Below are 57,212 nucleotides of genomic sequence, written 5' to 3'. Positions count from 1 at the left end.
CCAGCCACCGCCGTACCAGCTCACGGATCCGGAGCGCAGTTCGGCGATGCGGTCCACGCGTTCCAGCAGTTCACGATCGTGGCTGACGACGACCAGCACTCCGGAGCGCCAGGAGTCGACGGCCTCGTACAGCCTGCGGCGGGCGAAGCGGTCCAGGTTGTTGGTGGGCTCGTCCAGCAGCAGTACATCGGGGCGCTCCAGCAGCAGCGCGGCGAGGCGCAGCAGCACGGTCTCGCCGCCGGACAGCTGGCCCACCGTACGGTCCAGTCCGATTCCGCCGAGTCCGAGTGAGCCGAGGGTGGCCAGCGCCCGCTCCTCGACATCCCAGTCGTCGCCGACGGTGTCGAAGTGCTCCTCGCTCACGTCCCCGGCCTCGATGGCGCGCACGGCACGGCGGCGCTCGGCGATCCCCAGGGCGTCGTCGACGCGGAGTGTGGTGTCCAGGGTGATGTTCTGCGGCAGATGGGCGAGGCTGCCGCTGACGGTCACCGACCCCCGGGTGGGACGCAGTGAGCCGGACAGCAGGCGCAGCAGGGTGGATTTCCCGGTGCCATTGGTACCGACGAGGCCGGTGCGGCCCCGGCCGATGGTGAGGGAGAGTCCGTCGAAGACGGAGGTGTCGTCCGGCCACTGGAAGGACAGCGCGGAGCAGGTGAGGGCGGCGGTGGGCGCGGTGGGTGTCGCCATGATGTTTTCTCGCAGTCGCAGGCGCGGCGGATGGGGGGCTTCGTGAGCGAGCACCACACGGCGACCGGGAGAGAGAAGAACGGGATGGTCCGGCGGTCCGATGGACCGGGGACGGATCTCATGCACCGAGGTCGCAACTGCGCTGAGCCATGGGCGGCGTGAAGAGCCGCTGACACATGACTGGCGTACGGCGAAGGGCCGTACGGCGCGGTGATCGCAGACCTCAGATACGCAACGTCCACCTCAATCGGAGACAACAGGACCGGATGACCATAACGACGCGGTGGGCGAAAGGCAAACGCTTTCGATGGCTTCGGTGGCCGGAACTGAACGAAAACAAGGGGATGTTGAGGTCCGGAACACGAATGGGCGCGATCCGGACCGGCCGGATCGCGCCCATCGGCGTGGAGAGGCGGTGCCGTGGGGGCGGGGTGGTGCGGGCGGTGCGCGCCGCACCGCCCCGCCGGTCTGTGGCGGACCCGCTACGGCTTCGGGGCCGCGTGCGGGTCGCAGGTCACATTGGCGCTGTCCAGAGTGCCGTCGAGGAGGTAGGCGTCCACCCGCTGATTGACACAGGGGTTGGTCAGCCCGGTCACACCGTGCGAGCCGGCGTCCTTCTCCAGGATCAGGCGCGAGCCCTTGAACCGCTTCTGGAGCTCATGGGCGCCGCCGACCGGGGTGGCCGCGTCGCGGGCGGCCTGCACGATCAGCACGCCCGGCAGACCCTTGCCGGTCTTCACGTTGACCGGGGTGTGCTGCTTGCCGGGCCAGGTGGCACAGGGAAGGTTCATCCAGGCATTCGCCCAGGTCATGAAGGGGTAGTCACGGTGGAGCCGGGTGTTGTCCCGGTCCCAGCGCTGCCACTTGGTGGGCCACTTGGCATCCGCGCACTCCACGGCCGTGTAGACGGCGTTGCTGTTCTCGGAGCGGATGTTGCCGGCCGTGTCGGAGAGGTCCGGGGAGGCGGCGTCGATGAGCGGCTGGGTGTCACCGGCCGCGTACTTGCTCCAGATCCGGGCGGTGGGCGCCCAGGCGGAGTCGTAGTAGGGCGCGCCCTGGAAGAAGCTGATCAGCTCCGCCGGGCCGACGACCCCGCCGAGCGGCGACTCCTTGGCGGCGGCACGGAGCTTCAGCCACTGTGCCTCGACCTTGTCCCGGGTGTCACCGAGGCGGTAGACGGCGTCGTTCTTGGCGATCCAGGTGGTCCAGTCCTCCCAGCGCATCTGGAAGGCGACGTCCTGGTCGAGGTTGGCCTCGTACCAGATCTTCTGCTTGGACGGGTTGACCACGCTGTCCATGACCATCCGGCGGACATGGCCCGGGAAGAGGGTCCCGTACACGGCTCCCAGGTAGGTGCCGTAGGAGACACCGATGAAGTTGAGCTTCTTCTCGCCGAGGGCGGCCCGGATCACATCGAGGTCGCGTGCGGTGTTCGGAGTGGTCATGTGCGGCAGCATCCAGCCGCTGCGCTCGGCGCAGCCGGCCGCGTACTCGGCGGCGAGCTTGCGCTGGGCGAGCTTGTCGGCCTCGCTGTCGGGGACCGGGTCGGCCTTGGGGGCCTTGACGAACTCCTGCGGGTCGACACAGGAGATCGGGGTGGAGCGGCCGACACCGCGCGGGTCGAAGCCCACGAAGTCGTACGCCTTGGCCGTCTTCGCCCAGAGGGGGTTCTTGCTGGTGACCCGGACCGGGAAGCGCAGACCCGAGCCGCCGGGGCCGCCGGGGTTGTAGAGGAGAGCGCCCTGGCGCTCCTCCTTGGTGCCGGTGTTGCCGATCCGGTCCACGGCGACGGTGATCTGCCGGCCGTCCGGGTGCGCGTAGTCCAGCGGCACGGTGACCGTGCCGCACTGGATGGGCTTGGGCAGCGACCAGTCGGCGGGACAGTCGGCCCAGGCGATGCCCTTCGCGGCGGCCCGCTCCGCGGCGATCCGCACCCCGCGCTCCTCGGACCAGCTGCTCTGACCGGTCTGTACGGAACTGCCGCGCCCTGCGTCGGCACTGGCGGACGGCGCCGCCACCGCGCCCGCGATGAGTGTGCCCGCTATCAGAGTGCCGGCCGAACCGAGCACCGCTGTGCGTTTCACGGAGTACCCCTCTTCCTCGCTGTCCCGCCGGGATCTTCACCGTCCCGCCGAGTTCTCGGGTGATCCTTGCGCCCAGGGGGCCATCGGCAACAGATCGAACGAATGTTTCTTTACCGAACCGATAGCCGGAGCGTGAAGTACCGCTGAGCGGTGCATACCCGGGAGGGGGTGGACATGAGCACAACCAGCCATCCCCTTTCGGCCAGGTTCGCCCACCGGCGGGCGGACGCGGACCGCGGCGGGCGAACACCGGCCCGGGAGGGAGCGGTTGCCGCGCGGTCCGGCGCGGGCGGCGCGGCGCGGGGTGGCCGGATGCCCGCACGGGGTGGCCGGATGCCCGCGCGGTCCGGCGGCGCGCTCCGGCGGAACGGCTCGGGCGGGATCGCCCCGGCGCGGCTCCGGTGCTCATCCGCCGGGGAACGCCGGCCGGAGTCCGCTGCCGTGCTCCCCCGGCGCGCGGCACCGGCCCGCGCTTCGGGAGGACGGCCGCCTCCGGACCCCGTGAGGCCGTGCCCGGGGGTGATATCACCGGCCTCGGAGCAGATGTGATCGATCCGACAGAGGGGTGTGAAGGACCGTTCCGGCACCCCGTCGGCCCATCCGCACCCGGCCCGGACGGCGTCGGCACCGCCGGCGGCACCGCACCCGGGACCCCCGCCGCGCAAGTCCGCGCCCACCTCGGGGGATCCGCCCTCCCGAGCCGGGCCGCCTCCGCCGCCCCGCGGCCGGCCGAGAGGCCCGGCCGGCGCCCGGCGGGTCGCCGCACCCCCTCGCAGGGCATTCCGGCGGTTCGGGCCAGGGCCTGTCAACCGCCGTTCGAGTACCAGGAAAGCTAGTCCGTTTGATGTACGCACCACCAGGCTGGCGACTACGGTCGAGTTGCGCATCATGATGTTCGATCTTCCGGAGAGCCGTATTCCGGTGCTGGTACGGGCATGGTCAGGTGTCGATGGCCGGACTCCGTGAGGGGCATGTCCACCTGAACAGAGCAATGGTGTTAAAACTCACATATCGCCGTTTCAGCTCGGAAATCCGGCACGTCGTGGGTCAAGATCCCTGGGACGACAAGCCCCCGTCACCTCGGCGGGGCGGTCCGGGCGGACGCCGAATCCTGCCGCCGCTCCGGATGACTGGTCGACAGAAGTGCTTCGGCAGGAGTGGAGGACCCAAGCAGTACGGGGCATGCCGGAAGGTCCGGAAGTCCCTCGGGGTGAAGCCGCGTCATGCGGCCGGGCACCTTCGTCCGCCCGAACCCGACAGGTCATCCTTCACAGGCGGCTGACGAAGGGTCGCGCATGAGTGCGCAGAACACCGTCCCGTTTCTGATGAGCCGGGCGGGGGCCGTATCGGCCCTCACCCTTGCCGCCCTCGGTGGATCGTTCCTTGTGCCGGGCGGCACGTCCGAGGCCCACGCCGCGTCGTCCCACGCGGGCAAGGCGCTGAAGGTGGCGGCGTCGAAGAAGGGTTCGCCGTACAAGTACGGCGCCGCAGGGCCCTCCCGCTTCGACTGCTCCGGGTTGACGCTGTACGCCTTCAAGAAGGCGGGCAAGAAGCTCCCGCGTACCGCACAGCAGCAGTTCAACAAGACCAATCGCGTCTCCAAGTCCTCGCGCAAGGCTGGAGACCTGGTCTTCTTCCACTCCGGTGGTTCCGTCTACCACGTCGGGATCTACGCCGGGAAGGGGAAGGTCTGGCACTCGCCCAAGCGGGGCTCCTGGGTGAAGCTGGACAAGATCTGGACCAAGAGCGTCAAGTACGGCCGGGTCCGGTGACGGCCGGCCACTGAATCCGATGGGCGCGTACGAGCCAGGTCCGGCGCCGGACCGGCTCGCCGCACGCCGGCGCACGGGGAGAACACCGCCCCGCCGGCCGTGAGCGCGGTCCCCACCGCTCACGGACCGGTCGCCGGGAGTTCCGAACCATTCAGTACCGCCAGTACCGCTCGAATCACCGGTGAGCATCCCTGAACCACCGGTGAGCCGGCTCCGCCCCGCCATGAGCGGGCACCCGAGCCGTCACCACCGCCCGTGCCCGCCGCCGGATGAGCCCCGGCGGCCGGCGCGGGAGGTGCCGCGCGCGGCCATGCGCACGGCGCCGGCCGGGTCATGGGCCCGCCCTCACCGGCGCGGGCCCTTTCCTCCGTGTACCGGACCGTCCGGGAGCCTGTCGCCTGTTGTCCCGGGGCGGTCCCGGATTCCGTGCCCCCGGCCGTCTCAGCGATCGTGCGGGGCGGCCCACGGCAGCACGATCCAGACGGTCTTGCCGCCCTCCGGGGTGGGCGAGACCGAGAGCCTGCCGCCGTACTCGGCGGTGAGGCTCCGTACGATCGCCACCCCGCGGCCGTTGTCCTGGCGCACCGCGGCGGGCAGCCGCTGAGGCCATCGCGGATGGCTGTCGGTCACCCCGATGCGCAGCTCGTCGTCCCGCTCCAGGGTCAGTTCGACGGTGAAGGTCGGCGACTGGCCGAAAGTGTGCTGCACCGCATTGGTGGTCAGCTCCGAAATGATCAGCCGGATCGTGTCAACGGCTTCGCTCCCGTCCGGCAGACCCCACTCGCGAATCACATCGGTGACGAATCTCCGTGCCGCGGAGACCGAGGCGGGATCGCTCGGCAGAGTGACGGAGGCTTCCTGAAGGTCTGCCATGGCGACGCCAACCCTTTCCCACCGCGGCCGGGCTCCGAACTCGAAGCGGGGAATTACGCGGACGGCCACGGCTTTCGCTGAGCGCCAGACTGCCACTCCATGCCCCGCCACAGGTGGCGATCCACCAAGATGTGCATATATCTGTCGCTCAAAGCGGTGAACTCTACGACGTGAGACCGTTTTTGGGCACACAAGCGCATTTTGATCGCGGGCAGACCGAACAGACGAGATGACGGAAGGGAGCCCCATGCGTCATCACGGCCCCGAGGTGCGCCGCCGCAGACTGGGCGGGGAACTCCGCCGGCTGCGCCTGGCCGCACGGCTCACCAGTCGCGGCGCGGCGGAGCTGGCGGGCTGGCACCAGTCGAAAGTCAGCCGGATCGAGACGGGGCACAGCGGTGTGCGCGCCGCCGATGTGCGGCTGCTGCTCGATCTGTACGACGTCACCGATCCGGGCCTCCGCGCGCTGCTGGAGGCCCTGGCGGGTGCCGCCGACACCACGGGCGGCGGCTGGTGGCATGCCTATCGCGGGCTGCTCCCGCCCGAGTACCGCGATTTCATCGGCCTGGAGGCACAGGCGAGCGCCGCGCGCACACTGGAGACCTCGGTGGTGCCGGGACTGCTCCAGACGCCGGAGTACGCCCGCGCGGTGACCCTGGCGACCCTGGAGGATCTGCCCGCGGAGACCGTCCGCGCGCTGGTGGAGGTGCGGATCGCCCGGCAGCGGGTGCTGAGCCGGCCGGGGAATCCGCTCCGGCTGAGTGTGATCCTGGACGAGGCGGTGCTGCGGCGCGAGGTCGGCGGCCCCCGGGTGATGCGGGAGCAGCTGCGGGCGCTGACGGTGGCGGCGGACCTTCCGCGGGTACGGATTCAAGTCATGCCGTTTTCCGCGGGTGGCTATGCGGGACTCGCCGGACCTTTCGTTATCTTCTCTTTCTCGAAGACTTCCGATCTGGATGTGGTCGTTCTCGACCACCTCACGAGTAGCCTCCACCGCGAACGGGCAGGTGATCTCGCGGTGTACGCCGCGGCCTTCACCAGGATGCGGGCACGGGCGCTGTCACCGGCCGAATCCTTGGATCTCATCGCCGGACTCGTGGACGGCGGTTAGGGAGGTTCCATGTCCGACGACCGTCTGTTCCCCTTCCCCTCGCACCAGCGCGCGCGGTGGCGGCGGAGCAGTCACAGCGCCGCGATGAACAACTGTGTCGAGGCGGCCCGGCTGGCCGACTCGACCCTCGCCGTACGGGACTCCAAGGACGTGTCCCGCCGGGCGCTGCGCTTCTCGGCGCCCGCGTGGGACCGGTTCCTGAGCGCGGTGGAGCGGGAGGGTACGGGCTGATCCCCCGGCCGGCGCGGAGGTCGGGTGGCTGTGTGCCGGGTGTCGGCCGACCACGCCGGGTGGCTGTGTGCCGGGTGTCGGCCGACCACGCCGGGCGCCGGGTGGCTGGGTGCCTGTGTGCCGGGTGTCAGCCGATCGCGCCGGGCGGCGCGGTCGCCCTGACCGTCTCGATCGCGCGGGCGATCTCCGAGCCGGTCAGATCGGCGCGGGCGGTGAGCCGGAGCCGTGAGATGCCGTCCGGTACCGACGGTGGCCGGAAACAGCCGACGCCCAGCCCGGCGGCACGGCAGTCGGCGGCCCAGACCAGGGCCTCCCCCGCCGACGGGGCCCGGACGGAGACCACCGCGGCGTCCGGCCGGGCGGCCGTCAGCCCGGCCGCGGTCAGACCGCCGTGCAGCGCCGCGGCGGCGGTGCGGACCCGCGCGGCGAGCGCGGGTTCGCGTTCCAGCAGCCGCAGGGCGGCCAGCGCGGCACCCGCGGCGGCCGGGGCGAGTCCCGTGTCGAAGATGAAGGTGCGGGCGGTGTTCACGAGATGGGTGATCACCCGGGCCGGTCCCAGCACCGCCCCGCCCTGGCTGCCCAGGGCCTTGGAGAGGGTGAGGGTCGCGATCACCCCGGGCCGGCCGGCGATACCGGCGGCGTTCGTCGCGCCCCGGCCGCCGGCGCCGAGGACACCCAGCCCGTGGGCGTCGTCCACCAGCAGCGCGGCGCCGTGGTCCCGGCAGATCTCCGCCAGCTCGGGCAGGGGTGCCGCGTCGCCGTCCACCGAGAAGACCGCGTCGGTGACGGTGAGCGCGCGCCGCCCCGGGTGGGCGCCGAGGGTCTTGCGGACCGCCTCGGTGTCGGTGTGCGGCACGATCTCGGTCTCGGCGCGCGAGAGCCGGCAGCCGTCCACGATGGAGGCGTGGTTGGCGGCGTCGGAGACGATCAGGGAGTCGCGTCCGGTCAGCGCGGTGAGCGCGGCGAGGTTGGCCGCGTAGCCGGAGGAGAGGACGAGCGCCGCCTCGAAGCCGCAGAAGCCGGCGAGCGCGGCTTCGAGTTCGGCGTGGAGCGCGGTGCTGCCGGTGACCAGCCGGGAGCCGGTGGCCCCCGCTCCCCAGCGCCGGGCGGCGGCCGCGGCGGCGGCGGTGATCTCCGGGTGGCGGGTGAGGCCGAGGTAGTCGTTCCCGGCGAGGTCGAGCAGGCCGGAGTCGGCGGGCCGGGGCCTGAGCGTGCGCACCAGACCGGCGCGGTCCCGGCGGGCGGCCTCGTCGTCGATCCAGCCGAAGGGGTCCTGGGGCATGGTCCTTCGGTCCTCCGGTGCGTCCGTCGGGGGTGATCGGGGGCCTGTTCCGCCGATGAGCTCGCCGGCCGTTTTGTAGGCAGCTCACAGACCATAACCGCGGCGGCTCCCCTGGCGAATGTGGTCATACGCACACCGTGGAGAGCCGTCTGTTGTGGGGTTCCGCCTTTCGCGGGGCGTGCGCGGTAGGCCAGGATCGGCGCCATGGACCTGCTGAACACGCTGGTGGAGAAAGGGCTGCGGCGCGAGCTGCCGACCCGTGAAGAGGCGCTCGCCGTGCTGGCGACCTCCGACGACGAGCTGCTCGATGTGGTGGCGGCGGCGGGGAGGGTACGCCGTCAGTGGTTCGGGCGGCGGGTGAAACTCAACTATCTCGTCAATCTGAAGTCGGGGCTCTGCCCGGAGGACTGCTCCTACTGCTCCCAGCGGCTCGGGTCGAAGGCGGAGATCCTCAAGTACACCTGGCTGAAGCCGGACGACGCCTCCCGGGCGGCCGCCGCGGGGGTGGCTGGCGGGGCGAAGCGGGTCTGTCTGGTGGCCAGTGGCCGGGGGCCGACCGACCGTGATGTGGACCGGGTCTCGCAGACCATCGAGGCCATCAAGGAGCAGAACGAGGGGGTGGAGGTCTGCGCCTGTCTGGGGCTGCTCTCGGAGGGCCAGGCGCAGCGGCTGCGGGACGCCGGGGCGGACGCGTACAACCACAACCTCAATACCTCCGAGGGGACATACGGCGACATCACCACCACCCATACCTATGCGGACCGGGTGGAAACGGTCCAGCAGGCCCAGGCGGCCGGGCTCTCGGCCTGTTCGGGGCTGATCGCGGGCATGGGCGAGAAGGACGAGGACCTGGTCGATGTGGTCTTCGCGCTGCGCGGGCTGGACCCGGACTCGGTGCCGGTGAATTTCCTGATCCCCTTCGAGGGCACTCCGCTGGCCAAGGAGTGGAACCTCACCCCGCAGCGCTGTCTGCGGGTGCTGGCGATGGTGCGGTTCGTCTGCCCGGATGTGGAGGTGCGGCTGGCGGGCGGGCGCGAGGTGCATCTGCGGTCGATGCAGCCGCTGGCACTCCACCTGGTGAACTCCATCTTCCTCGGGGACTATCTGACCAGTGAGGGCCAGGCGGGCCAGGCGGATCTGGACATGATCGCGGACGCGGGCTTCGAGGTGGAGGGCGCGGGCACGACAACACTGCCCGAGCACCGCGCGGGCGGCTGCGGTTCGGTCTGCGGCGGCGCGAGCCCGGCCGGTGAGGCGGGCGGCTGCGCGACGGAGCCGGCCGCCGGGGCCGCGTCCGATGCCGGGGCCGGTCCGGGCACCGGCGCCCCGGAAGCCTCCGTGCCCGGTGCGCGGACCGATCTGGTGACGGTGCGCCGGCGCGGCGCGGGCACGGATATCGCGCCCAATGCCTGAGCCGCTCTCCCCGGCCGAGCTGATCGCGCTGGACCGGGCCCATGTCTGGCATCCGTACGGCCCGATGCCCGGCCGGGCCGATCCGCTGGTGGTGGAATCGGCCTCCGGCGTACGGCTCCGGACGGCCGGACCCGTGCACGGCCGGCGGGAGCTGATCGACGGCATGTCGTCCTGGTGGTCGGCGATCCACGGCTACAACCACCCGGTGCTCAATGAGGCGGTCCGCGGCCAGCTCGACCGGATGAGCCATGTGATGTTCGGGGGGCTGACCCATGAGCCCGCCGTCCGGCTGGCGGCCACTCTGGTGGAGATCACCCCCGCGCCGCTGCGGCATGTCTTCCTCAGCGACTCGGGCTCGGTCTCGGTCGAGGTGGCGGTCAAGATGTGCCTCCAGTACTGGCGTTCCCTCGGGCGGCCGGCCAAACAGCGGCTGCTGACCTGGCGCGGCGGCTATCACGGGGACACCTGGCAGCCGATGGCGGTGTGCGATCCGGACGGCGGGATGCATCAGCTCTGGTCGGGGGTGCTGCCGCGGCAGATCTTCGCGGACGCGCCGCCGGCCGGTTTCGAGGAGCCGTACGCGGATCATCTGCGGGAGCTGATCGGCCGGCATGCGCGGGAGCTGGCGGCGGTGATCGTGGAGCCGGTGGTGCAGGGCGCCGGCGGCATGCGCTTCCACTCCCCCGGGTATCTGCGGGTGCTGCGGGAAGCCTGTGACGAGCACGGTGTGCTGCTGGTGTTCGACGAGATCGCGACGGGCTTCGGGCGCACCGGCACACTCTTCGCCTCGGAACACGCCGGGGTCTCCCCCGATGTCCTCTGTCTGGGCAAGGCGCTGACCGGCGGCTATCTGACGATGGCCGCCACCCTCTGCACCTCCGGGGTGGCGGACGGCATCTCCCGGGGCGAGGTCCCGGTGCTGGCGCACGGGCCGACCTTCATGGGCAATCCGCTGGCCGCCGCCGCGGCGAACGCCTCGATCGGGCTGCTGCTCGGGCAGGACTGGGCCCGCGAGATCAAACGCCTGGAGTCGGGCCTGCGCACGGGGCTCGCGGCGGCCGAGGGGATACCGGGGGTCGCCGATGTACGGGTGCTGGGCGGCATCGGGGTGGTGCAGCTGGACCACCGGGTCGATGTGGCGGCGGCCACGGAGGCGGCGGTGCGGGCCGGGGTGTGGCTGCGGCCGTTCCGGGATCTCGTCTATGTGATGCCGCCCTATGTGATGGAGGACGAGGATCTGGCGCGGGTGTGCGAGGGGGTGTGCGCGGCGGCGCGCGCGGGCTGAGTTCCGCCCGTCCGCCCGCGCGGCGGAACGCGGCACACGGAAGCAGGGCACAAAGGAGGGGACAGGCTCCCCGGTCACCGTCGAAAGGCAGCAGCGCACCATGTCCGTCATCGTCGTCTCCGGCACCGGTACCGAGATCGGCAAGACCATCGTCACCGCGGGGCTGGCCGCCCTCGCCCGCGCCGCCGGGCGGCGGGTCGCCGTGCTCAAGCCGGCGCAGACCGGGGTCGGCGCCGGTGCGGACGGTGATCTGGCGGAGGTGGCCCGGCTCGGCGGCGAGGTGTACGGACGGGAACTGGCCCGTTTCCCCGAACCGCTCGCGCCCGCCACGGCGGCCCGGCGGGCCGGGGCCGCCGGAGTGCGGCCCGAGGCCATCGCCGGCGCCGCCCGGGAGCTGGCCGGGGAGTACGACCTGGTGCTGGTGGAGGGTGCGGGCGGGCTGCTGGTCCGCTTCGACGAGGCCGGCGGCACCCTCGCCGACGCGGCCCGGCTGCTCGGCGCGCCGGTGCTCGTGGTCGCCCCGGCCGGTCTCGGCACCCTCAACTCCGCCGCGCTCACCGGTGAGGCCCTGCGGGCGCGCGGGCTGGAGCAGCTCGGGGTGGTCGTCGGGAGCTGGCCGGCCGAGCCCGATCTGGCCGCCCGGTGCAATACGGCCGATCTGCCCGGGGCGGCGGGCGCGCCGCTGCTCGGCGCCGTGCCCGAGGGCGCCGGGCGGCTGGCCCCGGCGGACTTCCGCGATCGTGCGCCGGGGTGGTTCGCTCCCCCGCTGGGCGGGGTGTGGGACGCCGGGGCGTTCACCGCGGCCGCGCTCGGGGCGGATTCCTCCGTACGCTGACCGGATGCGCGCACGGATCGACGAGATCGTCTTCGACTGCCACGACCCCGCTCCGCTGGCCCGGTTCTGGGCCGGAATCCTGGGGGGCGACCCGGTCGACCGGGGCCCCGGATGGTCGTATGTGGACCCGCCGGAGGGGATCCGGATCGCCTTTCAGCGCGTTCCCGAGGGGAAGACCGCCAAGAACCGGGTCCATCTCGATCTGGACGCGGGCGACCTCGTGGCGGCGGCGGACGCGGCCGTCCTCCTCGGTGCCGTACGGCAGGGCGGGGTGGTCGCCGATGAGCAGGGGCGGTTCCAGGTGCTGCTGGACCCGGAGGGGAACGAGTTCTGCTTCGTCTCCCCCGGGGACGGAGCCCCGGCGGGCTGAGAAGAGAGCCGCGTACGGCACCCGGGAGGGGACGCACCCGCCGCCCGGAGAAGGCGGCGATGTTCTCGCGCCGTACCGCCCTGGCCCGCGACACCGTTCGCCATCCGCTGTTCGCCCGGTTCCACGTCCGGCTGAGCGACGCCGCCGAGAGACCGGTGCGGGAATCGCGGAGTACCGGGCGGAGCTGCCGGCGGGGCTCTCCGGGCGGGTGATCGAGATCGGCGCCGGCCGCGGTCCGAACTTCGCGCACTACCCGTCCGCCGTCTCCGGGGTGGTCGCGATCGAGCCGGAGCGCACCCCGCGGGCGCCGGCGGCCGGGCCGTGCCGGCGGCTGCGGGTGACCGGGCACGGTCCGCCCGCACCGGCCTCGCCGTCGGTCCCGGGGACGGCCCGCCGGCCGCTCGCCGGAGTGTGACGGCGGAGGGTGCCGGGAGCCCCGCCGCACCCGGGTCCGTACGCCGGAAAGTCGGCTGCGTGCCCGGTCCGCCACATGGTTGGCTCGGACCATGACCGATGCACGCATACGCACCGCAGGGGCCGCTGAGGCCGGGGCCGTTCTCGCCTTCTGGAAGGAGGCGGCGGAGGGCACCTCCATCACCGATGACGTGGAGGGGGTGACCAGGCTGATCGCCCGTGATCCCGAGGCGCTGATTCTGGCCGAGTCCGACGGCCGGATCGTCGGCTCCGTCATCGCCGGTTACGACGGCTGGCGGTGTTCTCTCTACCGGCTCGCGGTACTGCCGGCCACTCGCCGCCAGGGCATCGGAGCGGCCCTGCTTCAAGCCGCTGAGCTGCGGTTTCGTGCTCTGGGCGGGCGACGCGGCGATGCGATGGTGCTGGAGGTCAATGAGCTCGCGCAGCGGGCGTGGGAGGCCGCCGGGTACCACCGCGAGGATCACTGGCGGCGCTGGGTGAAGCCCTACGCCGCCCCGGACGGCACCGCCGGTCACCGGAGAGCGGAGCACGCTGGATAGTCTGGTGCGGCCTCCCCGCAGCAGGACTTTGCCGGTCCTTTACTATGGGGAGGATCATCGGCCTCCGTACGAAAGGTGTGAGCGTCCGTCCATGGACGAGCCTCCCAGTAGCAGACATCGCGCGTTCCTCCCGCCCCTGCACGACCATGGGACGGAGGTGACCCGATGACCGAAGTACTCCTCTTGTTCGTGGCGCTGCTCCTCTCACTCCTGTGCGGTGTTTTCGTCGCGGCGGAGTTCTCTCTCACCACCGTCCAGCGCAGTGATCTCGAACGAGCCGTCGAGCGCGGCGAGCGCGGCGCGGTGAGTGCCCTCAAGGCGGTGCGCGGGCTCACCTTCCAGCTCTCCGGCGCGCAGCTGGGCATCACCGTCACCAATCTGATCGTCGGCATGCTCTCCGAGCCCTCGATCTCCAAGCTCATCCGAGGGCCGCTGGAGGACCTCGGCATCTCCCCGTCCGTCTCCTCCTCGCTCGCCCTCGTGCTGGGCACCGCGCTCTCCACCGTCGTCCTGATGGTCGTCGGTGAGCTGGTCCCGAAGAACTGGGCGATCTCCCAGCCGCTCGTCGTGTCGAAGGTCGTGGCACCGGCACAGCGGTTCTTCACCGCGGCTTTCAAGCCGCTGATCAGCCATCTCAACAACACGGCCAACCGGATTCTGCGGCGGCTCGGCATGGAGCCGACCGAGGAGCTCGCCTCCGCGCGCAGCCCGCAGGAGCTGGTGGCCCTCGCCCGGCACTCCGCCAAGGAGGGCGCGCTGGAGGCGGACACGGCCGAGCTGTTCGTCCGTACGCTGAATCTGGCCGAGCTGACCGCGGAGAATGTGATGACTCCGCGTGTTCAGGTCACCGCGCTGGACCTCCAGGCCACGGCCGAGGACGTCGCCAACGCCACCCGGGCCACCGGGCTCTCCCGTTTCCCGGTCTACCGGGGCAATCTCGACACGGTGGTCGGTATCGCGCACATCAAGGACGTGCTGGCGCTTCCGGCGGAGCTCCGCCCCCGGCGCAGCGTGGCCGAGGTGCTGCGCGAGCCGCTGCTGGTCCCCGAGTCGCTGACCGTGGACCGGCTGCTGGACCGGCTCGCCGGCCGCTCGACGATGGCCGTGGTCATCGACGAGTACGGCGGCACGGCCGGTGTGGTCACGATGGAGGACATCGTCGAGGAGGTCGTCGGCGAGGTGCGGGACGAACACGACCCGCACGAGACGCCGGATCTCGCCGACGCCGGGCAGGACGCGGACGGCCGCTCCCTGTGGTCGGCGGACGGCGCCGCCCGCACCGACCAGCTGGAGCAGGTCGGCCTGCGGGTGCCCGAGGGGCCGTACGAGACCCTGGCCGGTCTGGTCGCCACCGAGCTGGGACGCATCCCGGCCGAGGGTGACCGGATCGATCTGGAGGGCTGGCGGCTCGATGTCGTGGACGCCTCCGGCCGCCGGGCGGCGCGCGTGCTGATGCATGCGCCCGTCGCCCCGGCCGGGACCGATGCCGACGGCGAAACGGCCGGGGCCACCGGACCCGAGGAGGCCGGACGATGATCGCGATCCAGCTTCTGATCGGCTTTCTGACCCTGGTGGTCAACGCCTTCTTCGTGGGCGCCGAATTCGCGCTGATCTCCGTACGGCGCAGTCAGATCGAACCGGAGGCGGAGGCCGGGAACCGGCGGGCGCGCAGTGTGCTCTGGGGACTGGAGCACGTGTCGGCGCTGCTGGCGGCGGCACAGCTCGGCATCACCCTGTGCACCCTGATCCTCGGCATCGTCGCGGAGCCCGCGATCGCCCATCTCCTGGAGCCCGCGTTCCACTCGCTGGGCGTGCCCGAGGGCGCCATCCATCCGATCTCGTTCGTGATCGCGCTGGCCCTGGCGACCTATCTGCACATGCTCCTGGGCGAGATGGTCCCGAAGAACATCGCTCTGGCCGAGCCGACGCGTACCGCGCTGATCCTCGGCCCGCCGCTGGTGGCGATCGCGCGGGCGCTCCGTCCGGTGATCTTCACCATCAACGCCTTCGCCAATGTGCTGCTGAGGCTGCTGCGGGTGGAGGCCAAGGACGAGGTCGCGGCGACGTTCTCGGACGACGAGCTGGCCCGGATGGTGCGGGACGCCGGTGACGCCGGACTGCTCGACGACCGTTCGGCGGAGCGGCTGCGCGACGCGCTGGAACTGGGCCGCCGCCCGGTCAGCGATGTGGTGATGCCGGTCGAGCAGGTGGTGTACGCGCGGGTCGGAACGACTCCGGAGCAGCTGGAGCAGTTGTCGGCCCAGTCCGGATTCTCCCGCTTCCCGGTGATCGACTCGGGCCGCAACATCGCCGGCTATCTCCATGTGAAGGACGCGCTGGACGCCGCTCCGCGCGATGTCGCCTTCCCGGTGACCGCGCTGCGGCCGATCGCCCGGGTACGGGCGGCGACCCCGCTGGACGACGTACTGACGGCGATGCGCCGCAGCCGCACCCACCTGGCGGCCGTCCTCGACGAGGACGGCTCGCCGGAGGGCCTGGTCACGATGGAGGACGTCCTGCGCGAGCTGGTCGGCCGCCACGGCTGACCCCTGGCCCTGCCGAGCCGCCCGACGGCCCGGGTCCCCTCTCCGGGGCCCGGGCCGCCGGGCGTGAGGGGTCCGGGTGCGCGTCCGGGGTGCGGGCCTGTCCGGGGCACGGATCCGTCAGGGGCACGGATCCGCGTCCGGCGCCGAGGGCACTCCGGCCCTGGAGGTGGAACCGGCGGGCGGGGAACTTGCCGGAACCCGGGTCCGCAGGTCACCGCGCCTTCGCGGGGCTCCGCCCCGCACCCCGCGCCTCAATCGCCGGCGGGGCTTGAATGGCGCGCCTCTGCCCGCCGGCCGGGAACCCCGGCCCCGCTGGGGGCAGCTGTCGGGTGAGGGGTCCGGGGTTCAGCCCGGCATGGCCCCGGGCACGAAGCCCGGCACGGGTCCGGGCCCGGGTCCCGGGCGGAGCCCCGCCTGCGTCGGGGTGCGGGCTCCCGGGCACGGCTGGACGCGACCCAGGGCGCGGGGTCCGGGGCACAGAAGAGGGCGTTTCAGAACACCGGTACCGGGCGGAGCCGCGGGAAAGATCCGGCACAGGTCCGGCACGAAGCCCGGCACACACCAGAGTGTGGGTCCCCCGGCACAGCCAGGCGCCGGCCAAGGCACGGGGTCCGGGGCGCAGGACGGCGTGCGTCCGAGTGCGGAGCCCGGCGCGGGGCGCGGCCCGGTGCAGGGTCCGGGCGCGCGGTCCTCGCAGGCCGGAGCGCGGGGTCCGGGGCGGAGCCCCGGTTTCGGGAAGGGGCGGGGAGGGGAAAAGGCCCCCACTGGGGCCACCCGCCGAGGGGACGCGCCGCCACACCCGACCCCACCCCGCCCGGTAAAATCACTCCGCCATGCAGAACCACCCTCACTACACCAGCTTCGTCGCGGTGGGCGACTCCTTCACCGAAGGCATGTCGGACCTGCTCCCCGACGGTTCCCACCGGGGCTGGGCGGACCTCCTCGCGTCCCGCCTCGCCGCCCTCACCCCCGGTTTCCGCTACGCGAACCTCGCCGTGCGCGGCAAGCTCATCGGCCAGATCGCCGCCGATCAGGCACCCCCCGCGGCGGCGATGCGCGCCGATCTCGTGACCCTCGTCGGCGGGCTCAACGACACCCTGCGGCCGGGCTGCGACATGGGCAGGGTGCGGGCCCGGCTGGAGGAGGCCGTGGAGATCCTGGCCCCGTCCTGCCGGCGGCTGGTGCTGATGCACAGCCCCGGCCGCACGGGCCCGGTCATGGAGCGGTTCCGTCCGCGCATGGAGGAGCTCTTCGCGCACATCGACGTCCTGGCCGCCCGGCACGGCGCGCTGGTGATCGATCTGTACGGCTCCGGCGCGCTCGGCGACCCCCGGCTCTGGGACGCCGACCGGCTCCACCTCGCCCCGGAGGGGCACCGGCGGGTCGCCGAGGCGGTCTGGCAGGGGCTCGGCTTCCCGGCCGAGGCGGACTGGCGGGCTCCGCTGCCGCCGTCCCTCCCGCCGGGCTGGACCGCGCGCCGCGCGGACGATCTGCGCTTCGCCCGCCGCCATCTGGGCCCGTGGATCGGACGCCGCCTCACCGGCCGCTCCTCCGGCGACGGCCGGGCGGCCAAACGCGCCGAACTGCTCCCGTATCACCCGCCCGGGCCCTGAGCCGCGCCGTCTTCGTGCCAACCTACAAACGGAACCACGGCGTCGGCCTGAATAAAGGGCCTATAGAGTACATACACGTGACTGCTGTGTCTGCGAAGCCTCGCATCCCCAATGTCCTGGCCGGCCGCTACGCCTCGGCGGAGCTGGCGGCCCTCTGGTCCCCCGAACAGAAGGTGAAGCTGGAGCGCAGGCTCTGGCTCGCGGTGCTGCGCGCACAGAAGGATCTCGGTGTCGAGGTGCCGGAAGCCGCCCTCGCCGACTATGAGCGGGTCCTCGACCAGGTCGATCTCGCGTCGATCGCCGAGCGGGAGAAGATCACCCGCCACGATGTGAAGGCCCGGATCGAGGAGTTCAACGCACTCGCGGGCCATGAGCAGGTCCACAAGGGCATGACCTCGCGCGATCTCACCGAGAATGTGGAGCAGCTCCAGATCCGGCTCTCGCTGGAGCTGGTGCGCGACCGCACGGTCGCGGTGCTCGCCCGCCTCGGCAGGCTCTCCGCCGAGTACGCCGAGCTGGTGCTGGCCGGGCGCTCGCACAATGTGGCGGCGCAGGCGACCACCCTGGGCAAGCGGTTCGCGACCACCGCCGATGAGCTGCTGGTGGCGTACGGACGGCTGGAGGAGCTGCTGGGCCGCTACCCGCTGCGCGGCATCAAGGGCCCGGTCGGCACGGCGCAGGACATGCTCGATCTGCTGGGCGGCGACGCCGCCAAGCTCGCCGAGCTGGAGGAGCGGATCGCCGGACATCTGGGCTTCGCCCAGGCGTTCACCTCGGTCGGCCAGGTCTACCCCCGGTCGCTCGACTACGACGTGGTCTCCGCGCTGGTGCAGCTGGCCGCGGCGCCCTCCTCGCTCGCCAAGACGATCCGGCTGATGGCCGGGCACGAGCTGGTCACCGAGGGCTTCAAGCCCGGCCAGGTCGGCTCATCCGCGATGCCGCACAAGATGAACACGCGTTCCTGCGAGCGGGTCAACGGCCTGATGGTCATTCTGCGCGGCTACGCCTCGATGACCGGGGAGCTGGCGGGCGACCAGTGGAACGAGGGCGATGTGTCCTGTTCGGTGGTACGCCGGGTGGCGCTGCCGGACGCGTTCTTCGCGCTGGACGGGCTGCTGGAGACCTTCCTGACCGTGCTGGACGAGTTCGGCGCCTTCCCCGCCGTGATCGCCCGGGAGCTCGACCGCTATCTGCCCTTCCTCGCCACCACCAAGGTCCTGATGGGCGCGGTGCGGGCCGGGGTCGGCCGGGAGGTCGCGCACGAGGCGATCAAGGAGAACGCGGTGGCCTCGGCGCTGGCGATGCGCGAGCAGGGCGCGGAGCGCAATGAGCTGCTGGACAAGCTGGCGGCGGATGAGCGGATTCCGCTGGACCGCGCGGAGCTGGACGCGCTGATGGCGGACAAGCTGTCCTTCACGGGTGCGGCGGCGGATCAGGTCGCCGTGGTGGCCGGGCGCATCGAGGAGATCGTCAAGCGGCACCCGGAGGCCGCCGGTTACACCCCCGGCTCGATTCTCTGATCCAGGGGCACCATCCGGGGCGGGTCCGCGCGGGCGTTGTGCCCGTGCGGACCCGCTTCGGTGAAATGACGTGACAAGGGGTGCGGCATGAAGGCGGAGGAGTTGGCGGCGGCCCGCGGCCGGCTGGTGGCGGATGTGATCGCGGATGATCTCACCGTCCTGTTCTGCGGGATCAACCCCGGGCTGCTGTCGGCGGCCACCGGTCATCATTTCGCCCGGCCGGGCAACCGGTTCTGGCCGGTTCTGCACCGGTCGGGGTTCACCGGACGGCAGCTGAAGCCCTCCGAGCAGGATGAACTGCCGGCCCTGGGGCTCGGCATCACCAATGTGGTGGCGCGGGCCACGGCACGCGCCGACGAGCTCGGCGGCGATGAACTGCGCGAGGGCGGCCGGCTGCTGCGGGCCAAGGTGGCCGCGGTGCGGCCGCGCCTGCTGGCCGTGGTAGGGATCACCGCGTACCGCACGGCCTTCGGGGAGCGCGCGGCGGTGGTCGGGCCGCAGGAGCGGCGGATCGGCGGGACGCGGATCTGGGTCCTGCCCAACCCGAGCGGGCTGAACGCGCACTGGACACTGGAGTCGATGGCGGAGGAGTTCGGCCGGCTGCGGGCGGCGGCGGAGGAGTCCGGCCCGCCCCCCGCTCCACCGGTGGCCGACTGATCCCTCGGAAGGGTCCGGGGCGTCCGGTTGCGCCGGGCACGGCAGGGCCGGCCGGGCCGCCCGGCGGCCTCCGGACAATCCGCGCCCGGGGTGCCACGACGGCCATCCCGCCCGTTCCGGGAGAGATCGGATCACGGTCGCGGCACTGCGCGCACCGATCGTGCACAGCGATCGGCCAACGAGTACGATCCGGCAGACACACAAGCCCGAACTGCGCGAGTGAGGGCTGGAAGGAAACATGGTGGGGCGGCTGACCGGCGGGGATCCGTCGCTGCTGCGGCGGATCAACTCCGCGGTGGTACTCCATGCCCTGCGGGGCGCTGGCTCTCCGACTCTCACGGATCTCACCCGGCTCACGGGCCTGTCCCGGCCGACCGTCGAGGGCGTGATCGAGGGGCTCATCGAGGCCGGGCTCGTGAGCGAGTCCGTACCCGAGGAGGGCGAGGCCCGTCGCCAGGGCAGACCCGCGCGGCGCTTCCGCTTCCGGGTCGAGGCAGGACATCTCCTGGGCGTGGAGATCGGCCCGCACCGGGTCGCCGCGCTGCTGTCGGGCCTGGACGGGCGGATCATCGGAGCCGGTTCCCGCGAGGTCTCGGAGTCCGCGTCGGCGGACGACCGGCTGGAGCGGGTGCGGCTGGTGATCGCGGATGTGCTGCGGCGGTCCGGGGTCTCCCGCACCAATCTGCGGGCGGTGGGCGTGGGGTCCCCGGGGATCGTGGAGGCGGACGGAACCGTACGCCTGGGCACGGCGCTGCCCGGCTGGACCGGACTGCCGCTCGGCCAGCGGCTGCAGCGCTCCTTCCGCTGTCCGGTGCTGGTGGAGAACGACGCCAACGCGGCGGCGGTCGCCGAGCACTGGAAGGGCTCGGGGCGGGACTGCGACGACATGGTGTTCGTCCTGGCGGGGCTGAGCCCGGGGGCGGGTTCGCTGATCGGCGGCCGGCTGCACCGGGGGTTCGGCGGCGCGGCCGGCGAGATCGGGGCGCTCCATCTGCTGGGGCGCGAGGTCTCGCCGGAGACCCTGCTGTCGACCACGGACGAGCCGCTGCACCCGCTCGACGAGCATGCGGTGGCGAATGTCTTCACGCTCGCCAAGCAGGGGGACACCCGGGCGCAGGCGGCGGTGGAACGTTTCATCCAGCGTCTGGTGCACGATGTGGCGGCGCTGGTGCTGGCGCTCGATCCGGAGCTGGTGGTGATCGGCGGCTGGGCGGCCGGTCTGGACGGGGTGCTCGATCCGCTGCGGGACGAGCTCTCGCGGTACTGTCTGCGGCCGCCGCGAGTGGCGCTGTCGCTGCTGCGGGAGGCGGCTGTGGCGACGGGTGCGCTCCGGCTGGCACTCGACCATGTCGAGGAGGAGCTGTTCGCGGTGGAGGGCACGGTCACGGCCCGGCGCTAAGCCGTTTCTTACGGATCCTGCCGGGGCTCGCGTGCCCTTCGGGCGCAGGCGGAGGGTCCGGTGCGTGCGGTCGCGAGGCGGAGGACGGAGTCCACGCGGAGCGCCGGCGGCCGATACCGACGCGGCGTGGGGCACCATCCGTGCCGCCGGGCCCAGGGGGTGTGCGTGCCGGAGCATGCCGGGCCGGCAGGATCCGCAGGAGACGGCCCGGGATCCTTCCTCCGGATCGGGCTGGGTGAGTGAGTGGGGGCGTCCCCCTGCCCCTCGGAGGGAACGCGGTGCCCGGCGGGGGTACGGGAGAGGCACGCGAGCGGGCGCCGCGCACGGGTCGCCGGGGCCGGGGATGCCTTCCGGACGGGAGACCGGGTGGGCCGGCGGCCGGTGGTTCGCCGGCCGCGCGCGAATGACGGTTGTTCGCGGGCGAGTTGCCGCCGCATCCGGCACACGCTGAGTGACCAAAGTCACGCCTTGGCCGAATACGCTCCGTAGGCGGAATGACGACGGTACGGCGGTCGGCCCGGGCGCCGGGGGAACTCCGGGGCGCCGGAGCGCGGCCCGCCGGGGGATACGGACGGGGGCGTACGGACGGGGAACGCGCGCACCGGCCGGGACGGCCGAGACCGCCGGGCGCGGCCGGCTCCGCGGCGGCCGGCCCCTGCGGATTCCGGAACCGGACGAGCCCGGGCGCGCTCCCCACCGCTGATGCGGTACGGATGCCCCGGGCACGGCAGAGCCGGGACCGATCCGGATCGCCCCCACGATCCGCTCTTGATCGGTTCCCGGCACGCTGGGACGGGAAGCGGCACGCGCTCAGGAAGCGCGGCGCTCCTCGCCGTGGTGGCTGATCTGTACGTCGCCGGAGTCCCCGAAGGTGAGCCGGCAGGTGTCCGCCCGGTAGGTGGCCACGGTCACGGCCGCGGTCCTGCCCCGGGAGAAGTACCGGGTGGTGACGACGAGCACCGGTGCGCCGGGGAGCCGGTCCAGCTCCCGGGCGTCGTCCGCCCGCGCCGAACCCAGCTCGACCGCGCGGTCCTGGCCGTCCAGTTCGAGTCGCTGCAGCTCACGCAGGACATTGCGGGCCCTGGCCGGGCCGGACGGTGCGTCTATGGCCGAGATGTCGGGCACGGACTGGGCCGGTACGTAGAGCAGTTCGGCCGCGACCGGCTGCCCGTGGCTGACCCGCAGCCTGCGCAGCGTGTAGGTCTCCTCGTCGGGGTCGGTCCCGAGCATCCGGGCGACGGAAGCCGGCGGCACCGCCCTGGCGCCTTCGTACGACTGCCAGGCGTCCTGGGCATCGCCCGGCCAGACCTGCCGGCCGGTGGAGACGTCCACCCCCATGCGCGGTGGCGCGACGGTGGTGCCGACGCCCCTGCGGCGCTGGAGCCTGCCTTCGAGTTCGAGCTGTTCGAGAGCTTGGCGGAGCGTCGCGCGGGCGACGCCGAAGCGTGCCGCGAGATCCCGCTCGTTCGGCAGGATCTCCCCCACCGCGAAGTCCGAGTCGAGCGCTTCGCCGATCACTGTCTTGAGGTGCCAGTACTTCGGTTCCGGCACTGCTTCCAGCTGCGTGGTCCCCACCCTGATCCTCCGCATTCGCCGTGTCAGCGGCGGCTTTTCCGCGCCCTTGTTTATTAAAGGTTCCTGCACTATCTCTGCCGACCATAGGACGGCGCGGCGACTTGGTCAAGACCAATACTGCGTTCGTCACCCTGCGAAGTCGATGGAACGAGGCAAGCGTTCACAGGGTGTTAGCACCCCAGTGAAACCCGCGTCGCGCTCGGTCCATGCTTTTTCGGACAGGGCTCTGACGTGCAGAGAGGGGCTTCACATGAGTGCCGCCGCAGTGTCTTTGTCAGGATTGCGCACGATGTAGACACACTGAATATGTCCGTCCGTTTTCCTCTGCCGAGCAACGATGCACGGCATTCCGCTGAAGAGGACGAGTGATCCAGGACAGCGGTTCATCCCGGCGATCGAATCCGCGTCCGGAATCCGCTCTTTCGCGGCGGCGGGAGTGATGCACCGGGTACCGCCCGCGCCCATCGGGGTCTGTGGGCTTCGCGGGGGCAGTGTGTTCCGTGGTGTCAGTGGAGGCCGTACGACCCGCGGGGGCTCGGCGGTCGCCGCCACCCTCTCCGCTGTCGTGGCCGTGGTGACCGCCGGCGCCGGTGCCGGGGTCGTTGCCGCGTCGGCGGCGGGTTGGATGACGGCAATAGTGCCGACTCCGGTGGAAAATGCCTGCTCAGTGGGGTTGGCCCGAGCATGTCGGCAGCGAGTGGCGGCCATTGCGCACACCCCGGGGCCGCGCCCGGGGCCGCTCCGCGCGAGCCGTCCGGTGCCGCTCCGCACAAGGGACCCCCTCCACACAAAGGAGGGGACACGGGGAGAGGGAGTACGGGCGCCGCGCGCCGGCCGGATCCGCTTCGGCGGTCGGGCGCCGAAGTGGCCGCCGGCCCGAGCGGAGCGGTCGGGCGCTCCGCTCGTCTCTTCCCCGCCGGGCCGTCCCGGCCGGCTCCTCCGGCCGGCGGCCACAGCGCCGGTGACGCGGCCGGGCAGCCGGAAACACGCACCGGACCCTGAGGTCCGGCGCGCTTCGAGGACATCGATCCGCGCTTCTTCGAAGGGCTCGGGTCGCACTTCGAGAACGGCGGTCGAGGTGTCGGTCGCCACCCGCCCATCCCAACGGAAATGGGGGCGTCCTGTCCAGGCGGCGCCGCCGCGTCATATGTCTACCGGCCGGATGTCGCGGTCGGTGCGCCGGATGTCACGGCCGCCCTCTTGAACTGAAATCTACCCGGCGGTAATTGTTACTGACAGCCCGTCTACAAGGGTTGCGCTGGGGCGACACGAAGGAGCAATAACCATGGTCGCGGACATTTCATTCTCCATCGGGTCTCCTCAGGGCGCCCGAACGGTCTCCGTCTCCTACAAAAGGATTGGCGCGGGAGAGCCCCTGCTGCTCCTTCACGGCATAGGCCACCATTGGCAGGCATGGGGGCCGGTGATCGACATTCTCGCCACCGAGCGGGATGTCACGGCCATGGATCTGCCCGGATTCGGAATATCGTCGCCGCTGCCCGACGGTGTGCCGTACGACCTGGAGTCCGTCGGCTCCGTACTCGGCGGGTTCTGCCGCGCGCTGGGGATGGAGCGCCCGCATGTCGCGGGCAACTCCCTCGGCGGGCTGCTCGCCCTGGAACTGGGGCGGAGCGGTCTCGCGCGGTCCGTCACCGCGCTCTCCCCCGCCGGCTTCTGGAATGAGCGGGAGCGCCGCTACGCCTTCGGCGCGCTGCGGGCGATGCAGACCGGGGCCCGGTCCATACCGGTGCCGCTGATAGAGCGGCTCTCCCGGACGGCCGCCGGGCGGGCGGCGCTGACCAGCTCCATCTACGCCAGGCCCGGACGGCGCTCACCCGATTCGGTCGTCGCCGAGACCCTCGCGCTCCGCACGGCCACGGGCTTTCGCCAGACGCTCACCGCCGGGCGGGATGTCCTGTTCACCCATGACATGGGGGATGTTCCGGTCACCATCGCCTGGGGCAGCCGCGACCGGCTGCTGCTGCGCCGGCAGGGCGTCCGGGCCAAGCGGGCGATTCCCGGCGCCCGCCTGGTCAGGCTGCCCGGCTGCGGGCACGTTCCGATGAACGACGATCCGGCCCTGGTCGCCCGGGTCATCCTGGACGGCAGCCGCGGCTGACCCGCGGGACGGTCCCGCACGGCCGAGGAGTCCGGAACCGAGCGCCGCCCCGGCACCCACCAGCACACCGCCGGCCGCCTGGGCGGCGCCGAACGAGCCCGCGCCGACGAGCGGCGCGGTGAGCGCCGCGACGAGCGGGATGAAGCCGGTGAAGAGGGTCGCGCGCTCGGTGCCGATCCGCTGGATGCCCATGTACCAGGTGACGAAGCCGATGACGGTGACCACGCCGGCCTGCCAGAGCAGCGCCCCCGTCTCGGTCGCGTCGGGCATCCGGACGAAGCCGGATCCGTCCAGGACGACTCCGATGACCGCCGCCTCGACGGCGGCGACACCGCAGACGCAGGCGGTCAGCAGCCGGGGGCCGAGCGGGCGCAGCACCGGTGCGGCGAGCACGGCGAATCCGACCTCGCCGAGGAGGGCGGCCACCGACCAGAGGACCCCGGCCGTGTCGGTGCGCCCCCAGCCCTGGACGGTGAAGGCCCCGGCGGCGACGAGAAGGGCTCCGTACAGGACGGGCCTGGTGGGGCGGCGGCTGTCCATGAGGGGGACGAGGACGGCGACGATCACGGGCGCGCAGCCGACGAACACCCCCGGAACAGCGGGTTCCGATGTCCGTTCGGCGGCCAGGATCGCCAGGTTGAAGCCGACCATGCCGACCCCGGCGAGCAGGGCGATCCGTCCCCACTGGCGGCGGGTCAGGGCGCGTACCGGAGCGATCGCAGCCCGGCCGCCGAGCAGGGGGAGCAGCAGCAGGAAGGCGAGTGCGTACCGTACGGCCTGCCCGCCCGCGTACGGGTAGTCGCCGAGCAGGCTGTTGGCGGTGAAGGACGCTCCGACGAGGGAGTAGGCGAAGACGACGAGCAGCACCCCGCGCATGGCGTCGGGGTCCAGGGGATTCCTCCGGTGGTTCATGGGTCCGACGCTAGGGATCGGGGCGGTCCCCTTTAAGGTCCACTTCCATGACTGCATCGGGGACCACTTCTTCGGCATCGACGGCTGCACCGGGCTTCCCGGGAGACGTGGAAGGGAGCACTCCGGCCGGTCCGGGCACGGAGGGGAACGCTCCGGCCGGTCCGGGCGCGGAGGGGAGTACTCCGGCCGGTCCGGGAGACGCGGGTTCCTGGAGCGCCGCCTGGGAACTGCTGCTGCCCGCCGCCGGCGCGCCGGCCCGGCAGCGCGGCCGGGCGCTTCAGTCGGCGCTGCGGGACGCGGTCCGCTCGGGGCGCCTCGCCGCCGGCACCCGGCTGCCGTCCAGCCGCGAGCTCGCGGCCGACCTCGGGGTCTCGCGCGGCCTGGTGACCGAGGCGTACGAGCAGCTCACCGCCGAGGGCTATCTCCGCAGCGGCCGGGGCTCGGGCACCTGGGTCGGGGAGGCGGCGCGCGCCGGGGTGCGGGCCACGCGGGATCTCGCGCCGCGCGCTCCCGGCGTGCGGGTGGACTTCCGGCCGGGAACCCCTGACCTCTCGCTCTTTCCGCGGGCCGCGTGGGTCGCGGCGCAGAAGTCCGTACTGGCCCGCCTGCCCCATCAGGCACTGGGCTACCCCGATCCGCGCGGGCTCCCCGAACTCCGCACCGCGCTGGCGGAGCTGCTCACCCGGCGCCGGGGTGTGGTGGCCGATCCCGAGTGTCTGGTGGTGTGTTCGGGTGTCACCCAGGCGACCACCGTGCTCGGGCTCGTCCTGCACGGTCACGGTGTGCGGGCGATCGGGGTGGAGGATCCGGGCAGCCCCGGGCACGGGCCGGTCTTCACCGCCGCGGGCATGGGAATGGTGCCGCTGCCGCTCGACGGCGGCGGGCTGGCGATGGAGCCGCTGCGCCGGTCCGGGGTGCGCGCGGTGATGACGACCCCGGCCCATCAGTTCCCCTCCGGAATCGCCTACTCCGCGCAGCGCCGGGTGGAGTTGCTGGACTGGGCGCGGGCGGTCGACGGGGTGATCTTCGAGGACGACTACGACGGTGACTTCCGGTACGACAGGGCTCCGGTGGGCGCGCTCCAGGGGCTGGATCCGGACCGGGTGGCCTACAGCGGTTCGGTGAGCAAATCCCTGGCACCGGGCCTGCGGCTCGGCTGGCTGCTGGTCCCGCCGCGGCTGATGGACGAGGTGGTCGAGCGGAAGCGGACCATGGATCTGGGCAATCCGGCGCTCGATCAGGCGCTGCTGGCGGATTTCATCGCCCGGGGCGGCTACGACCGTCAGCTGCGGCGCTGCCAGCGTGCCTACCGGGAGCGGCGCGACGCGCTGGTGCGGGCGCTCGGCGAGCATCTCCCGGGGACCGAGGTCAGCGGAATCGCCGCAGGTCTGCACATCATCGCGCGGCTGCCCGAGCGGTACGGGCCGGAGTCGCGGCTGCTGGAGTGCGCGGACCGGGCCGGGGTGGCGGTGCGGGCGCTCTCCGCCCATCTGACGGTGCCGGTGGAGGAGCCGGGGGTGCGGCTGGTCATCGGGTACGCCCATCTCGCGCCGTCCGACATCGCACGGGGCGTACGGCTGCTGGCGCGGGCGGCGGGCAGCCGCTGAGCCGGCCCCGGGCGTGACCCGGCGCTGTGGCGAGAAGTCGCCAAGGTGCTCGTCGGGGTGACAAACGCGCAGGTGGGAGGGTGTTGGGGGCGTCGCTGCCGGGACCGGGAGGTGAACGGCCGGGGCTGGGCGGCCGGTTGACCGGTCCGATTGTCAGTGCCGGGATCTACGGTCCCTTCCATGACGCGATCCATGCAGGCGCTCGCCTACACCCGGCCGTCCGTTCTCTCCTCCGCGGGAGACGGCGGCCTGCTCGGCCTGGAGACTTCCGGCGGGCTCACCCCCGCCGGGGCGGAGGCCCATCCGACGTTCTTCTCGGGGTTTCTCGCATCACCCGGCGCGGCGGCCCGCGGCCTGCTGGCGGTGGCCGATGTGGCGGGTGCCCGGTATTTCGACCCCAATCGGCGCGCGCTGCTGGATCCGGTGGTGACGGGCAATGGCGACCGGCTGCGGTTCGAGTCGTTCTCCGGCTGCTGTGGGGTGTACGCCCGGCTGGATGTGCTGCGGGAGGGGCTGGGCGGTGCGGACACCGGCCATGGCACCACCAATGTGGATGTCAACAATCCGCTGCGGGAGGCGCTTTCCCGGCTGACCGGGCAGAGCCCGCTGCATCTGCGGGTGGGGCCGCAGGAGATGGCCGTGACCACGCTGGACGGGCCGGTGGTGGAGAAGAAGGTGCCGCTGCCGGAGCGCTGGCTGCGCGGCTTCGCCGAGGCGCAGGTCGCCACGGCGGGATTCGATCTGCGGGCGGAGCTGCCGGCGGGCGAGGCGGTGCGCTTTCTGCGCTCGCTGCCGAGGTCCACCGGCGGGGCGTCGCGTGAGGTGCGCTGGGTGGTGCCCGCCGGGCGGACCCTGCGGCCGACCACCCGGCCGGCGGCCGGGGCGATCTGCCTGCCCGGCCCGGAGCGGCTGACCGCGCTCCAGCGGGTGCTGCGCCATGCCACCGCGCTGCGGGTGTACGGCCCCGCCGGGGTCCCCGGGGCGGCGACCGCCGCGGCCTGGGAGGTGGCACTGCCCGGAATGCGGCTCACCCTGACCCTTTCGCCGGGCACGGCGCGCGGCTTCTCGGGCGAGGGCGGGGTGCTGGAGGCACTGGCGACCGACGAGGCGGTGCGGGACGCCGAGCTGATCTCGGTACTGCTCGCCTGGGAGCCGAGGATCGATCCGGCGGAGCTGGCGGAGCGGTCGGGGCTGCCGGCCGAGCGGGTTCGGGCAGCCCTGGTGCGGCTGGGCACCGCCGGCAGGGTCGGCTATGACGTGGCGGACGCGGCCTATTTCCACCGGGAGCTGCCCTATGACGCGGACCGTGCGGAGCGGCACAATCCGCGGCTGGTCTCGGCCCGCGCCCTGGTGGCGGCCGGAGCGGTGACCGTGAGCGGGGAGTCGGCGTCGGTGGTGTCGGGTGAGCGCACCTACCGGGTGCGGGAGGCCGGCGGGATGTTGCGCTGTACCTGCGCGTGGTGGGCGGATCATCAGGGACGGCGCGGGCCGTGCAAGCACGCTCTCGCGTTCCGGATGGTCCGGCGCGGGGCGACCGCGGGAGCGGCGGCCGGCTCGGCGCACACCGGGGGTGTCCGGTGAAGAAGATGATCGATGCCGTGCGGCGGGGTGCGGCGAAGGAGATTCCCGGGCTGCTGGAGGAGTTGTCGCCGGCGGACCGCAAGGCGGCGCTCGCGGAGCTGAAGACGGTGCGTGCGGAGCTCCGTGACTGGGGCTGGGACCGGTGGCGGGAGCAGATCGGGATTCGCTCGGCGCTGCTGGTCGCCGGGGCCGGGTGCCACACCGGCGCGGCGGCGGCGGCCGGGTGGATCGGCGCCCAGGGGCTGCGGACCGGCAGGCACATGGCGCATGGCCCGCTCCTGGAGGTGCTCGCCGGGCGGGAGCCCCGGTGGCTCGCCGATGTCGCCCACCGGCTCGCCGCCCGCCGGTCCACCGCCGCGGAGGACTACTCGCTGATCCGGGAGCTGGTGGAGCTCTCCGGCTGTGAAGTGCCCACCACCGACGGCTATGTGCAGGGCTGGGCGCGTACGGTTTCCCGTGCCCGCAAGGATCTCAGGGAGCTGCACCTGGACCCGCAGGCGGCCGTGCTCGTGCCGCGGCTGTTCGAGGCCCCGGAGTCCGCCGGTGAGCTGGCCTGGCTGATGGATCCCGATGACCCGGCGCAGTGGCCCTCGGTGCTGGCCGGGCTTCCCGGTCATGGCGTGGTGGAGCGGGCGGTGTTGGTGGACGGCTGTGTCTCCCGGCTGCTGCGCGGGGGGCGGCCGGGCGATCTGCGGGTCTTTCTGACGCTGCTGCGGCGGTTCGCGCCGACTCCGGAGGAGGAGCGGGCGAGGACCGCGGACTGGGTCGGCATGGCCGCCGACGGCGCGGCGCCGGTGGCCGGTCATGCCCAGGAGGTGCTCATCCGGCTCGCCGAGCGGGGCGAGCTGCCGGCCGGGACCCTGGCGGAGGTCTCGGGCGCGGTGCTCTTCCGGACCGAGAAGAAGCTGGTGCGGGCCCAGCTGTCGCTGCTGGGGAAGGTGTTGCGGGTCCATGCGAGGGCCGGGGCCGGCGGCGCGGAGGCCGTGGGTGTGCTGCTTCCGGCCGTGGCGGATGCCTTCGGCCATCCGGACACGGGAATTCAGGAGCGGGCGCTGAAGCTGGCGGCGCGGTATCTCCCGGCGGTGGGTGAGGAGGTGCGGGCGGAGCTGGCCGCCGCGGCGGGGCAGTTGAGCCCCGGGCTGCGCGCCGGGGCCGCCGAGGTCTTCGGCGCTCTGCTGCCGGCGGAGGAGGCCGGGGAGTACGAGGAGATCCTGCCGGTGGTCACGGCGCCGCGCGAGCTCGCCCCGGCGGCGGAGTCGGTGGCGGAGCTGGTCGAGGATCTGCTGGTGCTGACCGGCGGGGCGCGGCGGCCCGCGCTGTTCGAGCGGACGCTGGACGGTCTGGTCCGGTGGCACCACCGTGCGCCGACGGAGCTGGCCGGTGCTCTGCGCGAGGCACTGGCGGGTGCCTGGTGGCTGAACCGGTCGGATCGGCCCTGGATCACCTACGACCGGAGCCCGGACGGCGTGGAGATCGTGGTGGCCGCTCTTCTCGGTCTCGTACCGGTGGAGACCCTGCGGCAGGCCGACAAGCACTCGGTCTCCGCGAATATCTGCCCGCACTCCGGGCTCAGGAGTGTTGAGCGGGCCCGCTTGTGGGAGGCGGCTCACCGCGCCCGGATCGCTCCGCTGCCTTTTCTGCTGGCCACACCGACCCTGGAGTCGGGGGTGCTCGACGCGGGCGTGCTGGTGGAGCGGCTGGCGGAGTACCACCGGCTGGGAATCGCTCCGAGACCGGCCGATTTCACTCAGGCGCTGCTGCGGGTGGCACCTGATGCCTCCGGTGCCGCCGCGGTGGCCGCGGCGGCGATCGGCAGCGAGGAGGGCGGCCGGCTCGCCGCCTGGCTCACCGGCGAGGGTCCGGAGATGCCCGGTCTCCTCCCGGACGACCCGGACGAGGAGAGCGGGGCGGCACCGTCCGGGGAGGAGCCGGCACGGGAGGAAGAGCCGGCCGGCGAACCCTCCGGGACCGGTGAGGCCGGGGATGCCCGCGAGGCAGGGCGGAAGCGGTCCCGGCAGCGCGGCACGATCACCCGGCGGCTGGTGCGGGAGGCCCGGATCCTCATGGGAGCGCAGCGGGACTTCCCCAAGGCGTTCCGCTGGCTCGGGGCGACGGATCCCGGCCGGCGCTGCTCCCACTACTGCGGATACTGGCAACCGCAGTGGGCCGTCGTGTTCCCGCACCACCGGGAGGCGCTGGCGCACTGGATGACACCCCGGCGGAACGGCAGCGGAAGCGACTGCCGCGAAACCGCCGGCTGTCTGCCGGTTCTGGCCGAGGCGGGTGCCCCCGGCGAGGCCGCCGGGCCCGCGCTCCATCGCGCCCTGGCCGCCGGTATGAACGCCGACCGTGCGGAGGATCGCCTCGCGGTGGTGGACGCGATGCTGGTGCTGGCCGCCCGGGGACAGCTGGATCCGATACGGCTCGGCGAGGGCGCGGCAAAGCTGATCCGGCATCGCGAGGTGAAGCTCAACCGGTTCACGGACGCGCTGCGCACCGGCGCGGAGACCGGGGCGCAGGTGACCGTCTGGTCGGTGCTGGCCGCGGCGCTGCCGGTGCTGCTCGCCACCCGGCCGGCACCGGCGGGGCTCGGCGGGGTGCTGGCGGTGGCCGCCGACTGCGCCGAGCGCTGCGGGCCGGCGGTGCGGACGGCTCCGGTGGCGGGGGCCGGGGAGCGAATACCCGGGCTCGCGGAGCTGGCCGCGCGCGGCGGCTCCTCCCAGACCGTCACCCAGGCGGCACGGCTGCTCAGAGCGGTGCGGCCCTGAACACCACGGTACAGAGCACTGAAAATGGTGAGAAAAGTGACATCTTTATGCTTAACTCATCGGTCACAATCCGTTTGTGATCACGCAACACGGTTCGGCGAGAGTGCTGCCATGACCGATGTGATGACCCCGAAGCAGACCCGCCGGCCCCATCACTGGCGGCGGGATCTCGTCGAACTGGCAGCGGTGTTCACCGCTGTGGCGGTGGCGGACACCATCGCCAAGCTGGTCGGCCATGGGCCCGATGGGCCCTGGCTGCTCATGGTCTCGGCGGCGGCCCTGCTGGGCACCGCCGTCTTCCACACCTGGTGGGCGCGGCGGCACAGCCATTCCCCTCCACCGGATGCCGGGACCAGTGGTACCGGTGCCGGCGGTGCGGATGCCCGGCCCGGGACGGTACCCGGGCCGGGCCCCGGCGGGTCCGCGCCCGGGTCCGGTGGCGATGACGGGTCCGGCACCGCCGAGGGAGCCGCCGACGACGGCGGGGAGCGGTCCGGGCATCCCCGGGAGACCGCGCTCTGGCGGATGCGCACCACCGTGCGGGACACACCGGGGAGCCTGGCCGCCCTGTGCGCGGCGCTCGCCGGGCTCCGGGTCGACATCCTCACCCTCCAGACGCACCCACTTGCCGAGGGCACGGTGGACGAGTTCCTGCTGCGCGCCCCGGTGCCGGTGCGGGCCGAGCGGCTGACCGGGGCGGTCTCCGCCGCGGGCGGCACCCGCACCTGGATCGAGCGCGCCGACGCCCATGACCTCGTCGACACCCCGGCCCGGGTGCTCCAGCTCGCCACCCGCACCGCCTTGGACGCCGCCGAGCTGCCGCTCGCGATCCGGCAGCTTCTCGGGCGGTGCACCATCCACTCGCGCCCGGCCGTCTCCCCCACGGGCCGGCCGGCCGGGGATCTCCCGCCCGTGGAGGGGGCACTGGAGGAGACCGTGATGCGGCTGCGCGATCCGAGCGGGGGCACGCTCACCGTGGAGCGGGCGCATCTCCCCTTCACTCCGACGGAGTTCGCCCGGGTGCGCGCGCTGGTCGAGCTCGATGCCCGGCTCGGCCCCCGGGTGCCGCATGTCCGCGAGGTGCTCACCCTGCCCGAGGGCAATGAGATCACGGTGCGCCGGGCCGACCGGCGTGACATCGAGGCGGCCGAGGCCATGCACCAGCGGTGCTCCGAGCAGACACTGCGGCTGCGGTACCACGGCCCGGTCGGGGACGCCCACCGCTATCTCGACCATCTGCTGAGCCCCCGGTTCGGCCGCACTCTCGCGGTACGAACGGCCTCGGGCCGGCTGGTCGGCCTCGGCCATCTCCTCTGGGACGGGGATGAGACCGAGGTGGCGCTGATCGTCGAGGACGCCTGGCAGCGCCGGGGCATCGGCTCCGAACTGCTCGGCCGGCTGGTCGCGATGGCCGGGGAGACCGGCTGCCGGAGTGTGTACGCGGTGACCCAGTCGTCCAACACCGGCATGGTCGCGGCGATGCGCGGCCTGGGGCTCCCGCTCGGTTATCAGCTGGAGGAGGGCACCCTGGTGATCACCGCCCGGCTGGACGGCACCGGGACGGACGGGGCGGGCAAGGCGGATGACGCCCGGCGGGCACGTCCGGACCGGTGGGCGGTACCGGATCCGGCCGCGGGGCCGGGTGCGCGTTCCTGACCGGCGCCCGGCGCCCATCGCCCCGCCGGGTGCGGGGCGCCGGAGGCCGGGCTTCACGGGCGGAAGCGGCCGATGGCCGCTGACCGCTGACCGGCGCGCACCGGACTCGGCATCGGAGCGGGACGGGGCGGGACTGGCCGGCCTCAGCACGGTCGGCCAGTCCAGCGTGACCGCAGTACCCCGCCCTGGCCGGGCGGGGCGGCCTGAGCCTGGCGGGGCGGGCCGGGGCGGTCAGGCGGAGTGGGCCGGGGCGGGGCGGTGGGCGATCGGCGCCGTACCGCGCTCCGGGCCGGCCGCGAGGGCTCCGCTCAGATCGGCCCAGAGGTCGTCGACATCCTCCAGGCCGACCGAGAGCCGGAGCAGCCGGTCGCCGACACCGGCCTCGCGCCGGTCCGATTCGGCCACGATCCGGTGGCTGATGGAGGCCGGGTGCTGGATGAGGGTGTCCACACTGCCGAGGCTCACCGCGGGGGTGATCAGCCGCACCCCGGCGATGACCCGGTGCGGATCGCCGCGGACCTCGAAGGAGACCATCGCACCTCCGATACGCGGATAGTGCACCCGCGCGATCCGGGGATCGGCGGCCAGCCGCCGGGCGAGTTCGGCCGCCGAGGCGGATGCCGCCCGGACCCGTACCGGGAGGGTGGAGAGGCCGCGCAGCAGCAGATAGCCGGCGAGCGGATGAAGTACTCCGCCGGTGGCGAAGCGGACCTGCCGCAGGGCGCCGGCGAACTCCTCGTCGCAGGCGACCACTCCGCCCATCACATCACCGTGTCCGCCCAGATACTTGGTGGCGCTGTGCAGCACGATCCGGGCGCCGAGTTCCAGGGGCCGCTGGAGCACGGGCGTGGCGAAGGTGTTGTCGACCAGGAGGGGTACCGAGCCGCAGGAGTGGCGGACCGCGGCGATGTCGATCTCCGCGAGCGTCGGATTGGCCGGGGTCTCGACCATGACCAGGCCCGTGTCGGGGCGGATCGCGGAGGCGACCCCGGCGGGGTCGGTCCAGGTCACCTCGGTGCCCAGCAGTCCGGCGGAGAGCAGATGGTCGCTGCACCCGTACAGCGGCCGGACGGCGACGACATGACGGAGTCCGCTGCTCGCCCGGGCCAGGAGTACGGCGGTGAGCGCGGCCATCCCGCTGGCGAAGGCCACCGCGCTCTCGGCGCCTTCGAGCCGGGCGAGCGCGGTTTCGAACCGGGCCGTGGTGGGGTTGTCGAGCCTGGCGTACACGGGCGGGCCGTCAGGGAGGGCACCGGTGGCGGCGAAGGCGTCGATCCGCGCGGCCTCGGCGGCGGCGTCGTGGGAGGGGTAGGTCGTGGACAGATCCAGGGGTGCTGCATGCAGACCGAGCCGGGCGAGGTCGTCACGTCCGGCGTGGACCGCTTCGGTGGCCAGGGCCCGGGGTACGGGCTCGGCGAAAGCTGCGTTCTCCATGCCCGCAGGGTGAACCGCTACCCGGTGGTAGCTACATCTTCCCGTGTTACGTTCGGCCAATGACCGAATCCATCGCTCTCGACCCGGTGGACCTCACGATTCTTCGCCTTCTGCAGAACGACGCCCGGATGACCTATCGCGATCTGGCCGCCGAGACGGGAGTCGCCCCGTCCACCTGTCTCGACCGCGTCACCCGGCTGCGGCGATCGGGAGTGATACTCGGCCATCGGCTGGCGCTGGACCCCGCCCGGCTGGGGAGACATATCGAGGCGCTGCTCTCCGTGCAGGTGCGCCCCCACCGCAGGGATCTGATCGGTGAGTTCGTGGAGCGGATACGGGCCCTGCCCGAGTCCCGGGCGCTCTTCCATCTCACCGGCCCGGACGACTATCTGGTCCATGTGGCCGTCGCGGACACCGCCGACCTGCAACGGCTGGTCGTGGACGAGTTCACCTCGCGCCGCGAGGTCGCCCGGGTGGAGACCCGGTTGATCTTCCAGCAGTGGGAGTGCGGCCCGCTGCTTCCCCCGGCATCCCGGGAACAGCCCGCCGCCGCCCGGGACACCGGCCCGGCGGGCAGGGGGCCGGTACGCGCCGGAGTGGTGCGCCGCGGTGCGGACAGTGGCGGAAACTGACTGCCCGATCAGTTGGCAGCACCCGCTCACAAGCCGATATCCAGTCAGTATCCGGAATCTGGTGCGTTTCTCCGGACGCCACGGGCGGAACCAGGGTGACGCGGGGGCCCCACTCGTACGAGGATATGTGCATGTCAGTTACCCCCAGCACCGCGCTGCCCCGTGAGGTCGCCGACGCCTATGTCGACGCCCTCATCGAACTCGACCCGATCGCCGGAACCTATCTCGGAACAAAGGAGAGCTCCGCTTTTCTGCCCGACTACTCGCCCTCGGGCAGTGCGGCACGCGCCGAGCTCTCCCGGCGGACGCTCGCCCTGCTCGACGCGGCGGAGTCGCTGCCCGGCGCGGACAGCGACGCGGAGCGGCGGTGCGGCCGTCTGCTGAGGGAACGCCTGACGGCCGAGATCGCGGTCCACGAGGCCGACGAGGAGCTGCGGCTGGTGAGCAATCTCCACTCCCCCGTGCACAGTGTGCGGGAGATCTTCACCGTCACCCCGGCACGGACCGAGGAGGACTGGGCGGCCATCGCACAGCGGCTCCGCGCCGTGCCCGACGCGCTGGAGGGCTACCGGACCTCGCTGGAGCTGGGCCTGGAGCGGAAGCTCCTCGGCGGCCCCCGGGCCACCCGTACCTTTGTCGGCCAGCTCACCGAGTGGATCGGCACCGGCAGCGGCTGGTTCGGGGAGTTCGCGGCCGACGGCCCCGACGCCCTGCGCGCCGACCTGGACGCGGCGGCGGGCACCGCCACCGAAGCGCTGGTGGTGCTCCGTGACTGGATGCGGGATGTCTACGCCCCGGCCGTCGCCGACGCGCCGGACACCGTGGGCCGGGAGCGGTACGCCCGCTGGGCCCGCTATTTCAACGGCACCGATCTCGATCTGGACGAGGCGTACGCCTACGGCTGGTCCGAGTACCACCGGCTGCTCGCCGAGATGCGCGCCGAGGCGGAGAAGATCCTGCCGGGCGCGGGCCCCTGGGAGGCGCTGGCCCATCTGGACGAGCACGGACGTCACATCGAGGGCGTGGACGAGGTCCGCGAGTGGCTCCAGAAGCTGATGGACGAGGCGATCGAGGCGCTGGACGGCACGCACTTCGAACTCGCCGAGCGGGTGCGGCGGGTCGAGTCCCGGATCGCTCCCCCGGGCAGCGCCGCGGCGCCGTACTACACCAGCCCCTCGGAGGACTTCTCCCGTCCCGGGCAGACCTGGCTGCCGACCATGGGTGCCACGCGTTTCCCGGAGTACGACCTGGTGTCGACCTGGTATCACGAGGGTGTGCCCGGCCACCATCTCCAGCTGGCGCAGTGGGTCCATGTCGCCGATCAGCTCTCCCGGTACCAGGCCACGATCGGCGGGGTCAGTGCCAATCTGGAGGGCTGGGCGCTCTATGCCGAACGGCTCATGGACGAACTGGGTTTCCTGCCCGATCCCGAGCGCCGGCTCGGCTATCTGGACGCCCAGATGATGCGCGCCTGCCGGGTGATCATCGACATCGGCATGCATCTGGAGCTGGAGATCCCGGCCGACTCGCCCTTCCACCCGGGCGAGCGCTGGACCCCGGAGCTGGCGCAGGAGTTCTTCGGCAACCACAGCGGGCGTCCCGCGGACTTCGTGGAGAGCGAGCTGACCCGCTATCTGGCGATGCCCGCGCAGGCCATCGGCTACAAGCTCGGCGAGCGGGCCTGGCTGCTGGGCCGGGAGAACGCGCGCCGGGCGCACGGCGACGCGTTCGACGCCAAGGCGTGGCACATGGCGGCCCTCTCCCAGGGCTCGCTGGGACTGGACGACCTGGTGGACGAGCTCTCGAAGCTGTGACACCGCCGGGGTGACCGGACCGGATCAGTTCGGACCGGATCGCCGCCGGTACGGACATCTCCCGCGCCCGGGCTGCCGACTGTGCGGGACACCGCAGGAGCGCGGCGGGGCGCGGGCCGGACGGCCCGCGCCCCCTCCCGTACCCGCAATCCCCCGGCCCCCGGCACGGCGGACCCGCGCGGGATCCGCGGGAGCGGGGCCGGCGGTCAGCGGCGGAAGCCGCCCTCCGAGGAGATGACCTGGCCGGTGATCCACTGCGCCTCGTCCGTCGCCAGCCAGGCGATCAGCCGGGCGGGGTCGTCGGGCATCCCCCAGCGCCCGGCCGGGAAGCGTTCGGCGACCTCCTGATAGGCCGCGCCGTCCAGGTAATCCGTGTCCACGGGCCCCGGGTTGACGGTGTTCACCGTCACGGCCAGCTCGGCCAGCGTGGTCGACAGCGAACGGGTGACCGAGGCGAGCGCCCCCTTGGCGAGCGCGTAGGCCAGTTCGCCCGGCATTCCGCCGGCGATGTCCTGGCCCGAGGTCATCATCACGACCCGCCCGCCCGGGGTGCGCGGCGGCAGACCGGCCCGCAGCCGGGTGTACGCCCGCACCAGCAGGATCACCGAGCGGGTGTCGACGGCCCAGTGGGCGTCCAGCATCTCCGCGTCGATGTCGAGCAGGGTGCCGTCCCGGCCGCTCAGCGCGTGATTGGCGATCAGGATGTCGATCCGGCCGCCGAGCGCCTCGGCGGCGCGGGCGATGAGCTCGGCCGGGGCGTCCGCGCCGGAGAGATCACCGGGGCCGTGGAAGACCCGTGCCGCGGGATCCCCGAGGGCCGCGCGCACCCCATCGGCCACCGCCCCGGGGCCTCCGGGGTCCGCGCCCCAGGGCTGGGACTCGTCATGCGGAACATGGTGGTGCAGATAGACGCTCGCACCGTACGCGGCGAGCCGGCGGGCAGCCGCGTATCCGATGCCGCCCCGCCGGCCGGCCCCGGTGACCAGGGCGGTGCGGTCGCGCAGCGGAAGAGGATCGCGGCGCAGGGACTCGGGTGAAGGATTCGGGATCTTGGGCATGGATCCCGATCGTCGGGGATCCGGCGCCACCCTGTCACCCGATTAAGCCGCCGCGCCGCTCTCAGCCGGGCCGTCGCTCGGCCAAGCCGCCGCGCCGCTCAGCAGCCGCAGTCGTCCGTGCCAAGCGGCGCCGTCAGCGGGTCGGGGCCGGAGTGGACGATTCCGTCCGGGGTCCGCCGGGCGAATCCCTCCCGTACCCAGTACTCGTAGCCGCCGAGCATCTCCTTCACGCCGTAACCGAGCAGCGCGAGGGCCAGCGCCGCCCGGGTGGCGCCGTTGCAGCCGGGCCCCCAGCAGTGGGTGACCACCGGGATCGCCGGGTCGAGGAGCTCAGCCGCCCGTCCCGGGATCAGCGCGGTCGGCAGATGGAGAGCGCCGGGAATGTGCCCCTGCTCCCAGGCGTCGGCCGAACGGGTGTCGAGCAGGACGAAGCCGGGATCGCCGCCGTCCGCGAAGGCCGCGGCGACATCGGAGACATCCGTGTGGAAGGCGAGGGAGGCCGCGAAGTGGGCGGCGGCTTCGGCGGGCGGCGCCGGCGGGACACGGAGTACGGCGTTCAGGGGACGCGCTGTCGTCGCTGTCATGGTGGAAAATCTATGGCGGCCCGCCCGGAGCCTGAAGAGGGATTCCCCGGGGCTTTCCTTGATCAGCCGGGGAATCCCCGGTTTGCTGGCTCCATGACCGATTATTCACCGGACGCCACCGACTGGCGCATTCTCGACGCCCTCCAGAGCGACGGCCGGGCGAGTTTCACCGAGCTGGCCAGGACGGTCGCCATGTCGGCGAGTGCCGTGACCGAGCGGGTGCGACGGCTGGAGGAGGCGGGCGTGATCACCGGATACACGGCCGTCGTGGACGGGGAGAGGCTGGGGCTGTCCGTCCTGGCCTTTGTCCGGCTGCGCTATCCGAACGGCAATTACAAGCCGTTCCACGATCTGCTGGAGACGACGCCCGAGATCCTGGAGGCCCACCATGTGACCGGGGACGACTGCTTCGTACTGAAGGTCGCCACCCGGTCGATGCGCCATCTGGAGGAGGTCACCGGCCGGATCGGCGCGCTCGGCTCAGTGACCACCAGTGTCGTCTACTCCTCTCCCCTGCCCCGCCGCGCGGTCAGCCGCTGAGCGGGGCGCTGCGGATGAACACCTCCGAGCCGTGGCGCGCCTTGACCACCTCGAGCCGGGTGGGGATCCGGCGGCGCAGATCCGCGACATGGCTGACGATGCCGACGCTGCGGTCCCGCTCGCGCAGCGAGTCGAGCACGTCGAGCACCTCGTCCAGGGTCTGCTCGTCCAGGCTTCCGAAGCCCTCGTCGATGAAGAGGGTGTCCAGCCGTACGCCCCCGGCCTCCTCGGTGACCACATCGGCGAGGCCGAGCGCCAGGGCGAGCGAGGCGAAGAAGGTCTCGCCGCCGGAGAGCGTCGAGGTGTCGCGTTCGCTGCCGGTCCAGGAGTCGACCACATGCAGACCGAGCCCGGCCCGCTTGCCGCCGGCGCGGGCGTCCGAGTGGACCAGGGTGTAGCGGCCGGACGACATCCGCTGAAGCCGTACGGTGGCCGCCGCCGCGACCTGTTCGAGGCGGGCGGCGAGGACATACGACTCCAGGCGCATCCGGCGCTCGTTGTCGGCGGAGGTGCCGGCGGTGAGCGCGGCGAGCCGGGCGATCCTGGTGTACTCGGCGCGGCGCGGGCCCAGCTCACGGACCTCGGCGGCGGCGCGTTCGGAGAGCCGGGCGAGCGCGGTGCACCGGTCGCGGGCGGCGTCCCTCGCCGAGAGGGCCGCGCGCAGGGTGCGTTCGGCGGTGTCGTGGGCGGCGCGCGCCGAGGCGGTGTCGGCGGGCGGGAGCGCGGCGGCGGCGCGGGCGTCGTCCTCGGCGAGCAGTTCGGCGACTGTGGCGGACTCGGTCCGCCAGGCGTCGATCCGGCGCTGGAGGCCGCTCTGTTCCCCGTCGCCGAGGCGCGCGCCGGCGGCGGCTTCCGGGGTGTCGAAACCCGCCCTGAAGGCGGCGTCGGCGAGCCGGTCGTCGGCCTCCTTCAGCCGCTGTGCCGTGAGCTCCGCCGTTCGGACGGCCTCGGCGGCCTCCTCCAGGAGACGGAGTCTCAGCTCCAGTTCGGCGGCGCGTTCGGCGACGGTCGCCGTGCGCGTGCCCGGGCCGGCGGAGCCGTGGAGGGCGGCGAGTTCCGCCAGGAGTGAGCTCTGTTCGGCGTCGAGCGCCTCCTGGAGCGAGGTGCGCGCGGCGGCGCGCTGCTCGACCTGGTGCCGGGCGTCGGTCCGCTCGCCGTGTTCCCGCTCCGCCCGGTCGAGCGCCTCACGGGCGGCATGGGCGCCCGAGGCCAGCAGACGGGCCTCGCGGTGCTCGCGCTCCAGGCGTTCGAGGGCCTCGGTGAGCTCGGTGACGGAGGGGTCGGCGGGGTCATCGGCACCGTCGCCGCCGCCGCCCGCACCGCCGGAACCGGAACTGCCGGAACCGGACGAACCGGAGCCGGAGGAACCGGAGCCGGTGTCGCGGGCCTCGGCCCGCGCGGTCGCCAGGGCCTCCTCAGCCACCGCCAGTTCGCTCTCGGCCGCCGCCCGCGCCGTGTCCAGCGCCGTGTACTCCTGGTACGCCGACTCCTCCTCGGCCGGGGTCACCCGCCCCCCGGTGACGGGCGCCGGAGCCGGGTGCTCGGCGGAGCCGCAGACCGCGCAGGGTGTGCCGGGCGTGAGGGAGGCGGCGAGTTCGGCCGCCATGCCGAGCAGCCGGCGTTCCTTGAGATCGAGCCAGGACTCCCGGGCGGCGAGCGACCGGCCGGCCGCCTCCACCAGCCGTTCCCTCGTCCCGGCCCGGCGGGCGAGGAGCCCGTCGCGCTCCCGGGCGGCGCGCAGCCGCCGGCGGGCCGGCTCCACACGGCCGGCGAGCTGTTCGGCGAGGGTGGCCGCGTCCCGGGTCTCCGTGACGCGTTCCCGGTGCTCGCGGCGGAGGTCGTCCCACCCGGCGAGCCAGCCCGCCGCGTCCCGGAGGATGTCGTCGTCCGCGCGGGCCTGCCGGTCCAGTTCGGCCCGTTCGCGGGTGATCTCCGCACCGCGCCGCTCGGCCCGGCGGGCGGCGTCCAGACCACCGAGATCCTGCCGGGCGCGGCGGGCCAGCTCGGTCAGCTGCTCCGCGCCGGCGTCCAGCAGATCGCGCGGCAGCCCGGCCCTGACGCGCTCATGACCGGCGGTCGCGGTGCGGTGCTCCTCGGCGGCCTCGTCCCTCAGCCGGAGCGCGGGCGAGACCCGGTCGGCCTTGCGGGCCCGCTCCAGCCGGGCCACCAGCTCCTCGGTCCCGGCCCGGCGCGGCTCCGTCTCGTCGTACCGGCGGCGGGCGTCCGCGTACCGCGACTGGAGCCGTTCGCGCTCCCGTACGCCGTCGAGCGCGGTCCGCGCGGCGAACTGGCGGCTCTCCGCCGCCGAGAGCGCCGACTCGGCGATGTCCCGGAGCTCCCGCGCGCGGGAGCGGGCCACGGCAGCCCACTCCAGTACGCCGGAGGCGAGTCCGGGCTCACCCGGGGCATGCCGGGGCGGCGGCAGATCGGCCCCGGCCGGGCCCGCCGCCTCGTCCATCCGGTGCAGGCCGGCGAGGAGCTGTTCGTCCCCGGCCCGTACGCGCCCCTCCGCCTTGCGCCGCCACTCGGCGAGGCACTCCTCGACCGCCGCGAAACTCCGGGTGTCGAAGAGCCGGCCGAGGAGCTTGCCGCGGGCTTCGGCGTCGGCGCGCAGAAAGCGGGCGAAGTCGCCCTGGGGCAACAGGACCACCTGGCAGAACTGGTCCCGGCTCATGCCGATGAGCTGGGCGATCTCCTCGCCGATCTCCTGGTGGGACTTGCTCAGCGCCCGCCAGCCGCCGGCCGCCGGGTCGTATTCGCGGAGCCAGGAGTTGGCGCGTTCGTTGATGAAGCCGGTTCCCCGCTTCTTGGGGCGCGGCTGGGCGGGCTGCCGCCGGATCTCCAGCCGCCGTCCGGCCACGGTCAGTTCGAGCAGCACCTCGGTGACGGTGCCGGGCTCGGCGTGATCGCTGCGCAGCGAGGCGCCGGGGCTCTGCCGGGCGCCGGGGACCGCCCCGTAGAGGGCGAAGCAGACGGCGTCGAGCACGGAGGTCTTGCCGGCGCCGGTCGGTCCGTGGAGCAGGAAGATGCCGTCGGCGGCCAGGGTGTCGAAGTCGATCTCCTGGGCGGCGCCGAAGGGCCCGAAGGCGGTGACGGCCAGCCGGTGCAGCCTCATGCGGTCACCCCGCGCTTGCCCGCCGGGGCCGTACCCGCGCCGGCCGGGTCGCGCGGGCCGGCGCTCTCCCGGGCCGCCTCGCCCACCCGCACCGCCTCGAAGGCGTCCCGCAGGACGGCCCGTTCGCCCTCGTCGGGGCCGTTGCCGCCGCGCACATGGGCGATGAAGTCCTCGGCGATCTGCTGGTCGCCGCGGTCCCTCAGCCGCTCGGCGTAGGAGAGCTGCTGCTCCGGTCCGGTGCGCTCGGGGTCGAAGACCAGGCTGAGCGTGTGCGGGAACCGGGCCGCGAGCCGGGGCATCGCCTCGGTGGGCCGGGCCGGGTCCGTGAGGGTGGCCTCGACGAACGAATCCTCGTGACGGTCGAGCGCCGGATCGTCGAGGAGTTCGGCGAGCCGGCCGCGCAGCCGGGCGAGCGGGCGCGGCACGGGGCAGTCGACCCGCTCCGCGGTGATCTCGCCGCCGGGTCCGAGCTCGATCAGCCACATCGTCTTGCGCCGGCCGGCCTCGGAGAAGGAGTAGGCGAGCGGCGAGCCGGAGTAGCGCACCCGCTCGGTGATGGTCTGGCTGCCGTGCAGATGGCCGAGGGCGGTGTAGTCGACGCCGTGGAAGACGTCCGAGGGCACGGAGGCGACTCCGCCGACCGTGATGTCGCGCTCGCTGTCGCTCTCCCGTCCCCCGGCGACGAAGGCATGGGCGAGCACGACGGAGCGGGTCCCGGCGGGCCTGGTCGCGAGATCGGCCCGCACCCGGTTCATGGCCGCGCGGATGACCGCCTCGTGGTTCGCCCTCTCGGTCCCGAACTCGTCCTTCACCAGCGACGGTTCGAGATAGGGCAGGCCGTAGAAGGCGACCTCGCCGTGCTCGTCGGAGAGGAGTACGGGGGTGGCGCAGCCAGCGGGGTCGGTACGGAGGTGGACCCCGGCGCGCTCTATCAGCCCGGCGGCGACACCGAGGCGGCGCGCCGAGTCGTGGTTGCCGGAGATCATCACTGTGGGTATGCCCTCGGCGGCGAGCCGGTGCAGCGCGCGGTCGAAGAGCATCACCGCGCCGAGCGGCGGGACGGCCCGGTCGTAGACGTCCCCGGCCACGAGCACGGCGTCCACGCTCCGGGTGCGCGCGGTCTCCACGAGGTGATCGAGGAAGGCGGCCTGCGCTTCGAGCAGACTCACCCGGTGGAGAGAGCGGCCGAGATGCCAGTCCGAAGTGTGCAGAAATTTCACGAAACGGCTCCGACCTGCATGTTTCCCGTTCTCCGCCCCTGGGGTGCGGCGCCCGTCCCGCACGGGCCCCGTCATCAGCAGTGACCACGCTAGCGCCGATGGGGCGCGCACTCCCCACGGACCTCGTATTTCCCCGGCGCGGACCGGACGCGGACCGGACGCGGACCGGCGCGAACAGGATGCGGGCAGGATGCGGGCAGGGCGCGGGCGGAACGCGGACCGGGTGCCGCCGGACTCTCCCCGTACCGCACACCGCCCGGCGGAGGGTCGTCCGATCGGACGATGCCGGGGTCGTCCGACGGGCTCGGTGACGGCGGCCGGTGCGCGGACGGCCGGGAGCCGGCGGGAGCGGAGGATGGAGGGGAACGGTTCCCGACCGGAACACCCGTACCACCGTCCCCGCTGGAGGCAGCCTTGCACACCGCCCATGACCGGCCGGCGGAGAACACCGGCCCCGGTGAGCGCGCCGGCGGGCGCGTCTGCGCGTTGGTACGGCGGCCGGGGCCGGCGGTGGTCTCCGCCCTTCTCGCGGCGATACTCCTCGGCTGCGCCCCGGGCGGCGGCGACGGCCGGGAGCCGTCCTCCGGTTCACCGGCGGCGGAGTCCGGCGGCGGGTCACCGGCGTCCCCCGCCGCCCCCGCGGACCGCGCCCCGGGCCGGGCCACCCCGGCGGGCACGCTGCTGGTGGCGGATTTCGGCGGCGACACGGTCACCTTCCTCCACCCCGAGCGCGGTCCCTTCGCCTCCGTCCGGGTCGGCACGGCCCCGTACGGGCTCGCGGTCGGCGCCGACGGCCGGGCCTGGGTCGCCACGGCGGAGGGGGTGGCGGTGGTCGACACCGAGACCCGGCGGCGGCTGGACCGCATTCCGTACCGCACCGGCACGGGGCCCGTGACGGACGGGGAGTACCGGGGCGGCGGGATGGGAATCGCGCTGGCGCCCGACGGGAAGCGGCTCTATGTCGGGGTGAACGTTCCCGGCGGGCCGGGGGCGCTGGAGGTGATCGACACCGCGTCGCGCGAGGTGACCGACACCGTACCGACCGGTCTGCGGCCCTTCGACGTGGATGTCTCCCGGGACGGCCGCGAGGTGTACGCCACCAACCACGACTCCTTCGATGTGACCGCCGTGCGGACGGACACTCTCGCCGCGCGGACGATGGAGGTCGCCCCCTACGGCACGGAGGGCGGGCTGGGCTCCTGGCTGAAGCCGCACTACACGGCCGTACGGGCGGACGGGCGGCTGCTGCTGCCCTTCCAGGGGGAGCGGCTGGCCGTGCTCGATCCGCGGACCGGGCGGGTGACGGTCGAGCGGATGACGGCCCGCACCCATCAGCACGGTGCCGCTCTCGCTCCGGACGGCACCCTGCTGGTCGTCGGCACCGGGCCGGTCGGGTCGGCGCGGGAGGGGGCGTCCCTGACCGTCCGCCGCGGGGACGGCTCGGAGCGGATCATTCCGCTCGAGGGTCCTCATGAGGATGTGGCGGTCTCGCCGGACGGGCGGACGGCGTATGTGAGCGGCGGCTTCACCCGTGACGGGTACTGGAACGGCGTCACCGCGGCCGATCTGGAGAGCGGGGCCACCCGCCGGCTGCCGGGCGGGGAACGGCCGCTGGGCATCGCCGTGCTCCCCGGCCGCTGAGCCGGCCGCGGGGGCCGGCCGCCGGAACGGGCCGTGGGGAAGGCGGGCCCGGCCGCGGCGGAACCGCGGGCCGGGCCGGGCGGAAGAAAGCGGGCCGGGCGACAGGGAGGCCGGGGTCAGGCGTCGCCGTACGCCTCGCCGCCGAGCTCGAAGCCGGCCGTCCCCGCCGTGGCGTCGGCCAGCCAGCGGCGGAAGGCGTCGACCTCCGCGTCCGGCAGCCCGATCCCGATCGTGACCGCCTCCGCGTACCGCACCTCGCGCACCGCGCGGCCGGTCGCGCGCAGATCGTTCTCCAGCCTGCCCGCCCGCTGGTGGTCGACCGTGACGGTGGCGAGCCGGAAGCGGCGCCGGGTGAGGGTGCCGATCTCGTCCAGGGCCTCGCCGACGACTCCCCCGTACGCCCGGATCAGTCCGCCGGCTCCGAGTTTCACCCCGCCGTAGTAGCGGGTGACGACGGCCGCGGCGTAGCGGATCTCGCGGCGCATCAGCATCTGGAGCATGGGCACACCGGCCGTGCCGCCCGGTTCGCCGTCGTCGCTCGCCTTCTGCACGGAGGCGTCGGCTCCGACCACATAGGCGAAGCAGTTGTGGGTGGCGGTCGGATGCTCCCTGCGGATGCGGTCGACGAAGCGCTGGGCCTCGGCCTCGGTCGCGGCGGGGGCGAGCGCGCAGATGAACCGCGATCGGCCGATCTCGGTCTCGTGCACACCCTCACGGGCGACGGTGCGGTACTGGTCCTGCATCCCACCAGCGTATGCGGCGGCCGGAAGGGAATGCTCCGCGCGGGTCGCCCGTTGTCCGTTGCATGGACGCCAGGGCAGTGAACGCGGAGACAGTGAACGCCGGACCGGCGGCGGCGGATGACTACGGGGACGCGGAGACCATCCGGAGAATTCTGACCTCGACCGGTGACACCTGGGCGGTGGTGGGCCTCTCGGAGAATCAGGCGCGGGCCGCGTACGGCGTGGCCCGGGTGCTCCAGCGGTTCGGCAAGCGGATCGTGCCGGTGCACCCCAGGGCCGGGACGGTCCACGGCGAGCGGGGGTACGCCACGCTGGCCGACATCCCCTTCCCGGTGGATGTGGTGGATGTCTTCGTCAATGCCGATCTCGCCGGGCGGGTGGCGGACGAGGCGGTGGCGATCGGGGCGAAGGCGGTCTGGTTCCAGCTCGGGGTGATCGACGAGAAGGCTTGGGAGCGGACCCGGGCCGCCGGGCTCGACATGGTGATGGACCGCTGCCCCGCCATCGAGATACCCGCCCTGGGCTGACGCGGCGGGGTGTCCTACACCCCGAGGCCGTCCAGGATCACGGCACCCGGCAGGGCGGCGAGGGCCTTGCCGGGCACGATCAGCTTTCCGCGCCGCAGCCCGCTCCCGATGAGCACCCACGGGAGGTCGACGACGGCCGAGTCGACCAGCAGCGGCCAGGAGCCGGGCAGTCCGATGGGGGTGATCCCGCCGTACTCCATCCCGGTCTCGCCGGTGGCGGTCTCCATCGGGGCGAAGGACGCCTTGCGGGCGCCGAGTTGCCGGCGGACCACGCCATTGACGTCCACCCGGGTGCGGGAGGGCACCACACAGGCGGCGAGGGTGGACTCACCACCGCGCTTGCCGGCCACCACCACGCAGTTGACCGACCGCTCCAGCAGATCGGCCCCGTGGTGTGCCACGAAGGCGGCGGTGTCGGCGATCCCGGGGTCGGTGTCGACATGGAGCGGCGGGTCGGCGGAGAGGCCGTCGTGCCAGCCGCGAATCGCCTCGGCGACGGACGGGGGCAGCAGATCGAGACGGTCCACCGCCGGGAGGGCGTTGTCGAAGGATCCGATGGGAGCGCGCATGCCGGACACGCTAACAGCGGTCGCGCACCGGGCGGATGAGCGTCCCGGAGGCGGTACGGGGAGAGCGGGGGCGGGTCATCGCGCGGGAGGCACGGAGACCGCCATCATCAGCTCCACCGTCTCGGCGCCGTCGTTGCGGTAGGCATGCGGGACATGCGCCTCGAAGGTGGCGGAGCTGCCCGCGGGCACCGGGTGGGGCACATCGTCCACGATCAGGGTCAGCTCGCCCGCGGTGACATGGATCAGCTCGACCGTGCCCTCGGGGTGGGCGTCGGAGCGGCTGCCGCCGCCGGGGGTGAGCCGCCAGCTCCACAGTTCCAGCGGGCCGCGCTGCTCGGTGCCGATCAGCAGCCGGGCGACGCTGCCGTCGGGGGTGGACCACATGCGGACGGTCTGTTCGGGGGGTATGAGGCGCACCGTGGCGCCCTGTTCGTGGTCGAGCAGGGTGGTGATGCTGACTCCGAGGGCGTCGGCGAGCTTGACCGTCGTGCCGACGCTCGGGTTGGTCCGCGCCTGCTCAATCTGAATGATCATGCCTCGGCTGACCCCCGAGCGGGCCGCGAGAGCATCGAGCGTGAACCCCCGCTCGGACCGCCAGCGCTTGACGTTCCGGGCGAGCGACTGGGTCAGCTGATCAAGGTCCACGGGCCCGTCCGTCCATTTTATTGAATGACAGAGTAGAATATTTTGAACTACGGTGTGGTGCACCGACGGTCCACTGCACTGTACTGCGAGGTCCTTTCATGACTGTACTGTTCGCCCTGGCCACGGCCCTGCTCTGGGGTCTGGCCGACTTCGGCGGCGGACTGCTGACCCGGCGGCTGCCCGCCCTCACCGTGGTGGTGGCCTCGCAGATTCTCGCCGTGGTCGTCCTCGGCGTGATCGTCGTCTCGACTCAGGCATGGCAGGAAGCCGGCTCGCAGCTCTGGTACGCGGTCGGCGCGGGCGTCGTCGGACCGGTGGCGATGCTCTGCTTCTACAAGGCGCTGGCGCTCGGGCCGATGGGTGTGGTCTCACCGCTCGGATCGGTGGGTGTCGCGGTGCCGGTCGGGGTCGGGCTGGTTCTCGGCGAGCGGCCCGGAGTGCTCCAGGTCGCCGGAATCGCCGTCGCCGTGGCCGGCATCGTGCTCGCGGGCGGCCCGGAGCTGCGCGGTGCGCCCGTGCAGCGGCAGGCGATCATGCTGACACTGACCGCGGCCTTCGGCTTCGGCGCGGTGATGGCGCTGATCGCCGAGGCGTCCACCACCCTCACCGGTCTCTTCCTCGCCCTCTTCGTCCAGCGGATCACCAATGTCACGGTCGGCGGGGCGGCGCTGTACGTCTCGGTCCGGCGCGGCGGGCGGGCGCTGCCGGAGAAGGGCGGGATGCGGGTGGTCCTCGCGGCCCTTCCCGCTCTCGCGTTCGTGGGCATGGCGGATGTCGCGGCCAACGGCACCTACTCGATCGCGGCCCAGAACGGCCCCGTCACGGTCGCCGCCGTACTGGCCAATCTCTATCCGGTGGTGACCGCGCTGGCCGCGCTGCTGCTGCTCAGGGAGCGGCTGAAGGTGGTCCAGGCCACCGGCGCGAGCCTGGCCCTGGTCGGGGCGGTGATGCTCGCGGCCCGCTGACCGGCGATCCGGCCGGGGCCGGGGCCGCGGTCCCGGTCCGTTCCCGGCCCGCCCCGGTCAGCCGCGTTCGTCCAGCTCGGCCAGGGCGGCGAGCTGCTCGGGGGTGATGCCGTCCGGCAGGGGTACGGGCGCGGGGGTGCGGATCGGGGGCTGCCAGCCGCGCACCGGGTCCCAGCTGCGCACCACCCGGGCCGGGGCGCCCGCCACCACCGAGTGGTCGGGGACCTCTCCCCGGACCACCGCACCGGCGGCGACGACCACATTGCGGCCGAGCCGGGCGCCGGGGAGCACCACGGCGCCGGTGCCGAGCCAGCAGCCGGGCCCGATCGTCACCGGGTCGGTGCGCGGCCACTGCTTGCCGACCGGCTGCCCGGGGTCGTCATAGCTGTGGTTGGTCGAGGTGATGTAGACATACGGGCCGCAGTAGGTGTTGGAGCCGATGACCACCCGGGTGTCGGCGATGACATGGCTGCCGCGCCCCAGCACCACACCGTCGCCGAGGGTGAGTATCGGGTCCGGGCCGAGATCGAGGCCGGGCATCATGCCCGCGGTGAGGGTGACCTGCTCGCCGATGATGCAGTGGTCGCCGAGCTCTATCCACGGCTCCCCGAAGACCGTGCCCTGGGGGAAGGCCAGCCGGGTGCCGGGCCCCAGCCGCCGGAAGCGGAGCCGTCCGGGATGCTCGGACGTGACCGCGCCGGCCCGCTGCACCCAGCGCCAGCCGCGGTGGACCGCCCGGTGGAGCGTCCTCCGCCACCAGACGGCGGGGGACGAGAACGTGTTGCTGTCTTCCGGCACCCGTTCACGGTAGTCGGCGCCGCCCGCGCGGTTCACGGCCGCCCGCTGTGATGTTCACCCCATGCCGGGCCCGGCACCCCGCGCCGCCCGGCCCGCACCCCCGGCCGCCGTGCGCCGCGTGTCCCGTGCCGCCCGTTCCCGTATCACCCGCCCCCGCGCCGCTCACCCCGTGCACCCGCGCCCCGAACCGCTCGCCTCCGCGCGCCCGCCTCCCGAATCGCTGACCCCCGCATCCGTACGCCCGCCACCGAACCGCTGCCCCCCGCATCCGCACGCCCGCCTCCGAACCGCTGCCCCCGCATCCGCGCGTCCCGCCACCCGATCCCCCATCACCCCACCGGACCGCCACATCGGCGGGCACCCCTCACATCTCCCACCCGACTCCCCCACCCCATGGCCGCACCTTCAGGCATCCAACCGAGCCAAGATGGCTTGAAACCGACGTTCACAGGAGCCGTTGCGCAACCTCATCCGCCCCATTCGTCACGGAGATCACGGTGGATACCTCACGAACCGGGTCCCTCAGAGGCTCCGGGCGCGTCTCGCCGGGGGATCCATGCGCTTCCGGGCGGATTCTCGAAGGATCCTGAGGAATTGGCCGCTTATCACGATCACCGGCACCAGGCAGTGACTTCGGGACTAAGTCCACCGTTCCGTGGACTGTGGGCTCGGAGCGGGGTTCACGGCTGCGGTGCGTGATTAGCATGAGCCACACATGTTTGTGGAAGATCACCGTCAACTTCCAGCGTCCGCTCATGTGTCGACCGGCAGCGATCCGCCGGCCCGGCTGCTCCACCTGGATTTTCCCCTGATTGCCCATGTATTTTTCCTGATTTCCCGCCGGATTCCCCCCGGACTCAAGCAGCGAGGGACCGATGTCTGTGCCAGTCGCCCCCAAACCGCGCAGGATACGAACCCCGCGGCCACTGCCGCTCGCCATTCCGCTGGTCGCGGTCGTGGCGGGCGGGGCGGCCGGTGGTGCGGTGATCGCCACGGCCCCGGAGGCGGCCCGCTCCTGGGTGGCGGTCACCGTCGCGGTCGCCTGGGCCTGGGTGACGCTCACCGTCGTGGCCGCCGTGCTCAACTCCCGGCGGCTGCACACAGCCGCGGCGGGTGCGCACAGTGAACTGCGCGCGCTCCAGGCACACTCGGCCCAGAGCGGCGCGGAATGCGCGCATCTGGTGAACATCACCCTCCCCCAGGTCGTGAAGCGGCTCCGGGACGGCGAGGGCGCCGACACCGTCCTCACCGGCACCCAGCCGCCGTCCGACCCCCAGCTGCGGCGGGTGGTCCAGTTCTTCGCCGCCGAGGTCGCGGCGAGCGAGCACCGCGCCGAGACCTCCGGCGCCGACAGCGTCGCCGCCGTGCGCCGACTGGCCCAGGCCGCCGACGACCTGGACCGGCTCACCACGGTGACCCTGCCCGCCGCCATCACCCGGCTGCGCGAAGGGGCTTCGGCCGACACCGCTCTCGCCGAGCTGGAACATCCGTCCGACCCGCGCCTGCGGGTGATCCTCGACTCGATCGTCCGCGAGGTCGCCTTCAGTGAGCGGCGCGCGGCGGCGGCCCAGGGCGCCGGCGCCAAGGTGCTGAGCCGGGTTCAGGCCAAGGCCGTGAGCATGCTGGCCGATCTCCGGGACATGCAGGATCGTCACGGCGAAGAGGTGTTCGGGGATCTCCTCAAGCTCGACCACAACACCTCGCAGCTCGGTCTGCTGACCGACCGGCTGGCGCTGCTGATGGGCGGCCGGGCGAGCCGGGCGTGGAACAAGCCCATCGTCATGGAGAGCATCCTGCGCGGCGCGGTCGGCCGGATCGCCGCCTACCAGCGGGTGCGGCTGCACTCCTCCAGCACGGCGGCCGTCACCGGTTACGCGGCCGAGGGCGTGATGCATCTGCTGGCCGAACTGATGGACAACGCGGCGAACTTCTCGCCGCCCATCGACGAGGTGCATGTCTATGTCGAGGAGCGCACCGCCGGGCTGGTGGTGACCATCGAGGACAGCGGTCTGAAGATGTCGGACGCCGCGATGCGGCGCGCCGAGGAAGCGGTCTCCGGCCGGGGCCACGACCTCGCCAAGCTCCAGAGCACCCGGCTCGGACTGGTGGTGGTGGGCCTGCTCGCCGCCAAGTACCACATGAGTGTCAGCTTCCGGCCGTCCTCGCGGGGCGGTACGGGGGTCGTGGTGCTCTTCCCGCCGCAGCTGATCCACCAGTCGCGGGGCACCGCGCCCGAGTCGCTCAACCGTCCGATGGGCGGCAGCCGGGCGGTCCGGGGCTCCGTACCCGCGCAGAACACGGCACCCGCGCTGGACTCCTACGCCCTGCCGGATCCTTTCGCCACCCCCGGCCCGGCCGCCGCGGCACAGAACGGCGCGTCGCCCAACGGCGCCGCCCGGCCGGCGATGGCGACGGAGAACGGACTGCCCGTACGGCCGCCGGGCCGCACCATGGCCGCCGCCGACCGGGGCCGCACGGAGCCGCAGCAGCAGCCCCCCGCCGCGCCTCCCGGGCCGGTACGGAACGCCGGAACGCAGTTCGGTGCCTTCCACCGCGGCCGCCGGGCCGGGGAGGAACGATCCACCGGATCCACGGAGCAGTGACACACCGGAACTGACCCCGGGCAGCGGGGCGGCCGGGAGCCGCCCCGCCCCGCACAGGCCGTGCGCCGCGCACCGCGGCACACGGCACCACACACGCAAACGGGAGACAGGAGGCACGGGCCGGTGCCCGGTTCGTCCGGCAGCACCAGCCCACGCGGAATCATGCAGCCCATTCAAACAACGGACAACAGCTTGACCTGGCTACTGGAAGGACTCCTCGACCGCACCCCGGGCACCCGGCACGCGCTGGTGCTCTCCCGCGACGGTCTGAAGCTCTGCTGGACCCCGCATCTGACGCTCGACCAGGCCGACCAGCTCGCCGCCATCTGCTCGGGCATCCAGGCACTGGCCCAGGGCGCCTCGGTCGAGTTCGGCAACGGCAGCGGCGGAGTACGGCACTCCATGACGGAGTTCCACGGCGGACTGCTCTTCATCGTCGAGGCCGGCTCCGGCGCCCATCTGGCGGTGGTGGCCGAGGACGGCGCCGATCCGGGCGCCGTGGGACACCAGATGACCGAGCTGGTCGAGCAGATCGGTGAGCATCTGCGGGCGGAACCCCGGGCCATGGCACCGGAGACGCGGCTGTCATGATCCGCCGCCCCGTCGACATGGGTGATCCCGACCGGCTCTACATCGTGACCGGGGGCCGCAGCCGTGTCGACGACGAATCGTTCGACCTGGTGACCCTGGTCGTCAGCGAGTGTGCACCGTCGCCGGGCATGCAGTCGGAGCAGGTCCGGATACTCGAACTGTGCAGGCATCCCATAGCGGTGGTGGAAATCTCGGCGGAGCTGAAACTGCCCATCACGGTGGTGCGGATTCTGCTCGGCGATCTCCTGGCGACGGGGCGCATCACCGCCCGCCATCCCCGGGCGGCGCGCTCGCTCGTCGGCCTGCCCGATTCCGCCCTCTTGGAGGAGGTGCTCGTTGGACTCCGCAATCTCTGAACTGCCCGCCCGCACCCCGCTGGTGGACTCCGCCGAGACCGGACTGAAGATCGTCATTGTGGGCGGCTTCGGCGTCGGCAAGACCACACTGGTGCGCTCGGTGAGCGAGATCCGTCCGCTCAACACCGAGGAGGTGATGACCCAGGCGGGCATCGGCGTCGACGAACCGGCCGGCCCCAGCACCAAGACCACCACCACGGTGGCCTTCGACTTCGGCCGGATCAGCCTCAACAGCCAGATGGTCCTCTATCTCTTCGGCGCCCCGGGGCAGGAGCGCTTCTGGTTCCTCTGGGACCGGCTCTTCTCCGGCACCCTCGGCGCCGTCGTGCTGGTCGACACCCGGCGGATGAGCGATTCCTGGTACGCCATCGACCGGCTGGAGCACCACCGCACTCCGTTCGTGGTGGCGGTCAACCGCTTCGACAGCGACCCGGCCGCCTTCGCGCTGGAGGAGATACGCCAGGCACTCGCCCTGCCGCCGCATGTCCCGCTGATCGAATGCGACGCCCGGATCCGTTCCTCCGGCAAGCATGTCCTGATCAGCCTTGTCGACCACCTCCACGCACTGGCCGTGGCCCGGGAGATGACCACATGACCGACCCCACCGGATCCGACACCCGCGGCCGGACCGGGCCGCCACCGGGGTGCCCGGCCCACGCCGGGGCCATCCCGCTCAGCGGTCTGGAGTACCAGCAGACCCCGTCGGAGCTGTACCGGAACATGCGCCGCGACCACGGCGCGGTGGCACCGATCCTGCTGGACGGCGGCATTCCGGCCTGGCTGGTCCTCGGATACGCCGAGGTCTCCTATGTGACCGGGCACGACGAGCTCTTCGCCCGGGACTCCCGGCGCTGGAACCAGTGGGAGAACATCCCGCAGGACTGGCCGCTGCTGCCCTATGTCGGCTACCAGCCGTCCGTGCTCTTCACCGAGGGCCCCGAGCACCAGCGCCGCGCCGGGGTGATCACCCAGGCGCTGGAGGGGGTCGATCAGTTCGAGCTGGCGCAGTGGAGCCGGGCGATCGCACACGGGCTGATCGACGCCTTCGCGGGCAGCGGGCGGGCCGAGCTGATGTCGGCGTACGCCCATGCCCTGCCGATGCGGGCCGCCGTCCAGATGTGCGGTATGCCGCTCGGCAACGAGGACACCGAGGAGCTGGTGAGCGATCTGCGCATCACGCTCGACGCCGGCGAGGGCGACGACCCGGTGGCCGCGTACATCCGGGTGGGTGAGCGCATTCACCGGCTGGTGAAGGAGAAGCGGTCCGCGCCGGGGCCGGATGTCACCTCGCGGATGCTGCTCCATCCGGCCGGGCTCACGGACGAGGAGATCGTCCAGGACCTGATCTCGGTGATCGCCGCCGCCCAGCAGCCGACCGCCAACTGGATCTGCAACACGCTGCGGCTGCTGCTCACCGACGACCGTTTCGCGCTCAATGTCTCGGGCGGCCGGCTCAGTGTCGGGCAGGCGCTGAACGAGGTGCTCTGGCTGGACACCCCCACCCAGAACTTCATCGGCCGGTGGGCGGTGCGCGACACCCAGCTCGGCGGCCGGCAGATCCGGGCCGGGGACTGTCTGGTGCTGGGGCTGGCCGCCGCCAACACCGATCCGCAGATCTGGCCCGAGGGCCACATCGGGGCGGAGAACTCGGCGCATCTCTCCTTCAGCAACGGCGAGCACCGCTGCCCCTATCCGGCACCGCTGCTGGCCGATGTCATCGCCCGTACCGCGGTCGAGACGCTGCTGGAGCGGCTGCCGGACGTGGTGCTGGCGGTGGAGCCGGAGGAGCTGACCTGGCGGCCGTCGATCTGGATGCGCGGGCTGACCTCGCTGCCCGCGCGCTTCACCCCGGCCGTCCGCTGACGGCGGCCGGGCGGCGGTGCCCGCACGCACCATGACCCCGGTCACCCGGACGCGCGCCCCCGTGAGCGCGCGTCCGGGCGGGGCCGGGCCGCGCGCTCACCGGCGGGCGCGGCCCGCCCGGTCCGCGGCGGGGCTCACGCGGGGGTGAACCGCACCGGCAGGGAAGCCGGGCCCCGGGTGAAGACGCCCTGCTCGGACGGTACGAAACCATCGGCGAGCCGCATGTCCGGCATGGCGTCGAGGAGCTGGTTGACCCCGGTCTCCACCTCGGCACGGGCGAGCAGCGCGCCGACGCAGAAGTGCCGCCCGAGGGCGAAGGCGAGATGGTCGGCGGCGGCGGAGAAGGCGTTGGCCGAGGTCAGGTCGTCACGGAAGATGTTGAAGGTGTCGGGCTCGTGGAACCGCTCGGCGTCCCGGTTGGCCGCCCCTATCAGGCAGGTGACGGTGGCGCCGGCGGGGATGGTGCCGCCGCTGAGGGTCACATCGGCCGCCGTCTGGCGCATGATCATGTGGACCGGCGGGGTGTAGCGCAGCGTCTCGGCGAAGGCCCGGTCGATCAGGCTGCGGTCCTCCCGGACGGCCGCGAGCTGTTCCGGGTGGGTGAGCAGATTGGCGAAGATGCCGGCGATCGCCTTGTCGGTGGTCTCGCCGCCGGCCGCGAGGAGCAGGCTGCAGAATGCCTTGATGTCCTCGTCGCTCATCCGCACGCCGTCGACCTCGGCCGCGCAGAGCACGGAGAGCAGATCGTCGCCCGGGTTCGCCCGGCGCTCCCGGATGATCGGGAACATGTACTCGGCGAACTCCACCCGGGTCCGGTCGCCGGCCGCCGCGATCTCCGGGTCCCCGGCGAGGTTGCCGAGGAAGGCGATGACGGTGGTGTACCAGCCGTGGAAGCGCTCGTGGTCGGCCTTGTCGAGCCCGAGCATGTCGGCGATCACATTGACCGGGAAGCGGGTCGCGAAGGCGTCCACCAGATCGGCCTCGCCCGCGGAGCGGATGGGGTCGATCAGCTCGCGGGCGTTGCGCTCGATGACCGGAAGGATCCGGTCCCGCAGCTCGCTGCCCCGGAAGGCGGGGGCGACCAGAGCCCGGCGGACCGAGTGTTCTCGGCCACTGAGCTGAAGGATGGTCTTGCCGTGTACGGGTTCGACCTGCCAGTCGTAGTTGTCCGTCGTGAAGACGGAGTCCTTGTCCTTGAAGGCGCGCTCGACGTCCTCAAAGCGCGAAATGAGCCAGCTGTTGGTGGCCTCGTGCCAGATCAGGGGGGCACTTTCCCGCATCGCTCGATAGGCCGGATACGGGTTCTCCGCGAACTCCGGCGACAGAATGTCCGGGACGTGCTGTGTGGTGGCCATGCTCGCTCCCTCTGCGGTGACTGAAGACTGACCCAACGTAGTGATCATTCCCCTGCGGAGACAGACTGCTCTTGGCCGATTTTGATTTATTCGCAACGGAGCGTGCCCAGGAGGTTCACGTAGTGACAGATCCCCGGATACGCAGATAATTCCGGACAGCGTGGAGACAGGGGTTCACAGGAGGGACGGATGGGGCAACGGCGAATTCCAGCCGTATTTGCGTGGTCGTGCCATTGACCACCCCCGCCAGTGGGTGCGCATCGGGCTCCCGGGTACGGGGCGGCGGCGCACGGGCCGTACCCGGGAGCGGGGGCGAGGACGGGCACCGGGTGTACGGGCGGGGCCCGGCGCGCTCAGCCGGTCCGGCCGCCGCGCGGCCGGCTGAGCGGCTGCCCCGACTGGGACTCCAGCTTCCGACGGGCCCGCGAGACATGCTGCTCGACGGTGCGCGGGGAGAGATGGAGGGTGGCGGCGATCTCCCGGTTGGTCAGTCCCCCGGAGGCGAGGTCGACCACCTCCTGCTCGCGCGGGGAGAGCTGGTCCCCGTACCCCGGGCGGCCACGGGGCCGCTGCCCGGCGGTGGGGCGGTGGACGCGGAGCTCGGCGCGCACCCGCGCGGCGTCCCAGCCCGCCCCCAGCGCGGTCAGCCGCTCGACACACTCGGTCAGATCGGCGGCGGCGGCGGACTCGGCCGCGGCGCCGGACTCCGCGCCCGCCTCACGGGCGGCCTCCAGAGCGCAGGTGCCGGCCGCCACGGTGGTGAGGATCGCCGGGTAGGGCCGGGAGACCGCGGCGTACCGCCCGGCCGCTTCCCGGTAGTGGGCCACCGCGTCGTCCGGCGCGCCGGCGGCCTCCGCCAGGACGCCCCGGCACCAGGCGAGCGCCGCGACCGCCGATGGCGCGGTGGCCTCGCCCAGTCCGGCCAGCCCCTTCTCGTACTCCTCGGTCATGGCCCGGGCGGCGGGGAGCCGGCCGGCCCGCGCGGTGGCCTCCACCGCCCAGGGCGCGAGCTCCGCCGCCCAGGCCCAGACGCCCTTGTCCCGGATCCGGTCCCAGCCGGCGGCCGCCTCGGCGGCGGCCGTTTCCGTGTCGTCGCGGGCCAGCGCGGTCCGCACCAGCGCCCCGGCCGCCGCCGCGACATGCGGCAGCGGGGAGCCCAGCGGCAGTGGCCGGCCGTCGCCGGAGAGCCAGGCGGCCATCTGCTGCCACTCGCCCTGTGCGAGGGCCAGCTGCCCGAGGACGATCCGGGCGTCGGCGGCCGGGCCCGGCATGATCCGCTCCTCGGCGAG

General features: G+C 72.9%; 46 protein-coding genes, 2 pseudogenes and 1 riboswitch (2 of these 49 cut by a window edge). Of the genes and pseudogenes, 31 read left to right on the top strand and 17 right to left on the bottom strand.

The features are described 5' to 3' along the window. Nucleotides 1–687: the 5' end (the start) of an ATP-binding cassette domain-containing protein gene (locus AAFN69_RS27015; RefSeq protein WP_347731414.1), read on the bottom strand. The gene continues 975 nt to the left of window position 1, outside the view; the window shows 687 of its 1,662 coding nt (coding positions 1–687); its start codon is at nt 685–687; its stop codon lies beyond the left edge, outside the window. A 482-nt stretch (nt 688–1,169) separates the two neighbouring features. Continuing rightward, nucleotides 1,170–2,771: an alpha/beta hydrolase gene (locus AAFN69_RS27010; RefSeq protein ID WP_347731413.1), complete on the bottom strand. Its 1,602-nt coding sequence runs from the start codon at nt 2,769–2,771 to the stop codon at nt 1,170–1,172. A gap of 1,092 nt (nt 2,772–3,863) precedes the next feature. Then, a riboswitch (cyclic di-AMP (ydaO/yuaA leader) is annotated at nt 3,864–4,063 on the top strand. 3 nt (nt 4,064–4,066) lie between these two features. Here AAFN69_RS27010 and AAFN69_RS27005 point away from each other — a divergent pair. Continuing rightward, nucleotides 4,067–4,543: a C40 family peptidase gene (locus tag AAFN69_RS27005; RefSeq protein WP_347731411.1), complete on the top strand. Its 477-nt coding sequence runs from the start codon at nt 4,067–4,069 to the stop codon at nt 4,541–4,543. Nucleotides 4,544–4,984: 441 nt separating this feature from the next. Here the strand turns inward: AAFN69_RS27005 and AAFN69_RS27000 are convergent, their stop codons facing one another. Beyond that, a complete protein-coding gene (locus AAFN69_RS27000) occupies nt 4,985–5,416 on the bottom strand; it encodes an ATP-binding protein (RefSeq protein WP_347731409.1) in 432 nt (143 codons plus the stop codon). Between the two features lie 247 nt (nt 5,417–5,663). Here AAFN69_RS27000 and AAFN69_RS26995 point away from each other — a divergent pair, with 247 nt between their 5' ends. Together AAFN69_RS26995 and AAFN69_RS26990 are read left to right on the top strand one after the other, a co-directional pair. Next, nucleotides 5,664–6,527 carry a helix-turn-helix transcriptional regulator gene (locus AAFN69_RS26995; RefSeq protein ID WP_347731407.1) on the top strand — a complete coding sequence of 288 codons (864 nt, stop codon included), beginning with the start codon at nt 5,664–5,666 and terminating at the stop codon, nt 6,525–6,527. Between the two features lie 9 nt (nt 6,528–6,536). Continuing rightward, nucleotides 6,537–6,758, top strand: a complete 222-nt coding sequence (locus tag AAFN69_RS26990; RefSeq protein WP_347731406.1) for a DUF397 domain-containing protein — start codon at nt 6,537–6,539, stop codon at nt 6,756–6,758. A gap of 127 nt (nt 6,759–6,885) precedes the next feature. On the opposite strand, the gene AAFN69_RS26985 is transcribed toward AAFN69_RS26990, so the two are convergent. Next, nucleotides 6,886–8,040: an 8-amino-7-oxononanoate synthase gene (locus AAFN69_RS26985; protein WP_347731405.1), complete on the bottom strand. Its 1,155-nt coding sequence runs from the start codon at nt 8,038–8,040 to the stop codon at nt 6,886–6,888. Between the two features lie 204 nt (nt 8,041–8,244). Between AAFN69_RS26985 and bioB the strand changes: the two genes are divergently transcribed. The 12 genes and pseudogenes from bioB (at nt 8,245) to AAFN69_RS26925 (ending at nt 20,652) form a co-directional block, all read left to right on the top strand. Further along, nucleotides 8,245–9,453, top strand: a complete 1,209-nt coding sequence (gene bioB, locus AAFN69_RS26980) for a biotin synthase BioB (protein WP_347731404.1) — start codon at nt 8,245–8,247, stop codon at nt 9,451–9,453. Continuing rightward, entirely contained in the window at nt 9,446–10,738 is a 1,293-nt protein-coding gene (locus AAFN69_RS26975) for an adenosylmethionine--8-amino-7-oxononanoate transaminase (protein WP_347731403.1), read from the top strand. Before bioB ends, AAFN69_RS26975 begins: the two co-directional genes overlap by 8 nt. Nucleotides 10,739–10,838: 100 nt before the next feature. Then, nucleotides 10,839–11,573, top strand: a complete 735-nt coding sequence (bioD, locus tag AAFN69_RS26970) for a dethiobiotin synthase (RefSeq protein ID WP_347731402.1) — start codon at nt 10,839–10,841, stop codon at nt 11,571–11,573. A gap of 4 nt (nt 11,574–11,577) precedes the next feature. Beyond that, entirely contained in the window at nt 11,578–11,943 is a 366-nt protein-coding gene (locus tag AAFN69_RS26965; protein ID WP_347731400.1) for a VOC family protein, read from the top strand. A gap of 59 nt (nt 11,944–12,002) precedes the next feature. Further along, a pseudogene (locus AAFN69_RS26960) lies at nt 12,003–12,247 on the top strand (SAM-dependent methyltransferase); the annotation flags it as partial. A 202-nt stretch (nt 12,248–12,449) separates the two neighbouring features. After that, on the top strand, nt 12,450–12,917 hold the full coding sequence (locus AAFN69_RS26955) for a GNAT family N-acetyltransferase (protein ID WP_347731398.1): 468 nt from the start codon (nt 12,450–12,452) through the stop codon (nt 12,915–12,917). Between the two features lie 165 nt (nt 12,918–13,082). Beyond that, nucleotides 13,083–14,453, top strand: coding sequence for a hemolysin family protein (locus tag AAFN69_RS26950; RefSeq protein ID WP_347731397.1), 1,371 nt, complete (start codon nt 13,083–13,085; stop codon nt 14,451–14,453). Further along, a complete protein-coding gene (locus AAFN69_RS26945) occupies nt 14,450–15,463 on the top strand; it encodes a hemolysin family protein (RefSeq protein WP_347731396.1) in 1,014 nt (337 codons plus the stop codon). The genes AAFN69_RS26950 and AAFN69_RS26945 overlap by 4 nt, the downstream gene beginning before the upstream one ends. 833 nt (nt 15,464–16,296) lie before the next feature. Next, the gene (locus AAFN69_RS26940; protein WP_347731395.1) at nt 16,297–17,076 is read left to right on the top strand and encodes an SGNH/GDSL hydrolase family protein; all 780 of its coding nucleotides are present in this window, start codon (nt 16,297–16,299) and stop codon (nt 17,074–17,076) included. Nucleotides 17,077–17,153: 77 nt separating this feature from the next. Next, nucleotides 17,154–18,596, top strand: a complete 1,443-nt coding sequence (gene purB, locus AAFN69_RS26935; protein ID WP_347731394.1) for an adenylosuccinate lyase — start codon at nt 17,154–17,156, stop codon at nt 18,594–18,596. Between the two features lie 87 nt (nt 18,597–18,683). Then, nucleotides 18,684–19,253, top strand: a complete 570-nt coding sequence (gene mug, locus AAFN69_RS26930; protein ID WP_347731393.1) for a G/U mismatch-specific DNA glycosylase — start codon at nt 18,684–18,686, stop codon at nt 19,251–19,253. Between the two features lie 241 nt (nt 19,254–19,494). After that, on the top strand, nt 19,495–20,652 hold the full coding sequence (locus AAFN69_RS26925) for an ROK family transcriptional regulator (RefSeq protein WP_347731501.1): 1,158 nt from the start codon (nt 19,495–19,497) through the stop codon (nt 20,650–20,652). Between the two features lie 810 nt (nt 20,653–21,462). On the opposite strand, the gene AAFN69_RS26920 is transcribed toward AAFN69_RS26925, so the two are convergent. Further along, nucleotides 21,463–22,227, bottom strand: coding sequence for a GntR family transcriptional regulator (locus tag AAFN69_RS26920; RefSeq protein ID WP_347731392.1), 765 nt, complete (start codon nt 22,225–22,227; stop codon nt 21,463–21,465). A 1,285-nt stretch (nt 22,228–23,512) separates the two neighbouring features. On the opposite strand from AAFN69_RS26920, the gene AAFN69_RS26915 reads away from it, so the two are divergent. Beyond that, nucleotides 23,513–24,346: an alpha/beta fold hydrolase gene (locus AAFN69_RS26915; RefSeq protein WP_347731391.1), complete on the top strand. Its 834-nt coding sequence runs from the start codon at nt 23,513–23,515 to the stop codon at nt 24,344–24,346. A gap of 51 nt (nt 24,347–24,397) precedes the next feature. Here the strand turns inward: AAFN69_RS26915 and AAFN69_RS26910 are convergent. Continuing rightward, nucleotides 24,398–25,222, bottom strand: a pseudogene (locus AAFN69_RS26910) (DMT family transporter); the annotation flags it as partial. Nucleotides 25,223–25,485: 263 nt separating this feature from the next. On the opposite strand from AAFN69_RS26910, the gene AAFN69_RS26905 reads away from it, so the two are divergent. The 4 genes from AAFN69_RS26905 (at nt 25,486) to AAFN69_RS26890 (ending at nt 32,870) form a co-directional block, all read left to right on the top strand. Next, complete coding sequence (locus tag AAFN69_RS26905) at nt 25,486–26,865, top strand: PLP-dependent aminotransferase family protein (protein WP_347731500.1); 1,380 nt, start codon at nt 25,486–25,488, stop codon at nt 26,863–26,865. A gap of 180 nt (nt 26,866–27,045) precedes the next feature. Next, nucleotides 27,046–28,446: an SWIM zinc finger family protein gene (locus tag AAFN69_RS26900; protein ID WP_347731390.1), complete on the top strand. Its 1,401-nt coding sequence runs from the start codon at nt 27,046–27,048 to the stop codon at nt 28,444–28,446. A gap of 5 nt (nt 28,447–28,451) precedes the next feature. Next, complete coding sequence (locus AAFN69_RS26895; protein ID WP_347731389.1) at nt 28,452–31,214, top strand: DUF6493 family protein; 2,763 nt, start codon at nt 28,452–28,454, stop codon at nt 31,212–31,214. A gap of 111 nt (nt 31,215–31,325) precedes the next feature. After that, nucleotides 31,326–32,870: a GNAT family N-acetyltransferase gene (locus tag AAFN69_RS26890; RefSeq protein WP_347731388.1), complete on the top strand. Its 1,545-nt coding sequence runs from the start codon at nt 31,326–31,328 to the stop codon at nt 32,868–32,870. A 231-nt stretch (nt 32,871–33,101) separates the two neighbouring features. On the opposite strand, the gene AAFN69_RS26885 is transcribed toward AAFN69_RS26890, so the two are convergent. Beyond that, a complete protein-coding gene (locus tag AAFN69_RS26885; protein ID WP_347731387.1) occupies nt 33,102–34,304 on the bottom strand; it encodes a PLP-dependent transferase in 1,203 nt (400 codons plus the stop codon). A 59-nt stretch (nt 34,305–34,363) separates the two neighbouring features. On the opposite strand from AAFN69_RS26885, the gene AAFN69_RS26880 reads away from it, so the two are divergent. Next, nucleotides 34,364–34,936 (top strand): Lrp/AsnC family transcriptional regulator, encoded by a 573-nt coding sequence (locus tag AAFN69_RS26880; RefSeq protein ID WP_347731386.1) that lies wholly within the window; start codon nt 34,364–34,366, stop codon nt 34,934–34,936. 131 nt (nt 34,937–35,067) lie between these two features. Beyond that, entirely contained in the window at nt 35,068–36,750 is a 1,683-nt protein-coding gene (locus tag AAFN69_RS26875; RefSeq protein WP_347731385.1) for a DUF885 domain-containing protein, read from the top strand. Between the two features lie 206 nt (nt 36,751–36,956). On the opposite strand, the gene AAFN69_RS26870 is transcribed toward AAFN69_RS26875, so the two are convergent. Both AAFN69_RS26870 and AAFN69_RS26865 read right to left on the bottom strand, forming a co-directional pair. Beyond that, nucleotides 36,957–37,808: an SDR family oxidoreductase gene (locus AAFN69_RS26870; RefSeq protein WP_347731384.1), complete on the bottom strand. Its 852-nt coding sequence runs from the start codon at nt 37,806–37,808 to the stop codon at nt 36,957–36,959. A gap of 98 nt (nt 37,809–37,906) precedes the next feature. Continuing rightward, nucleotides 37,907–38,392 (bottom strand): rhodanese-like domain-containing protein, encoded by a 486-nt coding sequence (locus AAFN69_RS26865; protein ID WP_347731383.1) that lies wholly within the window; start codon nt 38,390–38,392, stop codon nt 37,907–37,909. Between the two features lie 93 nt (nt 38,393–38,485). Here AAFN69_RS26865 and AAFN69_RS26860 point away from each other — a divergent pair, with 93 nt between their 5' ends. Beyond that, on the top strand, nt 38,486–38,932 hold the full coding sequence (locus AAFN69_RS26860) for an Lrp/AsnC family transcriptional regulator (protein ID WP_347731382.1): 447 nt from the start codon (nt 38,486–38,488) through the stop codon (nt 38,930–38,932). Here AAFN69_RS26860 and AAFN69_RS26855 read toward each other — a convergent pair. After that, nucleotides 38,922–42,047: an SMC family ATPase gene (locus AAFN69_RS26855; protein ID WP_347731381.1), complete on the bottom strand. Its 3,126-nt coding sequence runs from the start codon at nt 42,045–42,047 to the stop codon at nt 38,922–38,924. The two genes, AAFN69_RS26860 and AAFN69_RS26855, sit on opposite strands and share 11 nt — an antisense overlap. Then, on the bottom strand, nt 42,044–43,267 hold the full coding sequence (locus tag AAFN69_RS26850; RefSeq protein WP_347731380.1) for an exonuclease SbcCD subunit D: 1,224 nt from the start codon (nt 43,265–43,267) through the stop codon (nt 42,044–42,046). Before AAFN69_RS26850 ends, AAFN69_RS26855 begins: the two co-directional genes overlap by 4 nt. 534 nt (nt 43,268–43,801) lie before the next feature. Here AAFN69_RS26850 and AAFN69_RS26845 point away from each other — a divergent pair. Continuing rightward, the gene (locus AAFN69_RS26845) at nt 43,802–44,908 is read left to right on the top strand and encodes a hypothetical protein (RefSeq protein WP_347731499.1); all 1,107 of its coding nucleotides are present in this window, start codon (nt 43,802–43,804) and stop codon (nt 44,906–44,908) included. A 116-nt stretch (nt 44,909–45,024) separates the two neighbouring features. Here AAFN69_RS26845 and AAFN69_RS26840 read toward each other — a convergent pair whose 3' ends face one another. After that, complete coding sequence (locus AAFN69_RS26840; RefSeq protein WP_347731379.1) at nt 45,025–45,651, bottom strand: YigZ family protein; 627 nt, start codon at nt 45,649–45,651, stop codon at nt 45,025–45,027. Nucleotides 45,652–45,728: 77 nt separating this feature from the next. Here AAFN69_RS26840 and AAFN69_RS26835 point away from each other — a divergent pair, with 77 nt between their 5' ends. Further along, nucleotides 45,729–46,178: a CoA-binding protein gene (locus tag AAFN69_RS26835; protein ID WP_347731378.1), complete on the top strand. Its 450-nt coding sequence runs from the start codon at nt 45,729–45,731 to the stop codon at nt 46,176–46,178. 14 nt (nt 46,179–46,192) lie between these two features. On the opposite strand, the gene AAFN69_RS26830 is transcribed toward AAFN69_RS26835, so the two are convergent. Together AAFN69_RS26830 and AAFN69_RS26825 are read right to left on the bottom strand one after the other, a co-directional pair. After that, a complete protein-coding gene (locus tag AAFN69_RS26830) occupies nt 46,193–46,747 on the bottom strand; it encodes a YbaK/EbsC family protein (RefSeq protein ID WP_347731377.1) in 555 nt (184 codons plus the stop codon). A gap of 75 nt (nt 46,748–46,822) precedes the next feature. Further along, nucleotides 46,823–47,392 (bottom strand): XRE family transcriptional regulator, encoded by a 570-nt coding sequence (locus AAFN69_RS26825; protein WP_347731376.1) that lies wholly within the window; start codon nt 47,390–47,392, stop codon nt 46,823–46,825. Between the two features lie 98 nt (nt 47,393–47,490). On the opposite strand from AAFN69_RS26825, the gene AAFN69_RS26820 reads away from it, so the two are divergent. Further along, complete coding sequence (locus AAFN69_RS26820) at nt 47,491–48,357, top strand: DMT family transporter (protein ID WP_347731375.1); 867 nt, start codon at nt 47,491–47,493, stop codon at nt 48,355–48,357. Nucleotides 48,358–48,414: 57 nt separating this feature from the next. Here AAFN69_RS26820 and AAFN69_RS26815 read toward each other — a convergent pair whose 3' ends face one another. After that, nucleotides 48,415–49,155 (bottom strand): acyltransferase, encoded by a 741-nt coding sequence (locus AAFN69_RS26815; protein WP_347731374.1) that lies wholly within the window; start codon nt 49,153–49,155, stop codon nt 48,415–48,417. Nucleotides 49,156–50,030: 875 nt separating this feature from the next. Here AAFN69_RS26815 and AAFN69_RS26810 point away from each other — a divergent pair. From AAFN69_RS26810 to AAFN69_RS26790, 5 genes are all read left to right on the top strand, one after another. After that, nucleotides 50,031–51,758, top strand: coding sequence for an ATP-binding protein (locus AAFN69_RS26810; protein WP_347731373.1), 1,728 nt, complete (start codon nt 50,031–50,033; stop codon nt 51,756–51,758). 171 nt (nt 51,759–51,929) lie between these two features. Continuing rightward, complete coding sequence (locus tag AAFN69_RS26805; protein WP_347731498.1) at nt 51,930–52,349, top strand: roadblock/LC7 domain-containing protein; 420 nt, start codon at nt 51,930–51,932, stop codon at nt 52,347–52,349. Then, nucleotides 52,346–52,705 carry a DUF742 domain-containing protein gene (locus tag AAFN69_RS26800; protein WP_347731372.1) on the top strand — a complete coding sequence of 120 codons (360 nt, stop codon included), beginning with the start codon at nt 52,346–52,348 and terminating at the stop codon, nt 52,703–52,705. Before AAFN69_RS26805 ends, AAFN69_RS26800 begins: the two co-directional genes overlap by 4 nt. Beyond that, complete coding sequence (locus AAFN69_RS26795) at nt 52,686–53,300, top strand: ATP/GTP-binding protein (RefSeq protein WP_347731371.1); 615 nt, start codon at nt 52,686–52,688, stop codon at nt 53,298–53,300. The genes AAFN69_RS26800 and AAFN69_RS26795 overlap by 20 nt, the downstream gene beginning before the upstream one ends. Next, complete coding sequence (locus tag AAFN69_RS26790) at nt 53,297–54,568, top strand: cytochrome P450 (protein WP_347731370.1); 1,272 nt, start codon at nt 53,297–53,299, stop codon at nt 54,566–54,568. The genes AAFN69_RS26795 and AAFN69_RS26790 overlap by 4 nt, the downstream gene beginning before the upstream one ends. A gap of 134 nt (nt 54,569–54,702) precedes the next feature. On the opposite strand, the gene AAFN69_RS26785 is transcribed toward AAFN69_RS26790, so the two are convergent. Both AAFN69_RS26785 and AAFN69_RS26780 read right to left on the bottom strand, forming a co-directional pair. Beyond that, nucleotides 54,703–55,923, bottom strand: a complete 1,221-nt coding sequence (locus AAFN69_RS26785) for a cytochrome P450 (protein ID WP_347731368.1) — start codon at nt 55,921–55,923, stop codon at nt 54,703–54,705. A gap of 353 nt (nt 55,924–56,276) precedes the next feature. Continuing rightward, nucleotides 56,277–57,212: the 3' end of a LuxR C-terminal-related transcriptional regulator gene (locus AAFN69_RS26780; protein ID WP_347731366.1), read on the bottom strand. It continues 1,953 nt past the right edge of the window; only the last 936 of its 2,889 coding nucleotides appear in the window; its start codon lies off the right edge, out of view; the stop codon is at nt 56,277–56,279.

It is taken from the genome of Streptomyces sp. CAU 1734 (assembly GCF_039888735.1).
Taxonomy (GTDB): Bacteria; Actinomycetota; Actinomycetes; order Streptomycetales; family Streptomycetaceae; genus Streptomyces.
The sequence above is the reverse complement of the archived record's forward strand: the minus strand, read 5'-3'. Positions and strand labels throughout refer to the sequence as shown.

Bases quoted from the DNA above. Each gene is read 5' to 3' on its own strand.
- AAFN69_RS27005 (WP_347731411.1), top strand. From the start codon at position 4,067: ATGAGTGCGCAGAACACCGTCCCGTTTCTGATGAGCCGGGCGGGGGCC.
- AAFN69_RS27000 (WP_347731409.1), bottom strand. From the start codon at position 5,416: ATGGCAGACCTTCAGGAAGCCTCCGTCACTCTGCCGAGCGATCCCGCC.
- AAFN69_RS26995 (WP_347731407.1), top strand. From the start codon at position 5,664: ATGCGTCATCACGGCCCCGAGGTGCGCCGCCGCAGACTGGGCGGGGAA.
- AAFN69_RS26990 (WP_347731406.1), top strand. From the start codon at position 6,537: ATGTCCGACGACCGTCTGTTCCCCTTCCCCTCGCACCAGCGCGCGCGG.
- AAFN69_RS26985 (WP_347731405.1), bottom strand. From the start codon at position 8,040: ATGCCCCAGGACCCCTTCGGCTGGATCGACGACGAGGCCGCCCGCCGG.
- bioB (WP_347731404.1), top strand. From the start codon at position 8,245: ATGGACCTGCTGAACACGCTGGTGGAGAAAGGGCTGCGGCGCGAGCTG.
- AAFN69_RS26975 (WP_347731403.1), top strand. From the start codon at position 9,446: ATGCCTGAGCCGCTCTCCCCGGCCGAGCTGATCGCGCTGGACCGGGCC.
- bioD (WP_347731402.1), top strand. From the start codon at position 10,839: ATGTCCGTCATCGTCGTCTCCGGCACCGGTACCGAGATCGGCAAGACC.
- AAFN69_RS26965 (WP_347731400.1), top strand. From the start codon at position 11,578: ATGCGCGCACGGATCGACGAGATCGTCTTCGACTGCCACGACCCCGCT.
- AAFN69_RS26955 (WP_347731398.1), top strand. From the start codon at position 12,450: ATGACCGATGCACGCATACGCACCGCAGGGGCCGCTGAGGCCGGGGCC.
- AAFN69_RS26950 (WP_347731397.1), top strand. From the start codon at position 13,083: ATGACCGAAGTACTCCTCTTGTTCGTGGCGCTGCTCCTCTCACTCCTG.
- AAFN69_RS26945 (WP_347731396.1), top strand. From the start codon at position 14,450: ATGATCGCGATCCAGCTTCTGATCGGCTTTCTGACCCTGGTGGTCAAC.
- AAFN69_RS26940 (WP_347731395.1), top strand. From the start codon at position 16,297: ATGCAGAACCACCCTCACTACACCAGCTTCGTCGCGGTGGGCGACTCC.
- mug (WP_347731393.1), top strand. From the start codon at position 18,684: ATGAAGGCGGAGGAGTTGGCGGCGGCCCGCGGCCGGCTGGTGGCGGAT.
- AAFN69_RS26915 (WP_347731391.1), top strand. From the start codon at position 23,513: ATGGTCGCGGACATTTCATTCTCCATCGGGTCTCCTCAGGGCGCCCGA.
- AAFN69_RS26900 (WP_347731390.1), top strand. From the start codon at position 27,046: ATGACGCGATCCATGCAGGCGCTCGCCTACACCCGGCCGTCCGTTCTC.
- AAFN69_RS26895 (WP_347731389.1), top strand. From the start codon at position 28,452: ATGATCGATGCCGTGCGGCGGGGTGCGGCGAAGGAGATTCCCGGGCTG.
- AAFN69_RS26890 (WP_347731388.1), top strand. From the start codon at position 31,326: ATGACCGATGTGATGACCCCGAAGCAGACCCGCCGGCCCCATCACTGG.
- AAFN69_RS26885 (WP_347731387.1), bottom strand. From the start codon at position 34,304: ATGGAGAACGCAGCTTTCGCCGAGCCCGTACCCCGGGCCCTGGCCACC.
- AAFN69_RS26880 (WP_347731386.1), top strand. From the start codon at position 34,364: ATGACCGAATCCATCGCTCTCGACCCGGTGGACCTCACGATTCTTCGC.
- AAFN69_RS26875 (WP_347731385.1), top strand. From the start codon at position 35,068: ATGTCAGTTACCCCCAGCACCGCGCTGCCCCGTGAGGTCGCCGACGCC.
- AAFN69_RS26870 (WP_347731384.1), bottom strand. From the start codon at position 37,808: ATGCCCAAGATCCCGAATCCTTCACCCGAGTCCCTGCGCCGCGATCCT.
- AAFN69_RS26865 (WP_347731383.1), bottom strand. From the start codon at position 38,392: ATGACAGCGACGACAGCGCGTCCCCTGAACGCCGTACTCCGTGTCCCG.
- AAFN69_RS26860 (WP_347731382.1), top strand. From the start codon at position 38,486: ATGACCGATTATTCACCGGACGCCACCGACTGGCGCATTCTCGACGCC.
- AAFN69_RS26855 (WP_347731381.1), bottom strand. From the start codon at position 42,047: ATGAGGCTGCACCGGCTGGCCGTCACCGCCTTCGGGCCCTTCGGCGCC.
- AAFN69_RS26840 (WP_347731379.1), bottom strand. From the start codon at position 45,651: ATGCAGGACCAGTACCGCACCGTCGCCCGTGAGGGTGTGCACGAGACC.
- AAFN69_RS26830 (WP_347731377.1), bottom strand. From the start codon at position 46,747: ATGCGCGCTCCCATCGGATCCTTCGACAACGCCCTCCCGGCGGTGGAC.
- AAFN69_RS26820 (WP_347731375.1), top strand. From the start codon at position 47,491: ATGACTGTACTGTTCGCCCTGGCCACGGCCCTGCTCTGGGGTCTGGCC.
- AAFN69_RS26810 (WP_347731373.1), top strand. From the start codon at position 50,031: ATGTCTGTGCCAGTCGCCCCCAAACCGCGCAGGATACGAACCCCGCGG.
- AAFN69_RS26800 (WP_347731372.1), top strand. From the start codon at position 52,346: ATGATCCGCCGCCCCGTCGACATGGGTGATCCCGACCGGCTCTACATC.
- AAFN69_RS26790 (WP_347731370.1), top strand. From the start codon at position 53,297: ATGACCGACCCCACCGGATCCGACACCCGCGGCCGGACCGGGCCGCCA.
- AAFN69_RS26785 (WP_347731368.1), bottom strand. From the start codon at position 55,923: ATGGCCACCACACAGCACGTCCCGGACATTCTGTCGCCGGAGTTCGCG.